Origin of the sequence: Bacillus yapensis, assembly GCF_005280205.1 — a bacterium.
Classification (GTDB): domain Bacteria; phylum Bacillota; class Bacilli; order Bacillales; family Cytobacillaceae; genus Robertmurraya; species Robertmurraya yapensis.
The window spans coordinates 57,672-115,342 of record NZ_SUND01000014.1; the positions used below are offsets into that span (position 1 = coordinate 57,672).

Below are 57,671 nucleotides of genomic sequence, written 5' to 3' on the forward strand. Positions count from 1 at the left end.
ACGGACTTTGGGTTCAGTATCAGTAAACTGCTTTAATATTGGTTCCGTTCTATTTTTCGTTATTGGATTTGTTGTAGCTTTTGCAATTTAAGGAGTGAGACCAACAGATTCTGTTTTGAGGTTATTAATAATAAAAGAACAATTAAAAAGACGCGTGAATTTGCACGCGTCTTTTTAGTTGTTTGTTAGGTGCTAATCGATACTCTGGCATCCACCCATTTATCAATTCTTAGACATTCTATAGTTTTTTTGTTAATGGAAATAAAACACAATCCTTAATTGTATCACTATCCGTTAGTATCATTAATAGGCGTTCAATTCCAAATCCCCAACCAGAGATTGGAGGCATCCCATACTCCATAGCTGTTAAATAATCTTCATCCATCTCCATAGCTTCTAAATCTCCGTTGCTTTTTAAAAACGCTTGAGCCTCCAACCTTTTTCTTTGTTCAAGTGGGTCAACCAACTCAGAATAGGCATTTATAATTTCGGCACCATTCACGACTAGTTGAAACCGATCGGTAAGAGTAGGGTTACTCTCATTAGCTTTAGCTAGAGGAGATAAATCAATAGGATGCTGGATTAAAAATGTTGGTTTTACAAGCTGAGGTCTACACTTTTTCTTGTAAAGAAGATCGATGAAATTGCCTCTTCCTAAAGACTCAATATCAGAATGTTCTAATTCAATATTTTTTCTTTTTGTTTCTTCGTATAAATCTTTAACGTCAGGAAAAAGGTTAATATCAATTTCTGTGTTTTTGAAAATTAGATCCCTGAAGGAAATAATGTCCCATTCTAGTGAAAATTCAATCCGTTGAGCTTGTATGGTAATAGTAGTGGTATTAAAAGTTTGATCTAGAATAAATAAAACCATCTCACGCATTAGTTTCATCGTATCTTCATAATTCCAGTAAGCTGCATATCCTTCAACCATAGTAAATTCTTGAAGATGTTGAGGACTAATCCCCTCGTTCCTAAAACACCTTGCAAATTCAAACACTTTGGTAAAACCACCTACAATTAATCTTTTTAAATAGGTTTCTGGGGCAATTCGTAGGTTCAATAGAGTGTCCAAAGAATTATGGTAGGTCTTAAAAGGTTTCGCTAATGCACCAGAGGAAGTATGCTGTAACACTGGTGTTTCTACTTCCAAAAATTCCTTGTCCTCAAAAAATCTACGAATAGCGCGTATCATTTTGGTTCTGGCTAGTAATCGAACTTTTGTTTCTTCAGTCATCATTATATCTAAGTAACGCTGTCTATATCGAGATTCAACGTTGCTTAAGCCGTGCCATTTTTCTGGAAGAGTTCGTAATGCTTTCCCTAGAAAAACATAGGTTTCGATTCGTAATGTCTTCTCGTTCGTTTTAGTGGTATACATATTCCCTTCTACACCTATAAAATCTCCTATGTCCAAGAAGTTTTGAAATTGATTAAACGGGACCTCGCCAATCTCATCCTTTTTCAATAGAAGTTGTAAACTCCCTTGTACGTTTGAAATCGTAATAAAAATTAAATTCTTGAAGTTTCGAATACCCATTATTCTTCCGGCGACTCTCACAGCAGAAGTCCCGTCTGCAAGCTGAGAAGCTTCAAAAAGTTCATAATTTGTTGAAAACCTTTCTGGATATATTGGAATTCCCAGAGATTTTAACGTTTCTAGTTTTTCTATTCTTTGTTCTGTTTGGTCATTACTCATATTTTTTCTCTCCTGTCGATTACGAGGATTTTTTCACTAGATTTGGACTTATAAACAACAAAAAACTCTCACCCCCAAGATTATTCATCTTGAGGACGAGAGTTTATAGCTCCGTGGTACCACCTCAGTTAATTGATATGTCACCATATCAACCTCTTCGGGTACGGCAATTTATTAAAAATTGGATATACCCTATCTCTTTAACGGGAGATCCCGTCGCAGTATCACTAAGATACATCTTAGATCCGTGCGAAGCTCCGATCCTTTTTTCATTAAGATTATTATTACTCCTTTCCACCAACCGGAGCTCTCTGGATATAATTAATCAAAATTACTCTTCTCTTCATAGCCATATATTTCATATTGAAAATTAAAAATATTTTATACTAAATATATTATTGAGTCAATTGCTTGTTTGAGTATTTTCTTATTTATAGAGCCCTTTTTTATGGAAACATATAAGAAACAAGGTACTACTTCTTTTTTTTACCCAATGGAATATAATTCTAGCTGTTCGCAAACGATAAGATTACAAATGGGAGACGAGAGAAAATGATACAACAGACCTGATTGTGTCAAAAAGTGCTTGAACTCTTTTCAGGTTGAGGTGTACAGCATGAGACTAAGCGAAAAGAAGCAAATGATCATTGCTCACATTATTATAGCCATTTATTTGTTACCCCTTTTGATTTTGGGGGAGAACGCCCACATCCGCGTTCATGATAATCTTGATTCCAACATTGCCTGGTATAAGGTTTTATCGAATAGTGGGCAAATGTTCGGTTCCATCAATGCAACGATTCCACAGGTGATTAATGGATTGCCTCGAAATGCATTAGGGACGGAGTATAGCCTCATCGTATGGCTTTACTATCTATTTCCTACGATGATTGCTTATTTCTGCAGCCAAGCGATTACAAGATTTGTTGCCTTTTGGGGAATGTATCTTCTTTTAAAAAAGCATTTTATCCCACAGCGAGAATGGACTTTTATTAATGTTGGGGTGGCGCTAGCCTTTTCTCTAACCCCGTTTTGGCCATCAGGCATGTTAAGTACATTAGGGATGCCCCTTGCATTGTGGGCTTTTTTGAACGTTCGTAATGGGGAGCGATCCTGGAAAAACTATCTAGTGTTAACGCTACTTCCATTGTATTCAAGTTTTGTCTTAGGCTTTTTCTTTTTTCTAGTTGCAATAGGATTACTCTGGATTTTCGATATGATTCGAGGAAAAGGTATAAATCTAAAATTTCTACTTTCCATCGTATATATGATCATTCTTTATATGTTTGTAGAATATCGGCTAGTGAGTTCCTTTCTTTTTTCAACAGAACCAAATAGTCGGGATGAATACTTTCATGCGAGGTTGCATCTATGGAGAGTAATCCGTTTAACCTTTAAAAATTTCATACTGGGGCATACACATGTAATGTCTGTTCATGGTCTAGTCATTCTACCAGTTTTGCTTCTAGCACTTTATATTATTATCAATCGTAAACTTTGGAAAAAAGAAAAAGCTTTTTGGATTCTCCTCGTAATAAATTTTGTATTATCATCTTGGTACGCATTTTGGTTTTATAAAGGCTGGTATCCATTAACTGTTCGTTTTCATGTATTGGATACTTTTAATTTTGCTCGGTTCCATTTTTTACGGCCACTTATTATTTATTTGGGCTTTGCTTTAGGTTTGAAAATATTGTTTGAGCATATCACGTTGAGACCGATAGTCCATTTTTTTATTGTCGCGCAGATTCTTCTTCTATTTGCTTTCAATGATGAAATCATCCATCATACAAAACCAACAGTGAAACAATTTTATGCAGAGGAATTATTTCAACACGTTAAGGACTATATTGGGTTACCAGTTGAAGAATATCGTGTGGCAAGCATCGGAATTCATCCAGCAATCGCTCAATATAACGGATTTTACACGCTGGATACGTATAACAATTTTTATCCACTTACATATAAATATGCATTTCGTAGGATTATCGAAAAAGAGTTAGCAAAGAACAAAAGGATTCGAACCTATTTTGATGAATGGGGAGGACGTTGCTATCTGTTTACCGATGAACTTGGGAAGCATTATATGTTTAAAAAGAACTCGAAACAGAAGCTGATAAATCTAGAACTAAATACGGATGCCTTCAAAGAAATGGGGGGAAGGTTTCTGTTTTCAGCCGTTCCGATAAAAAATGCGAAAGAAAATCATCTCCAATTAGAAAAGACTTTTACCAACAAAGACGCAGCTTGGAAAATTTACTTATATAAAGCAAGATGAGCAGCTAGGAGGTTAACATGAGTGAGCCAATACTAACAATTGTGGTACCTTGCTATAACGAAGAAGAGATGCTCCCGTACACGGTGGTGGAGTTGAAGGGCTTAATCGATGAAATGGTTAGAGAAGGCGAAATTTCTAGGCAAAGTAAGATCCTTTTTGTCGATGATGGAAGCAAGGATGACACATGGAAAATGATCTATAAAGAAACGATCAAAAATGAATATGTGCGTGGCTTAAAACTTGCCCGAAATGTCGGACATCAAAACGCATTATTAGCTGGACTTTTTACAGCAAAGGATATGTCCGATTGCATCATTTCAATTGATGCTGATCTACAGGATGATATTGCTGTCATTAAGGAATTTGTAAGAAAATTTAAGGAAGGCTATGACATTGTATATGGGGTAAGGAATAAAAGGGAGACGGACACATTTTTTAAGCGGTCGACGGCACAAGTATTTTATAAAATGATGAAAGTAATGGGCGTAGACCTCGTTTATAATCATGCTGATTTTCGACTCATGAGTAAAAGAGCGGTCGAGAAATTAGAAAGGTTTAAGGAAACGAATATGTTTTTACGAGGAGTTGTTCCGTTAATTGGATTTACTACTACATCTGTCTATTATGACCGAAAAGAAAGGTTGGCAGGAACGACGAAATATCCTTTGAAAAAGATGCTCTCGTTTGCCTTTGATGGAATTACATCCTTTTCGATTCAGCCAATTCGGTTTGTCTTGTTTGTTGGACTTGCTTCCTTTTTCGGAAGCCTTGTATTTGCTCTCTACTTCTTGTCGTTAAAAATCTTTGGGGATACAGAATTAGGCTGGACATCTTTGATCACATCGATTTGGTTGATTGGGGGCTTGCAGCTTATTGCAGTGGGTCTTGTCGGTGAATACATTGGGAAAATCTATAAGGAAGTGAAGCATCGACCAAAATACATTATTGATATAGATGCTTTTAATGTCCCGATGTCTATACATAAGTCGGAAAGTGACAAGGAATTTTCCCTAGAACATCGAGCCTTATTGGAATCTAACTAGTCCATATATTTGCTTTTCTGACCATTTTCAGGAAGAATGGGAGTAAATGTATGGGGAGTGAGGAAATGTTTCAACCATTGAAAGGGCTTCATCATGTTTCGGCAATTACAAAAGATGCGAAAAGAAATTATGAGTTTTATACAAAAGTATTAGGGCTTCGCTTGGTCAAAAAAACGGTAAATCAAGATGATACATCAGTTTATCATCTATTCTACGCGGATGAAAGAGGAAACCCCGGTACCGATTTAACCTTTTTTGAGATTCCCAATGCGGGTAGAACCTACTATGGAACGAATAGTATTTCGACCACTTCTTTAAGAGTTAGAGATGATAAGGCGATACAGTACTGGAAAGAAAGACTTGCAGAATTCAGTGTCGACCATGATGAGATTTCTCAAGAATCAGGAGGAGCTACATTAGCGTTTCGTGATTTCGAAGGGCAGAGGTTGATGTTTGTGTCTGACGAAGATAATCAAGGTGTTGCTGGAGGGAAACCGTGGGATAAGAGTCCGGTTCCAGTTGAGTATGCGATTGTTGGTCTTGGACCTGTATATTTAACGGTTTCTAAGTTAGAGAACTCTGTGCAAATTTTAACGAAGGTATTAGGTTTTAAAGAAACAAGAAAGTATGTAATGGCTGGGCACGATGTTATTGTATTTGAAACAGGTGAAGGAGGTACTGGTGCAGAGGTTCATATTCAAAAACGGTCTGAACTTCTAGTAGAGAGACCTGGAAGAGGAAGTGTCCATCATGTGGCATTCCGGGTAGAAAATGAGGAAGAGCTACAAAAATGGGTCGATTACTTAAAGCAATTACGTATTCCGAATTCAGGTTTGGTTGAACGGTATTATTTCAAATCTCTTTACTTTAGAGAGCCAAATGGGATTTTATATGAATTGGCAACAGATGGTCCGGGATTTGAAGGGGACGAAGATTTTGAGCATTTAGGGGAAAGACTTGCATTGCCACCTTATTTTGAAGAGCAGCGTGAAAGTATAGAAGAAAAACTAAAACCGTTAGATACAAGCATATAAAAAAGACCTCAAAATTGAGGTCTTTTTGTTCGAAAAATTGAGGCGCACATGACTACACTCCACATTGTGTTGCCTATATTTCAAGGCGCGTCAAGTCGTCTTACACAATTCAGCTCATCGCTTTACTAATATAGCATGTGTCGTTTAAGAAGACAAGCATTTTTATTAATTAATATATGGATGGGTGAAAATATGCACTCTTTAGTAATTATTGAAATATTATGAAAAAGATGAAATAATGAGATTAGTAAATTACAATTGGGGGAGAAAAAATGGCTGTTCGCGAGGAATTAGATGCGTTTGTTGCAAAGGTAAATAGTAATCCAGTGCATATTGCAAATGAAAAGGACCGAGTATTTCAAATTGAATTACAGGAAAGTGGCGTATTACAAATTGTTTTAAAAAATGGCAAGTTATCTGTAGCTGAAGGAACTCCGAACGAACCACAAGTCACGATTAAGACATCAGATAAAAACTTCTCATTGCTTCTAAAGGATGACTTAAATACGACAATGGCTTTTATGACTGGTGGATTGAAAATTGACGGAAACATCGGATTGGCGATGAAACTCCAAGAGATCGTGAAGAAGTATCAATAATGAAATGGCGGGCACTCCACTTTGGAGTGTCTTTTTTCAAGATTAATAGATGGATTGTAAACGATTGAAAAAAGTAGATACGACAGACTTTAAACATACTGTTAATCTATGCTAAAATAAATTGATAGCAGCTGCTAGCAAAATGATAGCAAGTTGCTAGCAAAGTGATAGCAGAATGCTAGCAAGATGATAGCAGTTGATAGCAATACGATTGGAGATGTTGATATGAGTAATAATCCGAAAAGTCAGCTGAACCTCAGAGTTCCAGCTGATACCTTGAAGCAACTGGACGAAATCGTTGAATTTTATCAGGAGAATACAAAATTCGGGAAGGTATCCAAAGGCGATGTGTTAAGTGATATCATTGATAAATCACATGAAGTGATGATTAAACAAAAATTAAATAAAAGACCTCGGTAATTTTAGACAGGAATAGTTTCTTGGCTCAAAACCGGAGGTCTTGATAGAGTATTTTTATATCTATAATTAGCATGTTAGAACCCTAAAAGACTTAGGAAAATCTTTTTCCTTTTCCTTGTTACTAAAATAGGTTCGGTTGAGTCGGTTTGGTCTTCTTCGACTTGTTTTGTCTTTTCGACTAACTCCTTAATTTGCGAGTTAAGAGATTCGATCTCCTTTTTTAAATCTTCAATTTCTCTACGGTGTTGTAATAGCTGATAAGAGACAACAGAATCGGCCTTCGATTCCACTTTTCTCTCAACCACTTTTAATCTTTCTAAAAAGCTTTGGTCTTGTTCGTCTGTTTTCTGCATGTTTCTTGAGCCCCTCCGAACTTTTTTCGTTACTTGTATGTCTTGAAATGGTATACCGTCTTGAAGCTGTTGTTTAAACTCTTTTAGTATTTGTATATCCTCCTCAGAATACAAGTAATGACCAAATTCATTTCTTTCCATTTTTAATCCTAAATGCTTTACCCATCTTTGGACGGTGCTAGATGACACACCGAGCATTCTTGAAATGGCGCTTGTATTCACTTTATTCACTCTCCTTTATGAATGAATTCTTTGTCTAAATGGAAAATCCTATCTAGACGACAAAACAAGTTTTCATTCGGCAAAGAAAGTGTAAATACAACTTTTTTAGCAACATAAAAACTTAACAAAGTCGATGGTAAAATTATCCCCTTAAAAGCTTTACTTAATGTTAAGTACATGGCACAATGTACTAGAAAAAATAGTGAAGGTTGTGAATATATGACAGGACAAGAAGGTCGACTGAGTAACTGGAAAAAGAATATTATTCTTTTCTTAAGCAGTCAGACGATTTCGCTTTTTGGTTCAGCATTAGTACAATATGCAATAATGTGGCATGTAACATTAACAACAGAGTCAGGTATTATGATGACGTTGTTTATTATATGTGGGTTTATCCCTACATTTATTTTATCTCCGTTTGCAGGAGTTTGGGCAGACCGCTATAACCGAAAGTTGCTAATTATCCTATCTGATTCGATGATTGCGTTGGCAACGTTAATATTGGCGATTGTCTTCTTAATGGGATACGATGCAACATGGTTACTGTTTCTAATGGCTGCTGTACGAGCGCTTGGTACAGGAATACAAACTCCAGCAGTTGGAGCGATACTACCTCAAATTGTTCCAAGTGATAAATTAACGAAAGTCAATGGAGCGAATGGTAGTATTCAAGCAGTCATTATGTTTGTTGCACCGATTGTAAGTGCTGGACTTTTGACGGTGGCTACGATTGAAATGATTTTCTTTATTGATGTCATTACGGCTGCTATCGCCATTTTTACGCTGCTTGCCTTTTTCCGAATCCCTCTTCATGAGAAAGCAAGTGAGCAACAAACGACAAGTTATCTTAATGATTTTAAAGAAGGTATTAAGTACATAAAAGAACATGCGTTTCTGAAAACATTCTTTCTGTTTTTTGCCTTATTCTTCATTTTAATGGCACCTGCAGCCTTCTTGACACCACTCCAAGTGACTCGTAGCTTCGGTGACGATGTTTGGCGTCTTACAGCAATTGAGCTCGTCTTCTCAATTGGTATGATGGCAGGCGGTGGGGTTATCGCATCATGGGGAGGATTCAAAAACAAAGTTCATACAATGACATTTGCCAGTGTTTTGATGGGACTGTGTACGTTTTTATTAGGAGTCGTACCGATCTTTTGGATTTATCTCGTTTTCATGGGTATCTTTGGTATAGCGATGCCAATCTTTAATACACCAACAACGGTTATGCTTCAGGAAAAAGTGGATGAAAATTATCTCGGTAGAATCTTTGGGGTATTTGGCATGATTTCCACTTCGATGATGCCAATTGGAATGCTCATCTTCGGACCACTTGCTGATATAGTGGACATTGAATGGCTCCTTATCCTAACAGGGGTATTAATTTTAATTCTTTCATTGTTCTTAGGAAAAAACAAAGCTTTACTTGAAAACGGGAAACCGCTTGAAGCATAATTATTAAATTGGGAAAGCTGACTGACTCTAAAGAGTGGTCAGCTTTTTTAATTTCTAAATAGTTCCTTGTGTTGAGATTCTGCTTAAAGAAATAGATGATTTTATCAACTCTCAAAAAATTTGTAACAATTTAAAAGAGGAGATCGACCTTTAAAAAGGAAATACTAATATAATGATCTCAAATTTTGGGGGAGGTACTTATGAAATCATTAGTTAAAGAGCTAAAGCTACTGTGCGATAATTTCCCACTTACAGAGAAGATAATCATAGTGGATTCATTCCTTATCGGAGAACAGATAAATGTGGCCTACAATTTACAAGGGTACCATTCCATTAATCTTAAATTTAAAACAGCTTTTGATTTAGCGAGAGAAATCACTGAAATTTATGCTCCATCAATGGGCAAAATTCTTGACCCGACTATCGCTGAACAAATGATGTATTCTCTCTTAGATGATTTAAAAGCTGAGAACAAGCTTGACTATTTTTCTGGCATGGAAATTACCCCGACCTTCAGTAAAGCTATTTATTCAACCATTCGACAGCTACGAGGGGCAGGTTATTCAAAGGAAAACTTTCCGTTCGATGCCTTTCTTAGTAAAAGCAAAGCCGAGGATTTACATACGATTCTAGAGCAATTTGAAAGCTTACTAGAGCGTAACAAGCTCATCGATGAGGCGGCAGTATATTTAACAGCAAGTGAATTCGTGAATAAGCGTGATGATGTCATCTATATTCTTCAATCCAATTTGCAGCTGAACTATATGGCAGAAGAATTCTTGAAGCAGCTATTGCCAGAGCTTACTTATAAGCTGCCTCTTGCACAGGTTCGAGGGGTTCAGACGGTTGAAAAATCAGGTATCCGTTCGATTTCTTGGGGAGACACCTCGACTCTTAGTTATATTTATGATGTAGAGAATGCAAAGGACAAGCCGGAGTTGGCCTATTTCACCGCCAAAACGGAAGAGCTTGAGATTAAAGAAGTATTGGAAAGAATAAAGTCTTCCAACCTTCCATTTGATCAAAATGTTGTCTATTACACGAACTCTGAAAGCTATGTAACCCTCTTTTATCATTTAGCGCAACAAATTGACATTCCCCTCACGTTCGGTGAAGGATTACCGATATCCTTCAGTAGACCGGGAAGACTTGTTAGTGGCTTATTAAAATGGCTTCAAACGAATTATAGTGTACAGCCTTTTCTTGATTTATTACAGGAGGGGTTAATAGATATTGGTGATGAGGCTCCTAGTAAAGGGAAAATTGCAGGTTATTTGCGAGAGTTGCAGATTGGCTGGAGCAAACAACGCTATCTGGGGAAATTAGACGAAGAGATGCGTGCATTAGAAAAAGCGCTAGAGACAGCTGAACAAGAGGAGAAGAAGGCCCATCTAACAAAACAACTAAACGACTTGAATTGGTTATCAAAATGGTTTCAAGCCATTTTTAAACGATTACCAGAATATGATTCACAAATAAATTATCGAAGCTTTCTAGAAGGGATTGTTTATCTCTTAAGAAATTCCTGTGCGACAAAATCCGGAATGGACGAAGTTGGGAAGACAACCATTTTGGATACTATAGAAAAAGTCTTACCATATGCAAATGAGGTATTGTCTTCTTATGAAATTGTGGAAAAGGTCAGGGATTTATTACTTTCCCTTCGAATCAAGCAATCGAAGGCGAAACCAGGGCATCTTCATGTAGCTTCGTATCGCTCAGGCGTATACAACCATAGGCCAAACGTCTATATTGTCGGTTTGGATAATCGTCATTTTCCTGGCACGACAAGTGAAGATCCGCTGTTACTGGATCGAGAAAGAAAAGCACTTGGAAGAAATATTCCCGTGTTACAGAATACCGGACAAGAGAATCTTTACCTAATGAACCAGCTTCTTGCTCATACATCAGGACCTGTCACAGTCAGCTACTGCCATTTTGATATACATAATAATCGAGCGGTCAGTCCTGCCCATCTGTTTTTACAGCTATATCGCTATGGAACAGGAAAACATGAGGCGGATTTCAAAGAATTAAAGAGCCTGCCTTCCTATTTAACTGCAAGGGAAGTTATTGAAAATAAGGATTATTGGAATCAACTATTAAGTGATGAGTCAAATAAGGTGCTTGATTCGGAACTTTTAAGTCATTATCCCAATTTGGAATATGGTTTAAAGAGCGAAAAACACCGACAAGCACCTGATTTTACTGAATATGATGGTTTAGTTCAAGTGGAACAAGAAGCTTTGGATCCGCGCATCAATAAAGAAGAACGTGTTTCAGCGGCGAAGCTTGAAGCATTAGCGAAATGTCCATACTCCTATTTCTTACAGCATGTACTTCGAGTACGTCCAATTGAACATACAGAATACGATCCATATCGCTGGTTAGATGCGGCAACTCGCGGAAGCTTACTTCATAGCATTTTTGAAAACTTTTATAAGGAAATTAAAGAGGAAAAGCCATCTGTTAAAGCTCATGAGCATACGATTCAAACGATTGCAGGACAATTAATTGATAGGCAAAAAGAGCTGATACCACCTCCAAATGAGCGGATATTCGCAAAGGAGGTCGATGATATTCTCGCTTGCTGTTCAATTTTCTTAAAAGAAGAAGAGACTCATAGTGCGTCTTATAAACCACTCCATTTTGAATATGCATTTGGTGTTCGGGACCATGATCCGGCTGTTGTTACACTACCTTCTGGTGACACGATACTTGTGGCAGGAATGATCGATCGTATGGATGAAGCTGATTCGGGCGACTATCATATTATCGATTACAAAACAGGAAGTACGTATTCCTATAGCAATAAGGATATTTTTAAAGGAGGACGTCAGCTTCAGCATATGCTCTATGCGCTAGCAATTGAACAGCATCTTCAACTAGAGAGTGGAAAGGTTCAAGAGAGTGCGTATTATTTTCCGACAGTAAAGGGAATGGCCACAAGAGTTACACGGAAACAGGATGACACTGTCCGCAGAAATGGGCTCGATATATTAGAGCGGCTAATTGATGTGTTGAAAACAGGGACTTTCACGATGACAGATGATGAAAATGATTGTAAGTTCTGTGATTTCAAAGCTGTGTGTAGAAGGAAGTTTTATGATAAAGATGTGTTGAATGTAAAACAAATGGATCAAAACTTTGAAGAGTTACGCCGTTTTAAGGGGGTTCGAGCATATGACTAAAACGATAGTAGACCAAGCTGCACGCGATAAAATCAAACAGGATTTACACACGAATTTCCTCGTTGAAGCAGGTGCGGGTTCTGGTAAAACAACAAGTCTCGTTGATCGTATGGTCAATCTCATCTATACAGGTACGAGCAAAATCGAGCATATTGTCGCCATCACATTCACGAGAAAAGCAGCTGATGAATTAAAAGTCCGCTTTCAATCAGTCCTTGAAAAGACATGGAAAGAGGAAGTGGATGAAGCAATACGATATCGGTTAGCTGAAGCTCTGCAAAATATCGAACGCTGCTTTTTAGGAACTGTTCACGCGTTTTGCGCAAAGCTACTTCGTGAAAGACCGATTGAGGCGGGCCTAGATTTAGCTTTTAAAGAGTTAGAAGAGGCTGACGATGTAGATATCCTCGAAGAAGCATGGGGAATCTATTTACAGGCACTACAGGAAACTCGAATTGATGAATTGAATTCGGTTGAGGATTTAGGGATTTCTGTGGATGAGTTGTTCAGTTGCTTGAAGGAACTCAAAGATTATCCGGATGTCGAATGGGTAACGGAAACAGTAGAAAGACCTGACCTGAATACTGCTTTTCAATCCTTTATGAATATCGTTAAGGAAGCTCGAAGATGTATCCCTGAACAGGAACCAGACAAAGGCTATGATTCGTTACAAAAGGCGATCGTGACAGCCTTACAAAAAGTGCGGTTTATTGATGTAACAAAGGAAAAGGATATTATTTCAATCCTTACCCTTTTTGATAAAAAGCTTAAACCTACGTTAAATCGATGGGAATCAAAAGAGGATGCGAAATTTTACGAGGAGAAGATATCGACCACCTTCGAGGCTCTGATTAAGCCATTGCTTCAAGAATGGAAAGAATATTGTCATCCAATTATTACGAACTTTTTACTGGAAGCCATTCAAATTTATATGAGCTTGAAAAAGGAAAGATCCCTACTAAACTTTCAGGATTTATTGATAAAAGCCTCAACTCTTTTGAAAAATAATGGGGAGGTCAGAGCATATTTCCAAGACAAATATCGTTTTCTTCTCGTTGATGAATTCCAGGATACTGACCCGATCCAAGCGGAGCTTATGTTCTATTTAACGGGAGAGGACACGAATGAGCCTGTTTGGACGAGATGTAAACCGAAAGCTGGCTCTCTCTTTGTAGTAGGAGATCCGAAGCAAGCCATTTACAGGTTCCGTCGTGCCGATATCGACACCTATAATCGAGTTAAGGAGCTAATTGTGAACCATGGAGGAGAAGTCCTTCAGTTAACCATGAATTTCCGTACACTCGATTCGATTACAAATGGTCTCAACACAGTATTTAGTCGTTATCTGCCAGAAGTAGAATCAGTTTATCAAGCAGCGTATCGACCATTAAACTCTTTCCATGAGGATACAGGTGAAGAGTGGACAGGGATTAAACAATTGGTTGTACCAGCTGATTTTTCGAAAAAGGAAGAAATTATTGAAGAAGATGCGAAAAATATCGCTCTTTGTATTCGTCAGCAAATGGAGTCCGGTAAAAGTGCGAAGGATTTTATGATTTTAACACGCTATAATGACGGGATTGGACTCTATGTACAGGCAGTTGAAGCACTTGGGATATCGGTAAGTATTAGCGGTGAGGTCATTATTGGCGAAACAAGGGAATTTCAAGAGCTTAGTATTTTGTTAAAAACATTTACTGATCCAACGGATCAAATTAGTCTTGTTGCTGTTTTGCGAGGAATTTTCTTTGGTATTAGTGATAATGACCTTTATCAATGGAAAAAGGAAAATGGCTATTTTTCGATTTACGCTGAAGTGCCTGAAGGTCTTCCAACAGAAGTGAAGAAGAAGTTCGAATTGGCTCTTGGCAAGCTGAGATCCTATCAAAAATGGACGCGTGATCTTGCACCAACGGTCGCGATTGAAAAAATTATCGATGATGTCGGTTTTTATCCACTTTTACTCAAAAACAATCGCAGTAAACGGACGTATAAAAGCTTGCTACAAATCTTGACGTCTCTTCGCAAGCATGAAGCTAGTGGGAATAGCACTTATAAGCAAATTTTCGAGCGGTTAGAGGAGTTAGTCTTTGAAAAGTCCGTTGTGCTTAATATTGAGGAAGATGCTGATGCAGTCCGCATTATGAATGTCCATAAAGCAAAAGGGTTAGAGGCACCAATTGTATTTCTAGCACACCCAGCAAAGGTAGTTAAGCCGGAGTCCTTTTTAAATAAGCATATTAAACGGGAAGATAGCTATTCAAAAGGATATTTTGCTTTTTCGGTTCGAAATGGTTTTCAGGATAAGGAACTGGCACTCCCTGTTGGCTGGGAATCGGTAAAAGAGGAAGAACTCGCCTATTTAACGGAAGAAGAGCTACGAATTCTCTATGTAGCTGCAACGAGAGCAGAAAAGACACTCATCCTTAGCTCAAGTGCAAAAAATAACAATAAAAACCCATGGAATCATCTATTTGAAATTGAAAATATAGCAGAAATCGAGATTGATTCAAGGGAAGTGGAGTCGAATGAGGCTGTAGTTTCTGTTAGTCTAATGGACTACTTAAATAAAACAGAAGATACACTATCTTGGTTTGATAAAAGACGTGAAAAATCCTTTGAACACTGGAGTCCGACAAAGGATAAGGATTATGCTGTGATCGGGACGATTGAGCGGGAAGAGGGAGGAGGAATGGATTGGGGGACAGTCGTTCATGAAGTCCTCGAAAAGGTCGTACGCGGGATAGATGTATCTCAGTTTATAAAGTCCTTGCTTTCTAAATATGACTTCCCTATAGAAAGAGAAGAGGAAGTTATCGAGATTATAAGAAAGTTTCAACAGACTGAAATCTGGGATGATATTACGAAGGCTGAAATGGTCTTATCGGAGGTTCCTTTTACAAGAAAAATCACAAGAGAAGAGCCTTTGTATCGTTGGATAGAGGAGCAGGAAAGTGAAACGGTTCTTGTTAAAGGAATTATCGATCTAATCTATAAAACGGATGATGGTTGGGTGATTGTCGATTATAAGACTGACAGACCTACCAATAAAGAAGATTTTGCTAAGCTTGAAGAATTCTATCGCACACAGATTGAGTTTTACCAAGAGGTGTGGGAGAGGTTAACGAATGAGAGAGTAGCTCGAAAAAGTTTGTATTTTGTTTATGAGTAAAACTCAAAAAAGAGGAGCGAAAAAAGCTCCTCCTTTTAGTCAATGGTTAGATCGGCACCCAATATCCCAACTATTTGCCCTTCGTGAGTGTAAATAGGGAACGATAATGTAATACATGCTTTTTTCGTAAGAGCTGAAATATACACTTCGGAAACATAAATATGACCAGCTAAAGCTTGAATGAACCAAGGACGTGCCTTGGCATTGACGAGACCTGCTTTTGGATTGGAATAGACGAAGGTTCCATCGATGCGATTTGTCCATATTGCTTCCAAGACTGTGTAAGTCGCCAATACCTCATCCAAAATCGTTTGATGTTCTAATTCGTGCATCGATTGAATTTGTGATGAATGTAAGACAGGCTCAAGATTCAGTTTCATTTTTTCGATGGCTGCAGAGTCGACAACACTTACGCCTGATATCTCATGATGAACAACGCCTTGAAGCTCGCTTGAGGTTGCAGAAAGGGAATCGCTGATTGAGAGCATTTGATGGATATTTTGATGCTGTTTATCCATATCATCACTAACCTTAATGACAAAATCTTTGTTCTCAATTGATAAACTGGTAATTTGCTCGAGAAGATGAGCGATTTCTTTAACGTTTTCTGTTTGTTCATCGACTGCGAATGTCGAATCAGAAACCATATTCGTAATAGCTCCAAGCTTATCCTTAAAGGATTCCAAATAACTAAGCACGTTTCTTAATTCAGCCGTTCCTTCTTGTACTTCCTTTGTTTCTTTTTCAACCATTTGAGAGTTTAACTGAATTTCTTCTTGAATAAGGTTGATATTTTCTCTTGTTTCTTCTACTGCCAAGGAGGTTTGATTTGCAAGTTCTCCCACCTCATTCGCCACTACTGAAAATCCTCGACCATGTTCTCCAGCTCTTGCAGCCTCTATTGCCGCATTTAACGCTAATATTTTTGTTTTTTGCGAGATGGAGCCAATTGTGTGAACGATCGCATGAATATTCTCGGAGAACTTCACTAAATGATTCATTTGTTCAAGAAGTTGGTTATGGCTTTGACTAAGTTCTTCAAATTTCTTTTGCAAGTCTTGTAGGGATTTCCAAGAGATGTCTAAATCGATTTGTGAGCTTTGTGCTTTGGAAAGTATTTCTTGTGAGGAATTGGATATTTGAATGGCAGACGTTTCGATGGTTTCCATCTTTTTAGAAACTTGTATCGTATAGTCTACGGTTTTTTCACTATGGGACAATAATGTATTCGTGCTGTTCTTACTGGAGGTGGAGGTTTCTTCTAGCTCTATTGTTGCAATCTTAACTTGTTCGACGACACCGTTTAATTGGTCGACTGCAACTTGTACCTGTCCGTCAAAGTTTCTGCTCTCTAGTATTGGTTCAGGAACTACGTTTGTTTTTCCTTTTCTTTTTAGCAAAATCAAATAAAATCCCCCCTCATGTCATGTTTCCTAACATTATTATAATATATAATCTGACAAATGGGTGGAATTATTAGAAATTTCGATTTTGTTATTTCGTAAACCGGTTGGCATAGCTTGAAGCAACAAAGGAATTCGGTTTAATTTTTGGTTCTAGCCCCATCGATTCAATCCTTGCCATCATTTCCTCAACGTATATTTTTGTCTTGTTTTTCTTTCCAGAACCGATATCAATATGGCCCTCCATCGTAAAAGTGGCCCCATGATAAATATGGGGAAGAATAATATCAATCATCCTGTTTTTCTTTTCTTCAGTGATCAAGGCAACAATTTCTTCGGTTAAAGACGTTTCTCTCGATATTCGTTCATGCAATCGTCCCATTTTTCTAGGCACTGAAACCTTACGTATGCATGCCCACACGCCTTTTCCTTCGCTCTGAATAACAATTCCGGTGATAAAAAGCGTATAATCATGATGGACCTGTGAATCAGTCCCGATCATAAGCCGGTAATTACCTCGTTGATTTCGATTCATAAACTTTAAGATTCTATTAAATACATCTTCAAAGGACATGTTACGTTCCTGCAAATTCTGAAACCTGATGTCATTCACCATGTATCTGTCCTTTCGGTATAATAGTCTTTTAATAAGGTTGTACTCGTAATAATTGTTGTTAAAATCTTAAAGCCGATTTTAACGTAGAAATAGTCATTTGGTGCTTCTTAATTACGTTTGCATGTTTTTTTCTACGAAAAAAACTGGCTCTTTTCTCATTCAATTAAGGCTAGTTATATTGAAAATACAGATTAATTTACTGAATATTATTTCCAAAAACAACAAAGTTTGAGAAAAGAGCTTTTTATAAACTTATGCAAGAAGAAGAGAATATTGTTGGCTATTTACGGATTCGTTTCGTTCATAAAAATATTAATGCAATGGAAGAGTAATAATTAAAGCAAGAAAAAGAGGGGATATTATGTCACATTTAGAGACTTGGCATTCAAAAGCTATTCAATATACACAAACCAAGGTCAAGGAGGACCTATATAGTTATCTTGGCAGCAAAGAAAGTATCACAACGTTTGAACAGTATCTAGACGATCGGAAAAATTATTTGGAGCAAATTTGGGTGAATGTATGGTTGAATCATGCCACAAACCACATACCACGAGCTGAGAAGAAAGAGTTATTAAAAGAAAGAGACTTCGAGGTTGAGGGAGTGGATCGAAAAGTAATCAACCATCTGTTCCGTCAGGAAATCCGTGAATATAGACCCTTTGATGTTCTTAAATGGGTTAAAACCCATTTTTCAAAAGATGAAGTGGATTGGGATGCAATTTATGAAAAGGCGAGAGAACAATTTTTGATAAAGCAAGAGAAAGAACGACTAGCACAAGCCCGTGATCAAGTATTGAACGAGTTGGAAACGTCGATAGATGAGATGTTGACAGATGAATATCAGCTATTGTATTTACATACCCGCTACTATGTAGCAAAGGAATTAGAAAAATATAGCCATGTTCAGTTTGATAATTATTCACATATGGCTGACTTTTTCATGGAATGGACTGGTGTTGTACATAAATCGAGATACAAAGGTCGTTCATATTATGAAAATGAAACCTATGGGGAAGTATTCGAGGAATTGATCGGTCAAGATGTTATGAATAGCGTTCCACAGCTCATACTTGAAAGACTGAACAAAGATCTGATTGCTCGTTATGAGGAGCTTTTGGGGAAGCGAATGCGTGCTGCTAATATTCGAGATTTTCTCTATAATGAACTGTACGAAATTGCTTCAGATTTTATCGGAATTATTCAAGAGGAAGCTGTTGCTGACCTTCACTCCTTAGCAGAAATTCCGTTTGAAGAAGAAAATCATGAACAAATTTTACAGAGGGACTTAGCCGAACGAGATAGACGGAAGGCAGAGGAACTTGCTGAATTGCAACGAAAGCAAGAAGAAGAGGCTCGACGGATTGAAGATATCTTCGGGCAGGAATACCAGCCAGGGTTAGGCCGTGATATTAAATATGTCCTTCATATTGGTGAGACAAATACAGGGAAGACACACCATGCTTTGGAAAAAATGAAAGGGGCACCGAGTGGGCTTTACCTAGCACCACTTCGCCTTCTTGCTTTAGAAGTGTACGACAAACTAAACGCAGACGGGATTCCGTGTACGTTGAAAACAGGTGAGGAAGAAAAGCTTGCAACCGGTGCCCAGCATTATTCCTGCACGGTTGAAATGTTTCATGAGAAAGATTATTTTGATGTCGTTGTAATTGATGAGGCACAGATGATTGCAGATAAAGACCGAGGTTTTTCTTGGTATAAAGCAATCACGAAGGCGAATGCACGAGAAGTACATATTGTTGGAAGTAGAAACTTAAAGGATATGATGATACAGCTTTTAGGCGAAACCAATATGGAAATAAAAGAATATAGTCGTGAAATTCCACTCCAGGTAGAGAAAAAGAATTTTACACTTGAGCAGACAAAAAAGGGAGATGCTCTCGTTTGTTTTTCTCGGAAACGGGTGCTTGAAACGGCTTCGCGATTACAAAATCAAGGGCATAAGGTTAGTATGATTTATGGAAGTATGCCACCAGAAACTCGAAAAAAAGAGATGCTTCGATTTATTGATGGAGAGACAAAAGTAATCGTATCTACGGATGCGATTGGAATGGGTCTAAACTTACCAATACGTCGGATTGTTTTTCTCGAGACAGAGAAATTTGATGGAACTCGTAGAAGGAGACTGAATTCTCAAGAGGTTAAACAAATCGCAGGTCGAGCAGGGCGTAAAGGCATTTATGATGTTGGAAAGGTTGCCTTTACAAACGACATTAAAATCATGAGGCATTTACTCGAGCAAGTGGATACTCCTGTTCATACTTTTGCAATTGCACCAACCAATGCAGTGTTTGAGAGGTTCCAAAAATATTACCGGGAACTCGGGAGCTTTTTTGAGCTATGGGATAAATTCGAAAGTCCTCAAGGTACGCAAAAAGCGAGCCTTTCTCAGGAAAAAGAGTTGTATGAAATCATTATGGGAACAGAAATTGAAGCGCGATTGTCCATGATGGACTTGTATGGCTTTTTGCATTTACCTTTTTCCACAAAGGATTATGGTCTCGTACAACAGTGGAGAGATACGATGTTTGCGATCGTTCAAGGAGAAGAACTCCCTGATCCTGTGATTAAAAGGAATAATCTAGAGCAACAAGAACTGGCCTACAAGGCGATTGGACTTCATTTACTCTTCTTATATCGCCTGGATAAACGACTCGAGGCGACCTATTGGGAACGAATTAGAGAAGAATTAAGTGATGCTGTGCATGAATCCTTAAAAACTGAAGTGAAGAAAATGACTAAGAAATGTAGGAATTGTGGAAAGACACTTCCATGGGAGCATAATTTTCAAATCTGTGATTCATGTCATTTTTCTAGGTATCAGAGATGGTAGGTTGAAGGATATTAACTTTAGTGGACAATAAAATAGTTATGTTAACTAAAAGGGTTTTGAAATCGAATAAAATGTCTTATGGACACAGATGAAGCCTACTGCGGGTCATTTGAGTCAGTGATTCACTAGAGCATAGCTCTAGTGAATTTTTTCGTATATGGACCAATTTTTTCCTAAGTGGCTGGGTAAATTAGTAAGACGGTAAATGAATGATGGATGTGAATTGGATTGAAAAAAGGGTTAACTACACTATTTTTGTCGATCGTAATAATGTTCATTTTAGCACCTCATGTCTATGCGACTCTCCTGCAAAGTCAAATAGAGCAAGTACTCCAGTCAGAAGCGGATTTAAAGGGATCTATCGTAGGTATCAGTATTCGTTCAACAAAAACAGGCGAGATTCAATATGAGTACAATGGAAATACACGGCTTAAACCTGCATCCAACATGAAATTGATGACAGCGGCTGTTGCTCTGTCAATTTTAGGTGAAAACTATCGCTTTCAAACGGAAGTCAGGACTGATGGAGTCATTAAAGGACGCACTTTGAAGGGAAATCTCTATTTAGTCGGAAGAGGTGATCCTACTCTACGAGAAGAGGACTTCAACCAGCTCGCCAGTGAAATTAAAGGGTTAGGAATTACACAGATTGAAGGCAATCTAATTGGAGATGATTCCTGGTATGACGATGTTCGATTCTCTCCTGATATGATATGGAGCGATGAAGATGACTATTATGGTGCGCAAATTTCTGCTTTAACAGTATCACCGGATAAGGATTATGATGCAGGTACCGTTGTGATTGACGTGGTACCGGGGAAGACGGTCGGAGACCCAGCGGTAATTTCCCTTGTGCCGCAAACGAAATACGTTCATATCGTCAATAATGTGACGACTGTTACGCCTGAAGAAAAAACAAAAGTAACGATTAAAAGACTGCATGGTACGAATACAGTGATTGTCGAAGGGATGATTCCTTTGACGTCTATCCGAAAAAGGGAATTTGTAGGTGTTTGGGAACCAACAGGATATGCTCTAGACCTTTTTCGATTGTCTTTAGAGAGACAAGGGATTAAGGTATCAGGGAACGTCAAAAGGGGTGTAAGTACGAACAGTCATAGACTTGCTGTTCATCATTCTCCTACACTCTCTGTACTAATGGTGCCCTTTTTAAAGCTAAGCAATAATGTCCATGCAGAAATTTTAGTTAAAGAGTTAGGGAGAAAAGTAACCGGACAAGGAAGCTGGAAAAATGGCATACGGGTCGTCAAGAATGAGTTGGAAAAATACGGTGTGAATAGTGATGTACTCGTACTCCGTGATGGCTCAGGAATTTCCCATATCAATTCACTTACTGCGAATGAATTAACGCAGCTTCTCTATCAGGTTCAGAAAAAACCATGGTTTAATACATTTTATGATTCCTTACCCGTGGCTGGTAAAAAAGATAAGCTTATAGGTGGTACATTACGTAAACGAATGGCTCATTTAGATGTGCATGCCAAAACAGGAACTTTAACGACAGTTTCTTCGATTTCGGGGTATGCGAAGACAAAGAGTGGCGAGACAGTCATATTTTCAATATTGATCAATAATATTCTAAAAGAGGAAAAAGGAAAGTTAATCGAAGATAAGTTGGTTGAAATCATTACGAATCAATAATTATGTGGGGCTGTCTATGGACAGCTCTGTTTTTATGAAAAGGAATCCACTAGGTGAGTGTCGAAGTTATTATTTTCAAGGAGGGATATGAAGATGAATTTTTCTGTTAATGTATCAACCATTTTTACAGAGTTCCCTTTTTTAGAGCGTTTTAAGAAAGCAAAAGAAGCTGGATTTCAGTATGTGGAATGCCAATTTCCTTATGATTTAGAAGTCGAAAGAATAAAAGAAACATTAGATAATGAAGAATTGACTCTTACGTTAATGAATTTGCCTCCGGGGAATTGGGATAAAGGAGATCGGGGATTAGCGGTTGATTACGCTCGAGTAAAAGAATTCCGTCATTCTATCGAAAAGGGGATTGCTTATGCTACCGCATTAGGTGTGAAGCGAATTCATTGTATGGCAGGAGTTCCTCTAGATCGTGATGTAGCAAGAGGGGCGTATGTGAAAAATATCCAATACGCTGGAGAAAAACTGGCTGAACTTGGAATTACACTCCTTATCGAGCCCATTAATTCATTTGATATGCCAGGTTATTATTTATCTAATCTTCATGATTCCGTACAGATTCTCAAAGAAATTGCTTTGCCAAATGTAAAGCTTCAATATGATTTTTATCATATTCAACGAATGCACGGAAATCTCATCGCCAATTTTGAACAATATTTTGAGTACATAGGTCATATTCAAATTGCGGATACACCTGGTCGCCACGAACCAGGTACGGGTGAAATTCATTTTGAAAATATTTTTAGAATGATAGAGTTGTCCGGTTACGATGGGTTTGTTGGACTAGAGTATACCCCAAAAGGTAGAAGTGAAGATAGTTTTTCGTGGATTTCGCATACATAGAAAGGAGCAATACGGATGAAGATTGGTTTTATTGGATTAGGTGTGATGGGAGCACGGATGGTGAAACGTTTCCTCGAGGCTGGACATGAGGTATTCGTTTTTAACCGTACACCAGAAAAAGCTGAATTCTTAGTAAAATTAGGTGCATTAAGGGCAAAAGATATTCCTTCTTTGGCTGAGCAATCGGATGTAGTGTGTAGCTGTCTTTCTATGCCTGAAGATTCGATTAAGGTTTTTCTCGATGGAGTGATACCTCATGCCAAGTCTGGTACGATTTGTTTGGATTTTTCTACGGTAGGCGTAGATACGAGTAGAATCATCTATCAAAAAGCGCGAGAAAAGGGAATTGATTATCTTGATACTCCAGTTAGCGGTGGTCCTGAGGGAGTAGAAAATGGAACTTTAACGATTATGGTTGGTGGGGAAAAGGAAGCGTATGAACGAGTGCGTTCCCTTTTAAATAGCTTAGGAGAAAAGATTGAGTATCTTGGAGGAACTGGTTCTGGAAGCATCGCTAAGTTAATCAACCAGTATTTAGTAGCGGTACACTCAATTGCAGCCTCTGAAGCAATGGTCGCTGGTGCAGCATTTGGGTTAGATAGTGAGCAACTATATAAACTATTAAAATTGAGCTATGGGCAAAGTCGTATGCTTGAGCGCCATATGGAGCAATACGTATTAGATCGGAACTTTGAGCCTGGAGGAGCAGTGAAGTATGTCCATAAGGATGTAAAACTTGCAAATCAACTATTTGAACAAGCTGGGCTGACGGAAACATTAGGTAAGTTAGCAGAGAATTCTTTTTCACACGCCATGAGTATTGGACTTTCTGACCTCGATATGTCGGCCGTGATCAAGCCTTTAGAAGATAAATCAGGTGTTGTGGTGAAAAAATAAGACTCCGTGATGCACACGGAGTCCTATTTTGTAAAATAGTTTTGCGTATAGTAAGGATGGGATTCACTGTTAAAGGCGACTCCGACACCTAGATAGTCAAAGTCTTTTTGCAAAATATTTTCCCGATGTCCTAATGAGTTCATCAGGCCCTCATGTGCAAAAATGCTACTGAATTGACCATAAGCCAAATTTTCTCCAGCAACAGAAAAGGTGATCTGGTCTGCAAGCATCCGGTCAAAGGGGGATTGGCCCTCTAAATTTGTGTGATCGAAATAATTGTTTTCGGCCATATCTGAGCTATGCTTCCTTGCAGTATTCCTCACACGTTCATCCCAGGTTAGAATATTTAAACCGTGATTTACTCTAGTGGAATTTGTGAGGTCAAACATTTGAAGCTCAAAGCCTTCTTTCAACTGCTCACTTGCTTTTGTATAAAAATCTTTCTTGCTTTCTTCAATATCCTTATGAATCAATTGAATCGATGTTACCGTATTATCCTCATGGATATCATAGAAAATGGTTACATAGCTATCGTCCAACATAAACACATCGTAGTTAGAGTCCTCCTGGAGCTGATAATAGACAAATCCTTTTTGAATCCTTGCTAAAGGCTTCCCAAGCTCTGCTCTTACGGTATCTTTTGTAGTTCCGAGGTTTACATTTTTTGTGGAGGAAATGATATTTTGATTGGTGAAAAGACCTACTACTTGATCGGAATCATTATACATAACCTCGATAAAATTTTGATAGTTTTGATGATAGGTACTCCAGTTCAAACCATATTCATTATAGGAAACTCGCTGCGGTTCGCCTAGAACTTCTTCAACCTGCTGTTTGGTCTCACCAATTTCTGTGTTATAAAAAGAGAAGGTTTGTTCAAGGGGAGGCGTAAGTTCAGGTTCTTTGATCTTTTCTGGTATAGCGAGTTTATTCGGTGATGTCGGTTCATTTTTTAAATCTTCTATAATTGTTTGGATTGCCATAATAAAGCTGGTGATACGAGCTTCTAATTCTCCGCTTTGAATAAAGCTTTGAACATCTTCTTTTATATGATCGAAAGTGGAAACCACTTTTTCCTCGTTAAATTTATCGTCTATATATGTCCATCCAATGCTGATTAGAAAAATGAATGATAACAAGAGAAAAATTCTCCTCAAGATAATCCCTCCTTCCATCCATTTAGTGCGGATATATTCCAGTCTTGCCATATTTTCTTAATTTAATATATGTGTTAGTTTGGTAATGTGAGAAAGATATACATATTTGAACAAAACATTATCTGATGTAGTAGCAATTCATTATATTACCATCATTAACAAGACGATTATGTTTAACTCGATTCATCTTTTATAGTATAGTAGAATGTATGTTTAAGGAAGTAATTCGATAGAGTAAGGCAAGGAGATTTTAAATATATGAAATTAGTATCATGGAACGTAAATGGAATTCGTGCATGTGTGAAAAAAGGCTTTCTAGACTATTTTCACGAAGTGAATGCGGATATTTTTTGTATACAAGAATCAAAGCTTCAAGAGGGACAGATTGAGCTAGAGTTAGATGGCTATTATCAATATTGGAATTATGCTGAAAGAAAAGGTTATTCTGGTACAGCTGTGTTCACTAAGCATAAACCAATTTCAGTGAGTTATGGGATTGGAGAACGGGATGACGAAGAAGAAGGAAGAAGCATAATTCTCGAATTTGCTGATTTCTATTTAGTGAATGTCTACACGCCAAATTCAAAAAGAGACTTGGCTCGGTTAGATTATCGCCTTCAATGGGAGGAAGAGATTAGAGAATATCTACTTGAATTGAATTCAATCAAGCCTGTTATTTATTGTGGTGATTTGAATGTGGCTCACGAGGAGATTGACCTCCGTAATCCGAAATCGAATATTGGGAACTCTGGTTTTACAGATGAGGAAAGAGGAAAAATGACGGAATTGCTCAATGCTGGTTTTGTCGATAGTTTTCGTCACCTTTATCCAGACAAAACAGATTCGTACACTTGGTGGAGCTATATGGCTAAGGTTCGTGAAAGAAATATTGGATGGAGAATTGATTACTTCATCGTTTCTCAGGCACTTGAAAATAGAATCGAGGATGCAGAAATCCACCATGAAGTTCTTGGTAGTGATCATTGTCCAGTTGTTTTAAAAATGACTAACTTAAACGCATAGTTTATTTTATGATACAAATTTTGCAATCATGAAGCGTCCATATAATAATCGCCTAGGTTGCGAATAAATGTTATGGGGAGTCGAACTGACTCTCCTTTTGTATTTGCAAAATGAGAAGAAAAACGGCAAAATAAGCACAGAAGAATACGTAATACACAAAGCAACAAGAAAGTAGGAAATACATATGGCGGATTTTTTGTCCCTAGGAATTTCAAAGAAAGTCGTGGATCAGCTTGCGCATAATGGGATAGTCATTCCAACTCCGATACAGGAAGCTGCGATTCCACATGTATTGGAAAATAAGGATATTATTGCGCAGGCGCAAACAGGGACGGGAAAGACACTGGCCTTCCTTTTACCAATATTAGAAAAAATAGTGCCGGACTCTCCAGATGTACAGGCGTTAATTGTCACGCCTACAAGAGAACTAGCACTACAAATTACATCGGAAGTAAAGAAGCTTATTGAGAATATGGATGGAGTCGAAGCACTTGCTGTTTATGGTGGACAAGATGTAGACAAACAGTTGAAAAAGCTTAAAAGACACGTTCAAATCGTCGTGGGTACACCAGGCCGCTTATTGGATCATATAAGAAGAGAGACTCTATCTTTGGGGAATATTTCTTTTCTTGTCCTCGATGAGGCCGACCAAATGCTACATATCGGCTTTTTGCATGAAGTCGAGGAAATAATTAGAGAAACTCCTCGCACGCGCCAAACGATGCTCTTTTCAGCGACTATGCCGAATGAAATTAAAACTCTGGCAAAGAAGCATATGAATGAGCCAGTTAATATTCAAGTGGAGAAAAAACAAGGTCCAGCTTTATCGGTAAAGCAAATCGCGCTCCACACAACTGACCGCGCGAAGCAGGGGACGATCATTGAATTGATTGAGACGCATCGTCCATATTTGGCCGTGATTTTCTGCCGAACAAAGCGGAGGGTTACGAAGCTATTTGGAATTTTAAAAGCACACGGCTTTTTATGTGATGAACTACATGGTGATTTATCTCAGGCGAAGCGGGAACAGGTGATGAAACGGTTCCGTGATGGGGAAATTCAACTCCTCATTGCAACCGATGTTGCCGCACGTGGACTTGATGTTGAGGGTGTCACACATGTATTTAACTATGATATTCCCCTAGATGCGGAAAGCTATGTTCACCGTATCGGGAGAACTGGTAGAGCAGGCATGAAGGGACTAGCCATTACCTTTTATTCACCGGCAGACCGCCAAACTCTTGAAATGATTGAAAAAGAATTAAATATTCGTATTCCCAAGCAGAATATTGGCAATGTGGAAACGAAAGCACCAAAAGATGAACGTAAACAACAGAGGGGCGCAAAAACAAGGCCTAGAGAAGAGAGTCGCGGTGGAAGACAACCCTCCAAGAGAACAAAAGAACAAGGTTCTAAACCGAGAGATGGAAGAAAGACGGAAGAGAAAAAACATAGAGATTTCAAACAAAAAGGAAATGCTGAGGCGGGCAAGGGCCGTCGAAATGCCGGCTCAAAGTCTGATTCAAGAACAGGGGCAAAGGCTGGATCAAAACCAGGCTCAAGACCTGGAACAAAACCATCTAATCGTAAATCTGCTGCAAATAAGAAACGAAGATAGTAACCCATTTTGAAATAGATATATAATTAAGGCTCTTTTCACAAAGATTGTTGTTCTTAGATAATATTTGATTAAATGAATAGCGATATAACCTTTTAATAACTGTAAAAAAGTAGCGAAAAGTGCCGTGCAAAAATAATTTGTAGCACTAAACCAAGTAGGAAGTGTAAATGTCGGTTTTTGGACATTTACGAAAAAAACAACAATCAATAGGAAAACAGCGATAATTAAAGGAGTATTCTACATGGAAGCAAATCAAGTGTATATTGAACGCTGCGACAAGGAAACAGAAAATCTATTAGCGGAAGAAGGTCAAGCTTTTTTAAGCAATCCAATTGATTATTTACTTGCTCATAAAAATGAGTTTGTTTATATCGAAGCTACCCATTTTAACGAAATCGGGGTAGATGCGCTATCGATTGAGATAGACGATGTCTTCGGTACGTACGATGTGATGTTAGGGTTAAAACTCCAAAAAAAGCATGAACAAACAATTAAAGCGTTCCTTAATCGAGAGTTACAAGGCGACGACATTAAGTATGATTTAATGTTTGATCAAAATGATGGTTTGTGGAATGTAAATTTCACTTTAAACTATTTACCCGATTTTCGTGAAAGCATGACGTTTCAAGAAGCATTCACGAGCATTTATGAGTTTTTAGCTAAGTTAGTACAGGAAGTCAAAAATTAAGTTTTGTGGACATGGCAGCTAGCCATGTCTTTTTTTGTTTCAACCTCATTTCATGCCATAATAGAGAAAATAGAATGGGGAGAAGGTGAGGAATATGAAGATTTTATGTATGGATGGTGGTGGCATAAGGGGCGTCTTTGCAGTCGCTATTTTAGCAGCGATCGAGGAGGAGATGGGAGAGCCGATTAGCAATGCATTTGATATTGTCGCAGGAACAAGTACTGGGTCGATTATTGCAACTGCAGTTGCTTTGAATAGAAAAATGAGTGACCTTCTGCAACAGTACAAAATGTATGGTGAGAAAATTTTTCTTCGCCAGGCAAAGGTCGGATTATTCAAAACCGTATACAGTGATCGGTATTTAAGACGCTTTTTTCAAAAAGCCTTTGGCGACCTAACCCTTGCAGAAATTGAAAAGCCCTTGCTAATCCCGGCTGTGGACCTAACCCATGGAAATCCTTATGTTCATCGCTCGAATTTCGGTAAGGCTGAACAAGAAAATGATCTATCGATTAAGGTATGGGACGCTGTTTTATCCTCTTGTTCGGCTCCTATCTATTTTCCGCCAAATAATATGGGCAATAAGTTCTTATCCATTGATGGTGGATTATGGGCGAATAACCCCTCACTCGTAGGGATTACAGAAGCGATGCATCACTTCAAAGAAAAAATTGAGAATATCCAAATTTTATCGATTGGTACCGGCAAGCAAAAAATAGATTTTACTGACGATGGTAAAACAAGTTGGGGGGTTAAAGAGTGGCTTCCATTTCATCTTCCGTCGCTGAAAGTTACACCAAAGTTGCTTGATTTGGCTCTTCATCTTTCCTCAGAGTCTGTCTCTTATCAATGTGAACATTTACTCGGTTCCAACTATTTGAGAATTAATGAGGACCTTGGCGATGAAATACCGTTCGACGAAGTGAAGTATATGGATCAATTAATCCAAATTGCCTCGGATTGTATCGAAGGAAATAAGGAAAGAATTATCCAATTTATAAGGTAAAACCGTTAATATTTAATATTAGCGGTTTTTTTACATAAATAAAGAAAACATCTTAAAAGTGTAGTAGAATGGATATAGGATTATAATTCAGAATATTCTTACATAAAATTTATTAAAGAATCTGAAAGGAGCGGATGGGAAGTGCTATTAAAAGATTTGCTTGAAACAAATATTGACAAGCATGGGGAGTATCCGTTTTTATACTTCAAGGATCATTCCTACACAAATACGGAAACGAAAGTATTTTCGGACCAATTTGCAAATGGATTGAATGAAATGGGTATCGAAAAAGGAGATCGTGTTATCGTCTGTATGCCAAATTGTCCAGAGGTACTCTTTGCCTATCAAGGTATCACAAGAGCTGGAGCAGTAATTGTACCGGTGATGTTTATGCTTCATCCTCGTGAAATTCACTTTATTGCTCGCAATTCTGGCGCAAAGGCGATTATTACCTCCTCGCATATTTTAAGACATGTAGAAATGGCGATAGAGGAATTATCCTCGCAACCAGCTGTCATTGTTGTTGATGTAGCAACAAATGAAAAGGCTTACAATTTTTATGATGTGATGAAAAAACAAACATCTGTTGATCGTGAACTGGTTGAAATGCTTGACGAGAATGATGCGGCGATTATCCTTTACACCTCAGGAACAACGGGAAATCCAAAAGGTGTTGTGCTTACTCATAAAAATCTTTACTCTAATGCAGCCAATTCGTGCGAACATAGTAAAACGGAACAAGGAACAACACTCGGTGTATTACCCCTCGCACATGTGTATGGGTTAACGATCTCGAATATTTGTTATTTGACGGGGAGCTCAATTGTTATTTTTCCAAAGTTCGAGTTGACCGAAGTGTTTGCAGCGATTGAAAAATATCAGGTTAAAACCTTTTCTGCAGTCCCTGCCATGATTCATGCGATGCTATCATTTCCTAAGGCAGATGAATATGATATTTCTTGTCTTGAATCCGTTAGTTCAGGTTCAGCCCCACTGCCCGTTGCCTTAATTCATGGATTTAAGCAAAAATTTGGTGCTGATGTTCAAGAAGGATACGGCCTATCTGAGGCAGCTCCGATTGTAACAGCACATGGAAAAGGAGCAGTCATTAAACCAGGCTCTGTTGGTACGCCAATACCAGGCGTTGAAATTCGTATCGTCAATGACGAAGGAGTGGAGCTCCCTAGAGGGGAGGTAGGTGAACTGATTGTTCTGGGCCCGAATGTGACACCTGGGTATTTTCAAAACGAGGAGGAAACAAATCGAGTTTTGAAGGATAGCTGGTTGTTTACAGGTGACATGGGGCGGATGGATGAAGATGGGTATTTATATATTGTTGATCGAAAAAAAGATTTAATCATACGTGGAGGCTTCAATTTATATCCACGTGACGTAGAGGAAATTCTAAGTACCCATGGAGCAGTCTCAGAGGTTGCCGTCATTGGAATACCAGACGAGAGAATGGGTGAAGAAATGGTTGCGTGTGTCGTTAAGAAGCCAGACTCAATTGTATCAGAACAGGAATTAATCGCTTTTTGCCAAGAGAGACTTGCTAAGCATAAAACTCCAAGAAAAGTTCTATTTTTAGAATCACTACCAAGAAATGGCGTCGGAAAAATCCTCAAGACACACTTACGTCAAACAGCTGCAGAACTGGATTCAGTTAAATAAATATAGAGAGAATCTGGTAAAGAAAATCTGAATTAACAGTAAAAATAACGTGCTAAATCGCATTTGGTTTAGCACGTTATTTTTTGTTGGATACTTGTGTTTTGAGCTAAACACACGAATTGTGATACCGTATGTTAATCAACCAATTAATTGTAAGTTAATTTAGAATTCAAGAAAAATATCATATAATGAAATGAGAGTGTACGAAGAAATTAAATCAAGAATTAGGGGGGCGCTAATGGATACTGTTAACCACATAATATGTGAGAAAAGATCTTATACTAGAGATTTTAATTCTCACCATCATGAGTTTGGACAATTTCTTTTTCCATTAAAAGGATCATTGGACATACATACGAAGTGGCAAGAAATAAACCTTAACTCAGATTATTGTTTTTACATCCCCCCTAAAATAGAACACAGCTATCGTTCTATAGATAGGAATGAGTTCTTAGTTTTAGATATACCAATTCAGTATTTACCAGATGATACGAGTGACATGTATATACGTTTAGATGAAAAATGGACTTCTATCCGTTATTTGCTATTGGAAGAGGCTAAGAATCAAGAAAATTTGTCTTCATTAGTTAATTTAACTAGATATGTGACTGACAAAATTCAAACCACTAATCCAACTTCTATTGAATACATTCATAAACACTATAAGGAATCAATTCGATTAGAAACTTTAGCTAGTATCGAGCGTTACCATCCAGTGTATTATTCATCATGGTTTAAGAAAAAAATGGGGAAAAGCCCCAAAGCATATATTACTGAACTACGATTGAAAGAGGCTAAACATTTATTAATTTCAACAAAATGGTCAATGTCGGAAATTAGTGAGGAATTGCGATTTGAGAATTCTTCATCTTTCACAAGGTGGTTTGTTAAGTTTGAGGGCATATCTCCACAAAAATATAGAATTCTTAATAATGGATAAAAAGGTATTAAACTTGGTAAAGAAAATTTTTATGAATTTTTCTATTATAAGTTTAATATTCTTTTTATTTTTATATTGAGGTGAGCAAAATGAAGGAGAAATTGCCCCCTTTTTTTATATTACTCGCAGCGATACTATGGGGGACAACGGGGACGACTCAAGCATTTGCACCAGAAACAGCACATCCAATAGCTATTGGAGCTACTCGTTTAGCTGTTGGAGGTCTATTTTTATTATTAATTGTTCTGGTAATAGGAAAATTTAACTTTCAAAATTGGCCCATTAAGTCAACGATAATGGCTTCCTTGTGTATGGCTTTATATCAACCATTATTTTTCTCAGCAGTTTCGATTACGGGAGTGGCTATTGGGACAGTTATAGCCATTGGGAGTGCACCGATCTTCTCAGGTCTAACGGAATGGATATATTTAAAGATTCGTCCATCAAAAATTTGGTGGTACTCTACTTTCCTATCAATAGTAGGTTGTCTAATGCTCTTTGTAAAAAAAGAATCGGTTTTGGTTGACCCTGTGGGAATTGTAATGGCCATAGGTGCTGGTTTTTCTTTTGCATGTTATACGCTTATAAGTAGAAGTCTGCTTGAAAAGCATTCCTCTTTATCCGTGGTAGCAGTCGTTTTCACACTTAGTGCAATTTGTTTATCACCACTTTTATTTATTTTTGATATGTCTTGGATAATGAGTTTTCGAGGAGTGGGGGTAAGTCTTCAACTCGGGATTATGGCAACTGGGATAGCCTATTTACTTTTTGCCAAAGGTCTAATCGATGTTTCTTCATCAACTGCGGTTACCCTTTCTTTAGCTGAACCCTTAACTGCAGCATTATTGGGAGTATTCCTATTGGGTGAATACTTAACGGTCACTTCCTGGTTAGGAATGTTTCTCTTATTGCTAGGAATTGGATTATTAATAAGTGGGACTAAAAAGTCTACCAGTATAAAAGGAACTTTAAATTATTCAGTGGTAAGTGACACTAAAAATAAACGGTATTAGGTGGGGTTCCTGAAGAAGGGGATGTTATGCTGGAAATCAACAAATGTATAACCAAAACAAAAAGAGGAGTCCCCAAACTTTTTCGGGACATCCTCTTTTCAGATCTATTCAAATTTTATTGACTTTTTAAATCAGTAATTGGTAACGTGATGACTTTGCCACCGATTTGAACATGAACGGTGTCATTAAAAATAGCTTTCACTAATCCTTTTAAGGAAATCTGTGAATCAACTTTTAAATTTTTGTTTTCAGGGGTTTTTGTCATGTTTTTTACCCTCCAGAAATTAAGTTAATTAAACTCTATTTAAGTCGGAAAAATAATTATTAATATTATAAATCAGAAGTTGCAAAATGATCAAATAAAACATCTGTATTGAGAGCAGAATGTTTGTTGACCCCAATTCACATTATCTTAAGCTTCTAAATTTAACGAATTGGACTCTAGAACAAAATAGTGCTTATGAGATACAACAGTCAATGGAGTCTCTAATTTTAAATAATCTGCATCTGTATCATTTAGTTTTACAATAACGCTCTCTTCACGTACACGAGTCACTTCACCAACAAAGCGTTCTCCGTTTCTAGAAAATTGTATTTTATCTCCTAAACTTGCCTTCTGTGAATTCAATCGCAAACGACTCCTCAAACTAACAGAATACAGTTCATGTCCATTTATTCATTATACAAGGGGTGTAAGAAGATAATGTAACAAATAAACATGAACCATAGTTCAAGTATTACATGTGATGAAATGAGTGTCAATAAAAAAGGTGAACTCTAGTTCATCTTCTGTTCCTGTGCTATAATGATGAATGAGGTGACGACTATGACTGAAAAGGACGAGACTCAACTTATAGGTGAGTTGCCAATTATTCCGAAACAAGTGCGAGCCCATGAAAAGAGGGAAGCTTTATTAAAAAGCGGAAGAATCCTCTTTACTGAAAAAGGGTATGACCAAACAAATGCAAAGGAAATTGCACAGCACGCAGGTGTCGCAACTGGCACTTTTTATCGATATTTTTCAGATAAACGACAGCTTCTCATGTCCATTCTGGAGGATAAGCTCGAAAGCTTAATGCCTCCTGAGCTAGTCTGGGTAAACGTTAATCCTGAAGTTTATCTTTCGTCACTTTTAGAAGACCATTTTAATCGGTTGCGAGAAAAAGGGATTCATCGTGTTCTACCAGAGCTGATTCACAGAGACCCTGAACTTGCAAAAGTTTTGATGAATGTGAAGAGAAGTATTGTTGGACGGATTCATACAGGTCTTGAAAAAGCAAAAGCAAAAGGTTTTACTTGGGAAGATCTAAATTTGGAAACAGTATCTTGGACGCTCATGTCCATCCTTGAAAAAATACCTGAAATGTATACGGAAAGTGGAAATACTCCAAATTTTGATGAATTAGCGAAGATTATTTGTAGACTTGTTTTTCCTCCTGAAAAAATAGAATTAATGGCTCAAAACATTACTACTAGAGATGAGTGAAAGTATGGATATACAAGAACTGAAGAATTTGAAGACAGAATTAACAAGATTTATGATGGCTTATAAATTTGCGTTAGATGAAATGAATACAAAGATTAATATCCTAAAAGAGGAATTTCATTACATTCATGATTATAACCCAATTGAGCATGTATCCTCTCGGGTGAAATCACCGGATGGTATTTTAAAAAAGGTAATGAGAAAAGGACATGAACTGTCTTTATCTTCGATTAGAGAACAAGTTAAGGATATTGCGGGCATTCGGATCACATGTTCTTTTATTTCGGATATATATGAAATAAGTGAGATGTTAAAGAAGCAAAAAGATGTAAAAATCCTTAATTGTAAGGATTATATTCAAAATCCAAAGCCAAATGGCTATCAAAGCCTTCATTTAATCGTGGAAATACCGATTTTTATGTCTGACCGAGAAGAACATATTCCAGTCGAAATACAAATTAGAACGATTGCGATGGATTTTTGGGCAAGTCTCGAGCATAAGATATTCTATAAATATAACAAAGCGGTTCCGGGACATTTACTTACAGAGTTAAAGGAAGCAGCCATTACGGCAGGCGAGCTCGATCGAAAAATGGAGCGGCTCCATAAGGAGATGACGGCAATTAAGGAACTGGAGAATGAGAAAACAAGTAAGCAACTATTTTTAGGGATAGATGAAGAAACCTTTAATCTCCCTACGTATCTGTTAGAATCTTTAACAAAAAAAGTATGATGTAGGGTGCAAAGCACAAAAGGCATTTTGAAAATCAAATGCTTTTTGTGCTTTTTTTGTTAGGAATATTGATTTCTTTGTAAGAATTTCTTACTGAATTTACAAAAAATTAATAGATCGATGTTAAAATAATATACATTATATGGAATAGCAGAGATGTTAGATTAATTTTATGTAAAAATTTAACAATTTCGTACAATTTGCTTATTCTATCTGTTATTTTTCTTTAATATACTCGGGTGATAAAAGTATTTGTAGAAGGGATGGATTAGATGCAGCAATATAAGGAGGATATGTCTGTAGCAAAATACTTGTTTCACCACGGGAAAAACTTCAGAGCGTATGATTATTTAGGTGCACATTTTTCTGAATATAAAGAAAAATACGGATATGTATTCAGAGTATGGGCGCCAAACGCACTTGCAGTTTCTATTGTTGGAGATTTTAATCATTGGGACCCCCAGTCACATCCAATGGTGAAAGAGACGAATGAGGGAATATGGGAGCTATTTGTGGAAGGGTTAGAAGAGTTTTCCTTGTACAAATATGCAGTGACGACGAATGACGGTCGGGTACTCTTTAAAGCTGATCCCTATGCAGTTTATAGTGAAACAAAGGAGAAAACGGCTTCTTATACGTATCGTTTTACTGGCAAATTCTCTTGGACTGACGAAGATTGGCAAAAGGTTAAAGAGAAGCAGAATATTTACGAGAGTCCTCTGAATATATATGAGGTACATTTAGGGTCCTGGAGAAAATCAGCTGACGACGGGTACTTGAACTATCGTACGATTGCGAATGAACTGATTCCATATGTGAAAAAGATGGGGTATACCCATGTTGAACTCTTGCCATTAGCTGAGCATCCGTTCGACGGATCTTGGGGCTATCAGGTTTGTGGATATTACAGTATAACCTCGCGATTTGGGAAACCTGAGGACTTCATGTATTTCGTTAATTTAGCTCACGAACATGGGATAGGTGTCATCATGGATTGGGTTCCTGCTCATTTTCCAAAGGATGCCCACGGATTATATGAATTCGATGGTCAGCCTTTGTATGAATACAAAGATCCATTAAAACAAGAGCATAAGCAGTGGGGGACGCGAATTTTTGACTTTGGCAGAAATGAAGTTCAGGCTTTCCTCATTTCAAATGCAATCTTTTTAATGGAGAAATATCATATTGATGGTCTCCGAGTGGATGCAGTTGCCTCGATGATTTATTTAAATTACAACAGAAAAAATGGAGAATGGAGGCCAAATGCTTATGGAGGCGAAGGCAATCTTGAAGCAATTAACTTTTTGAGAACATTGAATCATACCGTACTAACTAATTTTCCTCATACTTTAATGATTGCGGAAGAATCGACCGCATGGCCAGGCGTGACGCTTCCTCCTTCCCATAACGGATTAGGCTTTAATTACAAATGGAATATGGGCTGGATGAATGATGTCTTATCATATATGGAAGTTGACCCCATTGCACGCCAGCATCATCATGGTAAACTTACTTTTCCAATTGTCTATGCTTGTGACGAAAACTTCATTTTACCGATTTCCCATGACGAGGTTGTTCATGGAAAACGCTCCTTGTTAGATAAAATGCCAGGGGACTACCACGACAAATTTGCAGGCGTCCGTAGCTTTCTCCTCTATATGCTTTGTCATCCTGGTAAAAAGCTTATGTTCATGGGTTGTGAAATCGGCCAATTCATTGAATGGAATTACAAAAAAGAGCTTGAATGGTTCCTCTTAAAATATGAATCTCATAAGAAATTACAAACATTTTTTAGTCATGCGAACCATTTTTATTTACAAAATCGTCCGCTATGGGAATTAGATTGCTCCCGTGATGGATTCAAATGGATTTGCCATTCAGACCATACAAGAAATATACTCTCCTTCCGACGAATCGATAAATCGCAAAATGAATTAGTAATTGTTGTGAACTTTTCTCCGGTCCTATGGGAGGATTATTATGTTGGGGTACCAGAGAAAGGCCAATATAAAGAAATATTCAATACGGATTTAAAGAAATTCGGTGGTTCAGGGATACGTAATCGCAAGCTACTGGGAACAACAGATGAACCGATGCATGAGCTCGACCAATACATTTCAATAACTTTACCACCTTTAACAACACTTGTGTTTCAACACATCGAGCAAAAGAGAGTGAGAATTTAAAGAAAGTATTCAAATTGAGTCTGTTTTCGTATAGATTGTTGTTAAAATCCTATTGCCGATTTTAACGTAGGAATAGTCAATTGGTGCATTCTAGCAAGATTGCAAGCTCTTTTCTCATTGATTTACGATTCAGTTATCACTGAAAACAAAAATTACTTCATTGATTTTTTGCTCCAAAAGCAACAAAGTTTGAGAAAAGAGCTTTAATTAAAGGGGGAGCGGACGATGTTTCGGAAGAAAAAATGTGTAGCGATGTTACTAGCAGGTGGTCAAGGGAGTAGATTGCACGTATTGACCAAGCAAATTGCAAAACCAGCTGTACACTTTGGAGGCAAGTACCGAATTATTGATTTCACCTTATCAAACTGCATCAATTCTGGTATTGATACTGTGGGTGTCTTAACTCAATATCAACCACTAGAATTAAATGATTATATTGATAATGGGGAGCCTTGGGACTTGGATCGGTCTCATGGAGGTGTTCACATCCTTCCGCCGTATCAACAAGTAAAAGGGGGAGACTGGTACAAAGGGACGGCAAATGCGATCTATCAAAATATGAATTTTATCGAACGTTACCAGCCTGAATATGTCATTATTCTTTCGGGTGATCATATCTATAAAATGGATTACAACAAAATGCTCGAGTACCATATCGAGAAGGATGCGGATTGCACGATTGCGGTCCTTTCGGTGCCGATGGAAGAAGCGAGCCGCTTTGGCATTATGAATACGTATGAGGACGGGAGAATTTACGAGTTTGAAGAGAAACCGAGTAATCCGAAGAGTAATAAAGCGTCGATGGGCGTGTATATTTTTAAAAAGGAAGCACTATTCCGCTACTTGATGGAAGATGAAGAAGATGAGAATTCCTCAAAAGATTTTGGTAAAAATGTCATTCCAGCCATGCTCTACTCAGGTGAAAAAATGTTTGCTTACCCATTTGAAGGCTATTGGAAAGACGTGGGAACACTCCAGTCATTATGGGAAGGAAATATGGATTTATTAGGGGAGCGCCCTAAGCTTGATTTAAATGATCATAAATGGAAAATCAGCTATCGTCACTATCCTGATCATCCTCATTTTATTGGGAACGATGCTTCTGTTACGAACAGCGTGATTGCTGAAGGATGCGAAATTCATGGTACCGTCATTAATTCTGTTCTCTTTAGTGGTGTAACAGTTGAAAAAGGGGCAGTCATTAAAGACAGTGTGGTCATGAGAAATACATTTGTGAGTGAAGGAGCGATCATTAATTACAGCATTGTGGACGTAGGTGTCTATGTAGGAAAGGATGCAAAGGTAGGCGAGGACCGCGGGAATGGGGGGCAGCTAACCGTATTAGGCAGCAACGTCAAAGTGAAGGATGGCACACAAATTTCTAGTGGAGAAATAATCGATAGCAATATGTATCTTAAATATATCGAAAAATCCCATTTAAAAGGGTTATTAAAGGTAATCAAATCGGATGATGTCATTTATTCCACTAGACAGGAAAGAGAGGCTATCGAATGAATGCACTAGGAATTGTATTTTCTAATATCAACGATAAACAAGTACCAGAAATCACAAAAAAACGTATTATGGCTTCCGTACCTTTTGGTGGAAGATATCGCCTTATCGACTTTGTCCTATCCAATATGACAAACTCTGGCATCAATAATATTGGCATTGTGACAAAAAGAAACTATCAGAATTTAATGGACCATATTGGCACCGGAAAGGCATGGGATTTAGCCAGAAAAAGAGGTGGCATTCGGCTATTACAATCCTTCCCTGACGATTCAGAGGAAGTAGTCCAAATTGATAATCGCTTAGAAACATTAAAAGGGATTATGTACTATTTGGATAAAGCGGATGAGAAGTATGTCGTTCTCTCAGATTGTGATATTGTTTGTAATATTTCCTACTCTGATATGTTAAAAAGCCATCAGGAAAACCATGCAGATGTGACAATTTTATATAAGAAGAATCAAGAAAATGCTACATGGAAAGAGAAAAGACCTGTTTTTAAGCTTGATAAAAATGAACGAATTTCAAAGATTGAAAGATCGACAAATATAAAAATTAGCGATGCCCTCTACTTAGGGACCATGATTGTGCAGAAGGAGTTCTTAAAAAAACATATTTCATTAGCCATTAATAAAGGATATACAAGAATTCTAGATTATTGGGCTGACCACACAGATCACTTCCTCGTAAAAGGCTACGAGTTTAAAGAGTATTTCGCTTACATTGATTCACTAGAAAGCTATTTAAAGAGTAATTTAGATTTATTAAAACTGTCTGTACGAGAGGACTTATTCCGGAAACCTTATCGTCCGATTTATACAAGTGTCAATGATTCAGCCCCAACGAAATACGGACCATCCGCTGTCGTTGAAAATTCGATTATTGCAGATGGATGTATCATCGATGGGACTGTGAAAAATTCGATTATTTTTCGCGGCGTGAAAATTAAGAAGTATGCAACTGTGAGCAATAGTATCGTTATGCAAGATTGTGAAATTGGGATCAATGCTACATTGAATCATATCGTCACCGACAAAAACGTTCAGATTGGTGAAAACCGAATGCTATGTGGGCATGAAACCCATCCATTTTATATCGAAAAAGGGAGTAGGATTTAGTGCAAATATAGTCATAATGAACGGAGATGAAAGCTGATGAGAAAACAAGTCATCCAACAACGGACGATCGCAGATAAAAAAGTAGAGCCAAGTGTTCCTTTAGAAATAAAAATTACCGGTAATCATTCATCAGATGAAAGTGAGTCTGCCTTCGAGGGACCAATTTTAATCAAAAAAGACCGGGTAATCATTCATGATGAAGCTGAAGCTAAGAGTAATGGTCGGAAAGTAAATATTCTGATAGCTGCTTCTGAAGGTGTTCCGTTTTTTGTAACGGGGGGCTTAGGAGAGGTAATCGGAGCTTTACCAAAAGCAATAATGAAAGATAGTAAAGAACGATTTGATGTGCGAGTAGTCTTACCTCTTTACGAATCTATTAGTCCACAAGAACGAAAAAAGATGCAATTCTTAGGGTATTTCCATGTAGAACTCGCTTGGAGGAAACAGTATTGTGGTGTCTTCCGCACAGAAAAAGATGGGATTATCTATTATTTTATCGATAATGAATTTTATTTTAAACGTGCGATTCCATATGGATATGATGATGACGGCGAACGATTTGCTTTTTTTAGCAAAGCTGTATTGGAAAGCATTCAGGTTATGGATTTCGAACCAAATATTATTCATTGTCATGATTGGCAAACAGCACTTATACCAGTATATCTTCACTACACCTATCACCACTTACATCTCAAATCACTCTTCACGATTCATAACATCGAATATCAAGGAAAAAATGACTTGCACATGCTAGAGGATATCATAGGTTTACCACCAGAAGCACGGGGCGTTTTGGAATATAACGGTTGCGTGAACTTAATGAAAGCTGCAATCGAATGTGCTTATCGTGTCAATACGGTGAGTCCTAATTATGCGATTGAATTAATGAATGATTACTTCGCGAAAGGATTAGCACGAATTATTCAAAGAAATGGGCAAAAGGTTAAAGGAATTTTAAATGGGATTGATATGGAGTTGTATAATCCTGAAACAGACCCATCTATTTTTGTGAATTACAATCAAGAGACGATAGATAAAAAGAAATTGAATAAAACCGAGCTGCAACGCCTTGTCAATTTACCAGTAGAGGAAAAGGTACCGCTCTTTGCTATCGTTAGCAGGCTCGTTACGCATAAAGGAATTGATATTGTTGCCGCCATGATGGAGAAATTGTTAAGTGAGAAAGTACAGGTCGTCATTTTAGGAATTGGCGAACGTAAATACGAGGACTACTTTAAATGGCTTCAGGACCAGTATCAAGGGAAAGTATCATCCCTTATTACCTTTAATCAAGATTTAGCGAGGAAAATTTACGCTGGAGCTGACTTTTTCCTCATGCCATCTAAAAGTGAACCATGCGGATTAGCACAAATGATTGCTTCAAGATATGGGACGGTTCCAATCGTTCATGCGGTTGGTGGCTTGCGTGATACGATTCACGATTGTTCGAAAGGCGAAGGCAATGGCTTTGTCTTTGATCAATATAATGGGAATGATCTCTTACATGCTATCTACAGAGGTTTAGAGACGTATAAAAACGAGCAAGATTGGAATGCATTGGTCGAATGGATCATGGGCATTGACTTTAGTTGGGGAAAATCAGCAAGAGAATATGAGAGACTCTATATGGAATTGGATAAAGTTCTTATTTAATTTTACGATTTCACCAAAAAAGTCAGTTTGGCCCTGTTCGCTTTTTCTCTTACCTTCGGACATTGTAAATCGATTCAGGCGACTGGATATAGATAGAGCAATTTGTATTGGGACGATTAAATGGACACGCATAGAGCCTTGAACTTTTTAGACAGATTTGACTGGAGGTATTTCCATGCAATCCACGTTAACAAAAAAACAATTAGGCGTACTTATTAAAAATAGATTGTCACGACATTATGGGATCTCGGCGGAGGAAGCTGACCGGAAGCAGATGTACAAAACATGTGCAAGAACGGTCGTCGAAATCCTTTCTGACAAAAGAACGAGATATTATCAGAAATTAAAAGACCAAGAGAAAAAGAAAGTGTACTATCTTTGCATGGAATTTTTAGTGGGGCGTTCGCTAAAAAACAACCTCTATAATTTAGGCTTAGAAAAGGAATTTCGAGATATTTTAAAGGAATGGAATTTTGACCTAGAAGAGCTTTACGAGGAAGAACCTGATGCAGGCTTAGGGAATGGAGGACTTGGTCGCTTAGCCTCGTGTTTCATGGATTCTCTCGCTACAATGGAATATCCTGCGATGGGGTATTCGATTTGTTATGAGTATGGACTTTTTAAACAAAAAATTGTTGATGGTTGGCAAATGGAGCTTCCGGACATATGGCTTCCTGGTGGTGACGTCTGGCTTAATCAACGAAACGACTTAGCTTTTCGTGTGAAATTTAATGGTCATGTCGAAGAAATTTGGACAAAGGATGGTCTGACGACAAATTACTCAGATTACGATGAAGTCGAAGCAGTCCCATACGATATGATGATTTCTGGAGCGGATTCTGAGGGAGTGGCAATCTTAAGGTTGTGGCGCGCTCGTGATGTGGATAAGTTCGATATGAAATCATTCGCTAAAGGCGACTATAACCGAGCGATGAATGAAAAAATGAATGCTGATCTTATTTGTAAGGTCTTGTATCCGTCTGATAACCATTTTGAAGGAAAAACATTACGCTTACGTCAACAATATTTTCTTGTGTCAGCATCAATACAGAACATCGTATCCGATCATCTTCAGCAGTTTGGAACTTTAGATAATTTTAGCGAAAAAGTTGCCATTCATATAAATGACACCCATCCTGCTCTATGTATTCCAGAGCTTATGCGCATTTTGTTGGATGATCATCTGTTTAGCTGGGATGATGCCTATAACATGGTGATGAATATGGTCAGCTATACGAATCATACTGTTTTATCAGAAGCACTTGAAACATGGCCAGAGGAGCTTATAAAGCAACAATTCCCGAGGATTTATGGGATCATTCAAGGACTGAATGAAGCGTATTGTCAAGAAATGTGGAATCGTTATCCAGGTGAGTGGGGAAAAATTGAACGGATGGCGATTATGAGCCATGGCCAAATCAGAATGGCTAATTTATGTATAATCGGCTCTTCCTCGGTAAACGGGGTTTCTAAGCTGCATTCTGATATTTTAAAGAGTCAGGTGTTTTCTGATTTTTATCAAGCATCTTCTGAAAAATTCACGAATGTTACGAATGGGATTGCTCATCGAAGATGGATTTGTCAGGCCAATCCCCGTTTAACGAGATTACTGGATGATTGTATTGGCCAAGAATATAAAAAGGATGGTCGAAAGCTTGCTGACTTCAGAAGGTATTCAGAGAACCGAAGTATCTTACGGCAATTAAGAGATATTAAACTAGCGAACAAGATTGATTTTTCAAACCTCATGGACAAGAAAGGAATTAGTATTGATCCCCATTCTATTTTTGATGTACAAGCGAAACGATTACATGAATATAAGAGACAATTGCTAAATGTCCTTAAAATCATTTCTTTGTATTTGGATTTAAAAGACGAACCTAACTTGAATATCCCCCCGCAAACCTTTTTATTTGCGGCAAAGGCAGCACCTGGCTATTATATGGCGAAAGAAGTCATACGGTTAATCTGGCATTTGAGTGCAGACATCGAAAAGGATCCTGTGTTGCGAGAAAAGATACGGGTAGTTTTTCTCGAAAATTATTGTGTGACGATGGCGGAAGCGTTAATGCCAGCAGCCGAAATTAGTGAACAAATCTCTCTTGCTGGAAAAGAGGCAAGTGGAACCGGGAATATGAAAATGATGGCGAATGGAGCCCTTACAATCGGTACGATGGACGGTGCGAATGTGGAGATTTTCGAAGCGGTCGGAAAAGATAACATCTTTATTTTTGGCATGAGTGCAGAAGATGTAGAGCGAAAATGGGCAGAAGGCTATGAGGCTTCTTCTTATTATCATAATAAGGAAAAGGTACATAGAGTCGTCGATAGTTTACGTCGAGGATTTAATGGTGAGTCATTTGACTCGATTTATCGTTACCTACTTGTTGGCGACTATGGTGTAGGGGATCCGTACATGTGCCTAGCTGATTTTGAAGATTATTTGAAGGTCCATCAGCAACTACTTGTTATTTACCAAGACCAGCATCAATGGAATAGGATGTCATTATTTAACATTGCTGGAGCAGAACGTTTTGCTGCTGACCGAAGTATTATGGAATACGCAAATAATATTTGGAACATTACACCTCTGCATTAAGGAGCTGTCAGTTTGGAAAATCGCATTTGTTCACGATTTGAGGGAGGAAATTTTCGCTACCCGTCCGGAGCAGTACCAACCCATTCTACACTCATTTTCGAAATAGAAGTTCCTCGTTTTTATGGAGTCAAAGAGGTTTCACTTGTCTTAATTAACGATCGCGATCATCAGTATCATCGCTTGAGGATGGGCTGGAAAGGAATCGACAACGGACGGGACCTATATGAGTTAGGTATTGAGCTAGGCGAAGCAGGATTGAATTGGTATTACTTTCAATTGGACTCATTAACTGAGGTTAAGTATGTAGGGATTAATGAAGGGGACAGCATCATCTCTGAACACGAGCCGTCTTCCTGGCAATTAACTGTCTATGATGAGAAATTTACAACACCTGACTGGATTAAGGGTGGTATTTTCTATCATATCTTTGTTGACCGGTTTGCCCGGATTGGGAAAACTGTTGTAAAGGATGACATCGTTTTTCGTGATGACTGGGGTGGGCTTCCAACCTACAAACCTAATGAAGAAGGAGAAGTGCTCAATAATGATTTCTTTGGCGGCAATTTAAAAGGAATCATTGGAAAATTAGATTATATTCATTCTCTAGGCGTTACTTGTATCTATTTGAGCCCTATTTTTGAGGCGTATTCAAACCATAAATACGATACAGGTGATTTTACGAAAATCGACCCGATGTTTGGGACGTTGTCTGACTTTCGTAAGCTTTGCAAGGAAGCAAAAAGACGAGGAATCCGAGTTATTATGGATGGGGTCTTTAATCACGTCGGTTCAGATAGTGTTTATTTTAATAAAAATGGAACGTATCAAGAAATTGGGGCTTATCAATCGAAAGCTTCCCCCTACTATTCTTGGTTTAAGTTTATTGATTACCCTGATAAATATGAAAGTTGGTGGGGAATTCAGACTTTGCCATCAGTAAATGAGGAAGAGCCCACTTATGTTGAATTTATTACAGGTGAAAATGGAATTACGAAAAAATGGCTAGAAGAAGGTGCATCAGGGTGGAGACTGGATGTTGTTGATGAATTGCCAGATCCCTTCATTGAAAAAATTCGACAGGCGATAAAATCCTCACAACCAGAGTCCTTATTAATTGGAGAGGTATGGGAGGACGCCTCCAATAAAATAGCCTATGGACATCGGAAAAAGTATCTCTTAGGTAAGCAATTGGACAGTGTGATGAACTATCCCTTTATGAATGGCATTATCGAATTTGTGCGTAATGGGAATGCGGAGCAACTGGATTCCGTCGTAACAAGTATTTTACAGAATTACCCTTCAAGTGTCGTTCATTGTCTGATGAATATGTTAGGTACCCATGATACCCAACGAATCTTAACGGCTCTTGGAGGTAAAGACTTAAGCCATGCACCGAAAGAAGAGCAAGCGGATACATGTATGACAAAGAAGGAAAGACAGGACGCGATTCAGTTACTAAAAATGGCATCTCTTCTGCAAATGACCTTGCCAGGTGTACCATGTATCTATTATGGGGATGAAGCCGGAATGGAAGGATATAATGATCCTTTTAACCGAAGATGTTACCCTTGGGGTCAGGAAGAGAGTGAACTTGTAAAGTGGTATCAAAGATTAGGTGCCATTCGGAAGAAATGGTCGGTTTTTAAAGATGGAGAATATAAAACGATTTATGGAAAGGAAGGTATCTTTCTTTTTCAACGGACGGATGGCAAAGAAAAAATTGTCGTTGGTGTGAATCGTTCAGAAGAGCCTTTCCGATTTGAAGTGGAGAATGAGTATGTGGATCTTTTTGGAGTGGACACTGTAATAGATCAATACATTCTTGAACCGAATAAAGTTTGTTTTTTAGGAATACGTTAAGAATTCTTCGATTCTTGGTTATTAAGGAGAAAGATTCAAAATAGCATATGAAATTTAAGATCAAATCAAATATTGATTTGGTCTTAAATTTTGTTTGTTTTCAAGAGAATGGATTTAAAATAACAAATTGAAAACTAATTAATAACTTTTGGCACGGTGAAAATTGGATTGTCAATTAGGTCTATTAACAATATTGACGAGCTTATTTTATGCTAAGCTAGATATATAGATGAATAGGTTTTGGGAGGATGTGGTTTTCTTTGATAGCATTTGTATTTATAAGTGTCTATTTTATACCTGTATTAGCGATTGTTTTTTGTCTAAATCTTGTAGAAGTTTTAAAGAAAATTAAAAATGACCAAGCTACCGGGAAAAATACATTTTGGCTAACATTGTCTTTTATGCTGATAGTATGGAGTATTGCAGTGACAGCAGCCTTAGGTTCATAAAATGCATAGCAAAATATTTACTGCCATGAATGTAAAAATGCTGGCAACTTGGATTTGGAAACCTGCTAAAGTGGGCCAAACTAGTTGAATGGAGTGGAGGGTGCTTGACTCCTGGGGGATTTGCAGGACAGGTGAGATCCCGCAGGAGCGAAGCACCGAGGAAACTCACCGCCTGCCCCCCGGAAAGCAAGTGCCCGGAGCGGAAATTAACGGATTTTAACCGCAATCCCTTACAAAAATGACAAAAGAGACCGAGCGGGTGAAATGCCTTTTGTCGACAATCTAATGCTTTGAATCAATGTCGGAGCATTTTTTTCTTTTAAGAGTATGACATTTATCATGTATAGCATGTGACAACTATGTCTACCATAATTTATAGCCTTTGTTATGATAAGAAAAAAACGAATGACGAAGGGATGCTAATACATGATCAACCAAAAGCAAAAACAGCTTCGTAAAGAGATGGCCCCTTATGAGAAATCAGCCACTAGAAAAAGTATTTTACAGCTTATAAACACTTTTGTCCCATTTGTACTACTATGGGTACTTGCTTATCAAAGTATAAACATTTCATATGTTCTTACAGTACTCTTAGCGATTGTTGCGGGTGGATTTTTAGTCCGAATATTTATCATTTTTCATGATTGTTGTCATTACTCATTTTTCAAAAAGCGGAAAGCGAATGATATCCTTGGAACGATTACAGGGATCCTAACATTGTTTCCTTATCGCCAGTGGCAGCATGACCATTCCGTCCATCACGCAACAAGCTCGAATTTGGATAAACGGGGAACAGGTGATATCTGGATGTTAACCGTGGATGAGTACTTAGAGGCTTCAAAAATGACAAGACTGAAGTACCGCTTATATCGAAATCCGTTTATTATGTTTGTTCTTGGACCAATATATCAATTCCTAATCCGTAATCGTTTCAATCGTAAAGGTGCACGTAAAAAAGAGCGAATGAGTACTTATTTGACCAATGTAGTAATCGTAGCTCTAGTTGTTTTACTAGGCTTAACGATTGGTTGGATTCCTTTCTTAGTCATACAAGGTACGATTTTTATGGTTTCAGGAGCATCTGGAATTTGGTTATTTTATGTTCAACATACATTTGAGGATTCGTACTTTGAAGAGGATGAGCATTGGGAGTATGTTCGGGCAGCGGTAGAAGGAAGCTCCTTTTATAAATTGCCAAAAATCCTTCAATGGATAACTGGAAACATCGGTTACCATCATGTTCACCATTTGAGTCCAAGGATTCCTAATTATCAGCTTGCAGAGGCACACGAAAACACCTTTCCATTACAGCAAGTACCGACTGTAACCCTTGGAACAAGTATCGCATCTCTGAAATTTCATTTATGGGATGAAGAGAAAAAGAATTTTGTCGGTTTCAGAACGATCAAGAAAAAAATAGCTCAAGAAAGAGCGAAGAAATCAAAAGTAGGTAGACCCGTGAAATCTTCATAATGGAAAAAAGCCGTTTCTTAACTTAGAACGGCTTTTTTATGCTAAAATTGCGAAAAAGACAACAACTATAAAGGATACAAAATATGAACATTAAAAAACAAAAACTTATGCAAAAGTTCTCTGGTATATCGCCATATATATGGGCCCTGTTAAGTATCCTTCCATTTTACTTTATCTTTCAGTCCTCTTCGACAATGGAAATGGTAACAGGGATCATATTAACTGCTATCTTTTTTGTCGTCTACAGATTTGCTTTTATTTCAAATAGATGGTCGGTTTATTTATGGTTTATCATTTTGATTAGCATTTCAATGACGATGGCAATTCTCTTCGATTATATCTATTTCGCCTTTTATATTGCCTATTATAATGGGAATATCAAAAAAAAGGCGGCATTCATTACTTTGTATGTCGTTCATTTAGTTTGTACAACGGCGGCCATCAACTATAACTTTGTCATGCAGAAGGACTTGTTTATTGAACAGATTCCCTTTGTGATCGTTATTTGGATAAGTGTCATACTCCTTCCATTTAACCTTTATAATAAGAAAAGACAAGGAATTTTAGAGGAAAAACTAGAGGATGCTAACAAAAGAATTTCGGAGCTAGTTAAGCAAGAAGAACGACAAAGAATTGCTCGCGACTTGCATGATACATTGGGACAGCGACTGTCTTTAATTGGACTTAAAACGGATTTAGCGCAAAAATTAATATATAAGGATCCTGAACAGGCTAAAAATGAATTAAAGGACGTTCAGCAAACAGCAAGGACAGCTTTAAACGAGGTTCGTAAAATGGTTTCCTCCATGAGAGGAATACGTTTAAAGGACGAATTAGTCCATGTGAAACAGCTACTCAGGGCTGCTCAAATCGAACTCATCGTCGACCAGAAAGAGCCGTTTGCAAATGTTTCCTTGTTTTTAGAAAATATTTTAAGCATGTGTTTGAAAGAAATCGTTACGAATGTTGTTAAGCATAGCAAAGCAAGCACCTGCAAAATCAGCATTGAGCAATCTTTGAATGAAATTTCCGTTACAGTGAGTGATAACGGCATCGGTTTAAAAGAAGCTGATGTAGGGAAAGGTAGCGGTTTACTCGGGATAAGGGAGAGGCTTGAGTTTGTGAACGGAACGTTTGAAATCGTTGCAGGTGATGGGACAACGATCGTCATGAAAGTACCGAACGTGATGAAACGGAATGGAGGTGAGCTAGTTGATTAGAATTGTCATTGCTGAAGATCAACGTATGCTACTTGGTGCCTTAGGCTCTCTACTTAGTTTAGAGCACGACATGGAAGTGGTAGGAAAAGCATCCAATGGTGAGGAAGCGATAGCACTAGTTCATGAGCTTAAGCCCGATATATGTATTATGGACATTGAGATGCCAGGAAAAAGCGGTTTAGATGCTGCTGAGGAATTAAAGGGTCAAGGATGTGAGGTTGTTATTCTCACGACTTTTTCTCGAACCGGTTATTTTCAACGAGCATTAAAAGCTGGTGTAAAAGGGTATTTATTAAAAGATAGCCCGAGCGAGGAACTTGCGAATTCAATTCGAAACGTGATGTCAGGCAGAAGGGTGTATGCACCTGAATTAATGGATGACATGTATGCTGAAGATAACCCACTAACTGATCGAGAACTAGAAGTGCTCGAACTCGTCGCTGATGGTAGAAATACGAAGGAAATTGCAGAAGAGCTTAGTATTAAAACAGGTACGGTTCGGAATTATATTTCGACCATCCTAGACAAATTAGGTGTTACAAATCGGATAGAAGCAATTACCCACTTCAAAGAAAAAGGCTGGTTTAAATAACTGGAAATTTTATGTATGATAAATCCCATTTAATGGCATACTACTCGGAAGAAACGATAAAAGGAGTTTATGCCATGACAATAGAAATTGGAACAAAGTATCAGATTTCAAAAGAAATCAAAAGTATTTATAACTCAGCCGATACGTTAACGGTCACGAGACTGAACGGGGGAACCGTTCAATTTACTTTAGGTGATGGAAAGGGACATGGTTCCATGCCACTGCAGCATTTAGAGTATTTACTAAAACGAACTGAGCTAACCGAGGTAACGAATAAGAGAATGCTGTTAAAATCTGAGCAATCAGAAAAGGATATTGTATAGGCGATATGTTGTTTTAAGAAAAGAGGCTCCGAACTAATCGGAGTCTTTTTTACTCCTTGTTTAATTAACAGAAAATTTTTATAAAACATGTTATAATAGATGAAGATATTGCCATTTTATTATTTTTACATAGGAGGTTGAAAGCGTTAACAAAACTATGTTTCGTTTAAAAATAGTAAATGTACAGATTACTAGGATTAAAGGGAGGCAAACACGATGAGAGAAGTTGTGATAGTTGAGGCAGTGAGAACACCGGTTGGAAAGAGAAAAGGATTATTGAGCAATGAGCGACCTGATGAGCTTGCAGCAAAGACATTGAAAGAACTTGTTAAACGCGCGGGCATTTCTCCAGAGCTTGTTGAGGATGTTATTTTGGGCTGTGTAGCCCAAGTTGAGGAACAAGGAGTGAACATCGCCCGTACTGCCGCTTTAATGGCTGGGTTTCCGATTGAGGTACCAGGTACTACAATCGATCGCCAATGTGGTTCTGGACAACAAGCGGTACATTTTGCCTCACAAGCGATTTTAAGTGGCGATATGGATATCGTCATTGCTGGTGGTGTGGAAAGCATGACGCGAGTTCCGATGGGCTCCACACGAAAAAATTCAAGCTGGAGTGAAGTGTTGACTTCTCGCTATGAGATGATTCACCAAGGCTTGTCTGCTGAGCGAATTGCTGAAAAATGGGAACTGACGAGACAAGAGCTTGATGAGTTCTCATTAGAAAGTCATCGCAGAGCTATTAAAGCTCAAGAGGAGGGCCGTTTTGATCGGGAGATCATGCCATTAGAAGTAACACTAGAGGACGGAACGAAAACGGTCGTTACGCAGGATGAAGGTCCAAGAAGAGGAACATCATTAGAAAAGCTTGCAACACTTAAACCTGCTTTTACTGAGGATGGAAAAATTCATGCAGGAAATGCTAGTCAAATGAGTGATGGTGCTGCTGCTATTTTATTAATGTCGCGAGAGAAGGCAGAAGAGCTTGGACTTAAACCTAGATTTAGAGTGGTTGCGCGAACCGTTGTTGGCTCTGACCCAACGTTAATGCTTACGGGCCCAATCGAAGCTACGAAACGTGTGTTAAAAAGAGCCGGGCTTACGATTAGTGACATGGATACCTATGAGGTGAATGAAGCCTTCGCACCGGTTCCGATGGTGTGGCAAAGAGAATTAGAGGCTGACCTTGAAAAGCTCAATCCGAATGGTGGAGCGATCGCATTAGGACATCCGCTCGGTGCAAGTGGAGCTCGTGTGATGATTACGATGATGAGCGAGCTTGAGCGAAGCGGTGGTCGCTATGGACTTCAAGCCATTTGCGAAGGTGGCGGAATGGCGAACGCAACGATTATTGAGAGAATATAATTCTAGTAAAATAGTTCATGGCCCATCATATATTGATGGGCCATGAGCTACGGGAGGAGGATGTGTAATGGATATACAGAATTCGGTTGCGATCGTGACAGGGGGAGCATCTGGACTTGGAGAAGCAACAGTTACTCGCATTGTGGAAAAGGGTGGTTTCGCGACCATTGTAGATTTATCAGAGGAAAAAGCAGCCGCACTAGTGGAAAAGCTAGGCTCTGACCGAGTCCACTTTGTTAAAACAAATGTGACGAGTGAAGAGGAAGTTAAGGTTGCGATTAATCAAACGATTGAAAAGTTTGGGGCTGTTCATGTGTTAGTTAATTGTGCGGGAATTGGACTTGCTGAACGTGTCGTTGGCAAAGAAAAACCACATGATCTAGATAGATTCGCAAAGGTTATCCAGGTGAATTTGATTGGGACATTTAATGTTATTCGATTGGTTGCTGAAAAGATGATTGCAAACACACCAAATGCTGAAGGTGAACGAGGTGTCATTATTAATACAGCTTCTGCAGCAGCATACGAAGGACAAATTGGACAAGCTGCATACAGTGCCTCTAAGGGCGGAATTGTTGGAATGACACTGCCAATAGCACGTGAATTAGCCAAATACGGCATCCGAAATATGACGATTGCACCTGGGCTCATTGATACACCGTTGTTTGCCGGACTCCCTGATACAGCCCGGCAAGCTCTAGGAGCCATGGTTCCGTTCCCATCAAGGCTAGGGTATCCTTCTGAGTATGCCATGCTTGCTACAAGTATTATTGAAAATCCGATGCTAAATGGGGAAACAATACGCCTTGACGGAGCGATTAGAATGCAACCGAAATAATGAGGTACACTTATACTACCTTTCGAATAATTGTTCGAAATGATTGTAATTGATTGCAACTTTTTCAACATAGAATTATGATCAAGACAAAATCATTTTAGGAGAGTCATATGGAGAGCTACGGATTATTAGTTTCGAAACAAAGAGATTTTTTTCATACAGATCGGACAAAAGAGATTTCGTTTAGAATTCAAGCACTTGAAACGCTCCGCAAAGCGATAAAGGAACGAGAGCAAGAGTTCATTGAGAGCTTGAAGCAAGATTTAAATAAATCGGAATTTGATGCTTATTCAACGGAAATAGGCATTGTATTAGAAGAGATTCGTTTTACTTTAAAGCATCTTTCTAAATGGGCGAAGCCAAGAAGAGTGAAAACACCTGTGACCCACATTGGTTCGAAAAGCTATATTTATCCGGAGCCATACGGCGTCACCCTAATAATTGCTCCATGGAATTATCCGTTCCAATTAGCGATTGCCCCATTGATCGGTGCGATTGCAGCGGGAAATTGTGCTGTATTAAAACCTTCAGAACTGACGCCAAAGACCTCACATGTGATGGCAAAACTCATCAAAGAGAATTTCCCTGAAGAGTTCATCAAGGTCATTGAAGGTGGGGTCGAGACAAGCGAAGCCCTTTTAAAAGAGAAATTTGATTACATCTTTTTTACAGGTAGTGTACCCGTTGGGAAAATTATTATGGAAGCGGCCTCTAAGCACTTAACGCCAGTTACATTAGAGTTAGGCGGGAAAAGTCCATGTATCGTTCATGAAGGCGCCAATGTAAAGATTGCGGCGAAAAGAATTGCTTGGGGCAAGTTTATGAATGCTGGTCAAACGTGTATTGCACCAGATTACTTGTTTGTCCACCAAAGTATTAAGGAAGAATTTTTGTCACAGTTAAAAGTAGCGGTTGCAGAACTCTATGGAGATGCTCCATTAGAGAATGAAAATTTTACGAAGATTGTCAGCGAAAGACATTTTAACCGTCTTCAAAGCTTTTTGAAAAATGGCACGGTATTTATAGGTGGAGAAACTCTCCCTGAACAGTTAAAGATGGTGCCAACGGTATTAACTGATATTTCATGGGATGATGCAATCATGGAGGACGAAATATTTGGTCCAATTCTACCTGTTCTTGAATACGACGATTTGGCTGGGATTATCGATGAAATTAATAACCATCCAAAACCACTGGCACTGTATTTGTTTACTGAAAGTGAGACTGTACAGTCTTACGTATTAAATCGCGTCTCGTTTGGTGGAGGATGTATTAATGACACTGTTTATCACATTACGAGTCCGTATTTACCATTTGGTGGTGTGGGGAGCAGTGGTACTGGCGCCTATCATGGAAAAGGAAGCTTTGATACGTTTTCCCATGAGAAAAGTGTCTTAAAGCAAACGACACTATTTGATATCCCGTTACGTTATCCTAATTTCAAAGATGGCCTAAAGTATATCAAGCTGTTCTTCAAGTAAATTGTAAGTCTCTCTAGTTTTTAGGGAGACTTTTTTTCATCCATTGATATAAAGAATAGACGAGCCAGAGAAATGCGCTATAACCGAAGAAGGAATAGAAATGCTTCCAAGATGTGCTATGAATAAACAATCCAAGATCCTCTGCAACCCTTTCAAGGACTGACGCTAATAAGCCAATTAGTACGATGAAGAGGAAAGTGTTCCTTTCAGTTAGCTTGTCACAAATATAGAGATAGAGAAGCACACCGAGTGGCAGAACAATTAACGTAAATGCGATATTTACTGAAAATATGGTAGGAAAAGGCCTGTATGGAAAAGAATAGAGCTCTTTTCCGACAAAAAATAAGTCTAAATACGTTCCAATGAGTGAGGCCAATAGCACGACTGGTAAAGCGTTAATCCAAAATTGATACGGCCTTTTTTGCGATGGCAGCGAGTTCGAGTCGTTCGAGTGTTTTACAGTATTCATTTCTAATCTCCCCGTCTACGTCTTCTTTTGTTTCCAACAAATAATAGATGACTTTCCAGTTTTTAAACCAATCTCCAACTTCTGCAGATGTTTGTTTTCTATTTTTCCACGCTGTTGTGAGCTGAGGGCTATAGAGCCGTTGTGACCCTGGAAGCAATTCGCAATCTTTGAATCTTCGTTTCCACACGGTACCAGGTAATGCTTCCTCCACATCATTGAAAACGTCAGGCCAATAATCCTTTCTCGAACCAGTATGTGGAGTTGTAACAGCCCATTGTAAAATCCTCTCCTTACGTGCTTCATCTCCGAATAAAATTTGATATAGGCGTTTTCCAAGCATAATCCGTTCATGTAGCCTTTCAAATTGGTGAAGCGTTTCTCCTACTAAACTAATATGTTTCTCTGTTCTATATGGAAAGAGAATATGATTCATTGAAAGAATGTCCTGAAGTAGAAATTCCATCGAATCAAAAACTTCTTTTTTAAAAGTTGGGTGACGAACTACACGTTTTTCTAAGTAGCTTTGTTCATTAATGACAAGAGCAATAGCTAATAGATAAGTATCGTGGTGTTTCCAAAATTCATTCCAAATTGTCTCCATGAAGACGGATACTTGAAAAAACGGCAATAGGTGAAAGAGATTATGCCCCTTTTTTATGCTTTCTTCATAGAGGAGAAATTGGGGATAGGCATCTTGAAAGATTAGCCAATTTCCTCTTTCTAGGAAGGCAAAAAAGCTTTCGCGCTCCTTTTTTGAGAGTAATCTAGATAAGAGTCCGCCTTTTAAATCCGTCATATTCCAGCCGCCGTTACGAGAAACCATATGCCCCAAAAAGGCCCAATGAATTTCAGGGTGCTTAACATAAAAATCTAAGTAAGCTTTTGTTCGAGTTACGTTGTTTTTATTTAGTTCAATCGTCCGCTGTTGAATACTTTCGATTAATCTTTTCTCGTCTAGACTTAAAGGCCTGTCTAGCCAATTCTTGCGGTTCTTATTTTTCAATTCATTTTTAATGATTGCTAAAGATATCGGTAAGGCTGTTGTTTTTTTGTTGAATTTGCACAAGCGCTCACGCCTCCTTAGGCGAATGCTTTACAGAAATAGTGAATATGTATGTAACGTGAAGTTATTTTTTTTCTGGAGTGATTAGAATGAATCGACGTATCACAGATGGGATCGAGAGCCTGATTGAGCAATTAAAGAAAGACCAATCTTTTGATGGCTCCTGGAATTATCCGTTTGAAACTGGTATCTCTACGGATTGTTATATGATCATTTTATTAAGAACGTTAGAGATTGATGATGAAAACTTAATTAAGGAATTAGTGCGGAGAATCATTAGTAAACAAGAGAAAAATGGTGCTTGGAAGCTATTTTATGATGAAGGAGATGGGAATGTTACAGCCACTTTAGAAGCCTATTATGCTCTCCTATACTCCGGTTATTTCGAAAAATCAGGAAAAAGATTGACGTCAGCTAGACGCTTTATTTTGAAAAATGGTGGCATGGAAAAAGTACATATGTTCACCAAAATCATGTTAGCCATTACGGGTCAGTACAAATGGCCAAGTTTTTTCCCGATTCCCCTCGAATTTATCTTGTTACCTAACACTTTTCCAATTAATTTTTATCAACTATCGGTATACGGAAGAGCCAATTTGCTACCGATCATGATTCTTTCTGACAGCGAATTCCAAATGAAAACAAAGAAAAGCCCAGATTTGTCTGACCTATACGTTCGTCAAAATGATGAGGAGCTTTTTCACGAAGAAGAGTGGCGTTCATTATACGGAACGATAAAATCAGGAATTGAGAGCTTACTAGAGATTCCAAGTCAATTGAAAGAACGTGCTAAGACGAAGGGAAAGCAATACATGCTAGCGCGGATTGAAAAGGATGGGACATTTTTTAGTTATTATAGTTCAACCTTTTTAATGATATTTGCATTAATAGCACTTGGGTATAAAACGACACATCCCGTCATAACGAGGGCTGTGAATGGGCTAAAGTCGATGAAAACGACGATTGATGGCTGTACCCATATGCAGTACACAACCGCAAACGTCTGGAATACTTCTTTAATTAGCTATGCTTTACAGGATGCGGGAGTTTCTGGAGAAGAGTCCGTCATTGAAAAGGCGAACCACTATTTACTAAGGAAGCAGCATACTTTATATGGGGATTGGGTCGTTCATAATCCAAATAGCTTTCCTGGAGGGTGGGGCTTCTCGAATATTAATTCATTTAATCCAGATGTAGATGATACGACTGCAACCTTGAGATCAATCGCTCGGGATGCGATCCATAACCCAAGTTATCGTTCTTCCTGGGAAAGAGGGATGAAGTGGTTATTGTCGATGCAAAATGAGGATGGGGGATGGCCAGCTTTTGAAAAAAATACGAACAGTCCTCTCTTTAAGCTTCTGCCGATTGAAAAAGGCGATTTTATTTTAACGGACCCACCGACAGCTGATCTAACGGGAAGGACTCTGCAGTTTCTAGGTGATTATACGAATCTTTCAAGCACACATCCTTCTGTAAGGGCCGGGGTAGAGTCTATCTTAACCAAGCAAGAGAAGGATGGTTCATGGTATGGACGTTGGGGGATTTGCTATTTGTATGGAACTTGGGGTGCACTAACGGGCTTGAGAGCTGTTGGAATACAACCGGAACACCCAGCAATACGCAAGGCGAGTTCATGGCTGCAGAGTGTGCAAAATGAAGATGGGGGATGGGGCGAATCCTGTAAGAGTGATAGTCAAAAAAAATATGTAGCACTTCCTGCTAGTACGCTCACGCACACCGCTTGGGCTGTTGATGCTCTAATATCTGTATCAGATAAACCATCAAGAGCCATGAAGAAGGGAATTGAATTTTTGCTAGAGAATCTCGAGAAAAAGGATTGGACCACTGAATATCCAAAAGGACAAGGAATGGCAGGGGCTTTCTATATTCATTACCATAGTTACCGCTATGTCTTTCCATTATTGGCACTTGCTCATTACGATAGAAAATATGAAAAAAGCTAAAAGAGGGGACTTTTAGCTTTTAACAATTTTAGATGGATTATTAATCTTGTATGGAACAGGGTCTGAGATGATAAATTCTTCTTCAACGTCTTTGCCGCTAGGAAGCTTCTTTTTCACGATTTTGCCGTCAAATTCAAGACTGACGCCAGGTGATAACTCAAATTTCTTTAATGTTTTTGAATGACTGCACCAGGCAAGACCGATATCAATCGGATCTTCTTGTTCGATGCGCACATTCTCTAACACTACAACTTCATCGTTCTCTTCATTAAAATGATTCCAGCTATATGCGAATTGCTTCACGACTGCGGTAAAGTGGACTTTGTCTTCTGGTAATTCAATTTTCTTTGGCTTTTCTTTTTTCTCTTTCTTCGGCTTCGCTTCTTTTGTTTTAGGTTCCGCAGGAGCTGCT

At 38.3% G+C, this 57,671-nt stretch carries 47 protein-coding genes, 1 pseudogene and 1 other annotated feature (2 of these 49 cut by a window edge); of the genes and pseudogenes, 37 read left to right on the plus strand and 11 right to left on the minus strand.

The window, feature by feature from the left end; translation table 11 throughout:
- A protein-coding gene (locus FAR12_RS16285) for a hypothetical protein (protein WP_126409873.1) crosses the window boundary here: on the plus strand, window positions 1-91 show its 3' portion. Its footprint begins 236 nt before the window's first position; only the last 91 of its 327 coding nucleotides appear in the window; its start codon lies beyond the left edge, outside the window; the stop codon is at window positions 89-91.
- A 147-nt stretch (window positions 92-238) separates the two neighbouring features.
- Here FAR12_RS16285 and lysS read toward each other — a convergent pair whose 3' ends face one another.
- A complete protein-coding gene (lysS, locus tag FAR12_RS16290; RefSeq protein WP_126409874.1) occupies window positions 239-1,699 on the minus strand; it encodes a lysine--tRNA ligase in 1,461 nt (486 codons plus the stop codon).
- 88 nt (window positions 1,700-1,787) lie between these two features.
- Window positions 1,788-2,055 (minus strand) — a binding site (T-box leader).
- Window positions 2,056-2,315: 260 nt separating this feature from the next.
- On the opposite strand from lysS, the gene FAR12_RS16295 reads away from it, so the two are divergent.
- From FAR12_RS16295 to FAR12_RS16315, 5 genes are all read left to right on the plus strand, one after another.
- Window positions 2,316-3,977 carry a DUF6044 family protein gene (locus FAR12_RS16295; protein ID WP_126409875.1) on the plus strand — a complete coding sequence of 554 codons (1,662 nt, stop codon included), beginning with the start codon at window positions 2,316-2,318 and terminating at the stop codon, window positions 3,975-3,977.
- Between the two features lie 17 nt (window positions 3,978-3,994).
- On the plus strand, window positions 3,995-5,020 hold the full coding sequence (locus tag FAR12_RS16300) for a glycosyltransferase family 2 protein (RefSeq protein WP_126409876.1): 1,026 nt from the start codon (window positions 3,995-3,997) through the stop codon (window positions 5,018-5,020).
- Between the two features lie 50 nt (window positions 5,021-5,070).
- Window positions 5,071-6,054, plus strand: a complete 984-nt coding sequence (locus FAR12_RS16305) for a ring-cleaving dioxygenase (RefSeq protein WP_246010417.1) — start codon at window positions 5,071-5,073, stop codon at window positions 6,052-6,054.
- A 272-nt stretch (window positions 6,055-6,326) separates the two neighbouring features.
- On the plus strand, window positions 6,327-6,653 hold the full coding sequence (locus FAR12_RS16310; RefSeq protein WP_126409878.1) for an SCP2 sterol-binding domain-containing protein: 327 nt from the start codon (window positions 6,327-6,329) through the stop codon (window positions 6,651-6,653).
- Window positions 6,654-6,878: 225 nt separating this feature from the next.
- Window positions 6,879-7,073, plus strand: coding sequence for a hypothetical protein (locus tag FAR12_RS16315; protein ID WP_126409932.1), 195 nt, complete (start codon window positions 6,879-6,881; stop codon window positions 7,071-7,073).
- 74 nt (window positions 7,074-7,147) lie between these two features.
- Here the strand turns inward: FAR12_RS16315 and FAR12_RS16320 are convergent, their stop codons facing one another.
- Window positions 7,148-7,624, minus strand: a complete 477-nt coding sequence (locus FAR12_RS16320; protein WP_425456188.1) for a MerR family transcriptional regulator — start codon at window positions 7,622-7,624, stop codon at window positions 7,148-7,150.
- A 201-nt stretch (window positions 7,625-7,825) separates the two neighbouring features.
- On the opposite strand from FAR12_RS16320, the gene FAR12_RS16325 reads away from it, so the two are divergent.
- From FAR12_RS16325 to FAR12_RS16335, 3 genes are all read left to right on the plus strand, one after another.
- Window positions 7,826-9,103, plus strand: coding sequence for an MFS transporter (locus FAR12_RS16325; RefSeq protein ID WP_342772333.1), 1,278 nt, complete (start codon window positions 7,826-7,828; stop codon window positions 9,101-9,103).
- Window positions 9,104-9,303: 200 nt separating this feature from the next.
- Window positions 9,304-12,294 (plus strand): PD-(D/E)XK nuclease family protein, encoded by a 2,991-nt coding sequence (locus FAR12_RS16330; RefSeq protein WP_126409881.1) that lies wholly within the window; start codon window positions 9,304-9,306, stop codon window positions 12,292-12,294.
- A complete protein-coding gene (locus tag FAR12_RS16335) occupies window positions 12,287-15,466 on the plus strand; it encodes a UvrD-helicase domain-containing protein (RefSeq protein WP_126409882.1) in 3,180 nt (1,059 codons plus the stop codon). The genes FAR12_RS16330 and FAR12_RS16335 overlap by 8 nt, the downstream gene beginning before the upstream one ends.
- Window positions 15,467-15,501: 35 nt before the next feature.
- Here FAR12_RS16335 and FAR12_RS24180 read toward each other — a convergent pair whose 3' ends face one another.
- The 3 genes and pseudogenes from FAR12_RS24180 to FAR12_RS16345 all read right to left on the minus strand — a co-directional run bounded on the left by FAR12_RS24180 (window position 15,502) and on the right by FAR12_RS16345 (window position 17,485).
- Window positions 15,502-16,113 carry a PDC sensor domain-containing protein gene (locus FAR12_RS24180; RefSeq protein WP_425456189.1) on the minus strand — a complete coding sequence of 204 codons (612 nt, stop codon included), beginning with the start codon at window positions 16,111-16,113 and terminating at the stop codon, window positions 15,502-15,504.
- A pseudogene (locus FAR12_RS24185) lies at window positions 16,087-16,635 on the minus strand (methyl-accepting chemotaxis protein); the annotation flags it as partial. The pseudogene FAR12_RS24185 and the gene FAR12_RS24180, both read right to left, overlap by 27 nt.
- A 325-nt stretch (window positions 16,636-16,960) precedes the next feature.
- Window positions 16,961-17,485 (minus strand): ribonuclease H-like YkuK family protein, encoded by a 525-nt coding sequence (locus FAR12_RS16345; protein ID WP_126409883.1) that lies wholly within the window; start codon window positions 17,483-17,485, stop codon window positions 16,961-16,963.
- Between the two features lie 361 nt (window positions 17,486-17,846).
- Between FAR12_RS16345 and FAR12_RS16350 the strand changes: the two genes are divergently transcribed.
- From FAR12_RS16350 to FAR12_RS16365, 4 genes are all read left to right on the plus strand, one after another.
- On the plus strand, window positions 17,847-20,339 hold the full coding sequence (locus FAR12_RS16350; protein ID WP_126409884.1) for a DEAD/DEAH box helicase: 2,493 nt from the start codon (window positions 17,847-17,849) through the stop codon (window positions 20,337-20,339).
- A 228-nt stretch (window positions 20,340-20,567) separates the two neighbouring features.
- Window positions 20,568-22,001 (plus strand): D-alanyl-D-alanine carboxypeptidase/D-alanyl-D-alanine endopeptidase, encoded by a 1,434-nt coding sequence (gene dacB / locus FAR12_RS16355; RefSeq protein ID WP_126409885.1) that lies wholly within the window; start codon window positions 20,568-20,570, stop codon window positions 21,999-22,001.
- Between the two features lie 93 nt (window positions 22,002-22,094).
- On the plus strand, window positions 22,095-22,856 hold the full coding sequence (locus tag FAR12_RS16360; protein ID WP_126409886.1) for a hydroxypyruvate isomerase family protein: 762 nt from the start codon (window positions 22,095-22,097) through the stop codon (window positions 22,854-22,856).
- Window positions 22,857-22,871: 15 nt separating this feature from the next.
- Window positions 22,872-23,753, plus strand: a complete 882-nt coding sequence (locus tag FAR12_RS16365; protein ID WP_126409887.1) for an NAD(P)-dependent oxidoreductase — start codon at window positions 22,872-22,874, stop codon at window positions 23,751-23,753.
- A gap of 23 nt (window positions 23,754-23,776) precedes the next feature.
- Here FAR12_RS16365 and FAR12_RS16370 read toward each other — a convergent pair whose 3' ends face one another.
- Window positions 23,777-24,910: a CAP domain-containing protein gene (locus FAR12_RS16370; protein ID WP_246010419.1), complete on the minus strand. Its 1,134-nt coding sequence runs from the start codon at window positions 24,908-24,910 to the stop codon at window positions 23,777-23,779.
- 258 nt (window positions 24,911-25,168) lie between these two features.
- On the opposite strand from FAR12_RS16370, the gene FAR12_RS16375 reads away from it, so the two are divergent.
- From FAR12_RS16375 to FAR12_RS16405, 7 genes are all read left to right on the plus strand, one after another.
- Complete coding sequence (locus tag FAR12_RS16375) at window positions 25,169-25,933, plus strand: exodeoxyribonuclease III (protein ID WP_126409888.1); 765 nt, start codon at window positions 25,169-25,171, stop codon at window positions 25,931-25,933.
- A gap of 184 nt (window positions 25,934-26,117) precedes the next feature.
- A complete protein-coding gene (locus FAR12_RS16380; RefSeq protein ID WP_126409889.1) occupies window positions 26,118-27,551 on the plus strand; it encodes a DEAD/DEAH box helicase in 1,434 nt (477 codons plus the stop codon).
- A 244-nt stretch (window positions 27,552-27,795) separates the two neighbouring features.
- On the plus strand, window positions 27,796-28,242 hold the full coding sequence (locus tag FAR12_RS16385) for a branched-chain amino acid aminotransferase (RefSeq protein WP_126409890.1): 447 nt from the start codon (window positions 27,796-27,798) through the stop codon (window positions 28,240-28,242).
- Between the two features lie 94 nt (window positions 28,243-28,336).
- A complete protein-coding gene (locus FAR12_RS16390; RefSeq protein ID WP_126409891.1) occupies window positions 28,337-29,248 on the plus strand; it encodes a CBASS cGAMP-activated phospholipase in 912 nt (303 codons plus the stop codon).
- A gap of 141 nt (window positions 29,249-29,389) precedes the next feature.
- A complete protein-coding gene (locus FAR12_RS16395) occupies window positions 29,390-30,919 on the plus strand; it encodes a class I adenylate-forming enzyme family protein (RefSeq protein ID WP_126409892.1) in 1,530 nt (509 codons plus the stop codon).
- Between the two features lie 238 nt (window positions 30,920-31,157).
- Window positions 31,158-31,859, plus strand: a complete 702-nt coding sequence (locus FAR12_RS16400; protein WP_126409893.1) for an AraC family transcriptional regulator — start codon at window positions 31,158-31,160, stop codon at window positions 31,857-31,859.
- Between the two features lie 89 nt (window positions 31,860-31,948).
- Complete coding sequence (locus tag FAR12_RS16405; protein ID WP_126409894.1) at window positions 31,949-32,872, plus strand: EamA family transporter; 924 nt, start codon at window positions 31,949-31,951, stop codon at window positions 32,870-32,872.
- A 115-nt stretch (window positions 32,873-32,987) separates the two neighbouring features.
- On the opposite strand, the gene FAR12_RS23525 is transcribed toward FAR12_RS16405, so the two are convergent.
- Together FAR12_RS23525 and FAR12_RS16410 are read right to left on the minus strand one after the other, a co-directional pair.
- Window positions 32,988-33,137 (minus strand): hypothetical protein, encoded by a 150-nt coding sequence (locus tag FAR12_RS23525; protein ID WP_170209242.1) that lies wholly within the window; start codon window positions 33,135-33,137, stop codon window positions 32,988-32,990.
- Window positions 33,138-33,284: 147 nt separating this feature from the next.
- Window positions 33,285-33,500, minus strand: coding sequence for a DUF2187 family protein (locus FAR12_RS16410; RefSeq protein ID WP_170972232.1), 216 nt, complete (start codon window positions 33,498-33,500; stop codon window positions 33,285-33,287).
- A gap of 198 nt (window positions 33,501-33,698) precedes the next feature.
- Between FAR12_RS16410 and FAR12_RS16415 the strand changes: the two genes are divergently transcribed.
- The 16 genes from FAR12_RS16415 (at window position 33,699) to FAR12_RS16490 (ending at window position 53,760) form a co-directional block, all read left to right on the plus strand.
- Window positions 33,699-34,358: a TetR/AcrR family transcriptional regulator gene (locus FAR12_RS16415; protein ID WP_126409896.1), complete on the plus strand. Its 660-nt coding sequence runs from the start codon at window positions 33,699-33,701 to the stop codon at window positions 34,356-34,358.
- Window positions 34,351-35,091: a GTP pyrophosphokinase gene (locus tag FAR12_RS16420; protein ID WP_126409897.1), complete on the plus strand. Its 741-nt coding sequence runs from the start codon at window positions 34,351-34,353 to the stop codon at window positions 35,089-35,091. Before FAR12_RS16415 ends, FAR12_RS16420 begins: the two co-directional genes overlap by 8 nt.
- Window positions 35,092-35,363: 272 nt before the next feature.
- Window positions 35,364-37,277: a 1,4-alpha-glucan branching protein GlgB gene (glgB, locus tag FAR12_RS16425; RefSeq protein ID WP_126409898.1), complete on the plus strand. Its 1,914-nt coding sequence runs from the start codon at window positions 35,364-35,366 to the stop codon at window positions 37,275-37,277.
- A 225-nt stretch (window positions 37,278-37,502) separates the two neighbouring features.
- On the plus strand, window positions 37,503-38,792 hold the full coding sequence (locus FAR12_RS16430; RefSeq protein WP_126409899.1) for a glucose-1-phosphate adenylyltransferase: 1,290 nt from the start codon (window positions 37,503-37,505) through the stop codon (window positions 38,790-38,792).
- Entirely contained in the window at window positions 38,789-39,907 is a 1,119-nt protein-coding gene (gene glgD, locus FAR12_RS16435; protein WP_126409900.1) for a glucose-1-phosphate adenylyltransferase subunit GlgD, read from the plus strand. The genes FAR12_RS16430 and glgD overlap by 4 nt, the downstream gene beginning before the upstream one ends.
- 36 nt (window positions 39,908-39,943) lie before the next feature.
- The gene (locus tag FAR12_RS16440; RefSeq protein ID WP_126409901.1) at window positions 39,944-41,560 is read left to right on the plus strand and encodes a glycogen synthase; all 1,617 of its coding nucleotides are present in this window, start codon (window positions 39,944-39,946) and stop codon (window positions 41,558-41,560) included.
- A 175-nt stretch (window positions 41,561-41,735) separates the two neighbouring features.
- Entirely contained in the window at window positions 41,736-44,159 is a 2,424-nt protein-coding gene (locus FAR12_RS16445; protein ID WP_126409902.1) for a glycogen/starch/alpha-glucan phosphorylase, read from the plus strand.
- 12 nt (window positions 44,160-44,171) lie between these two features.
- Window positions 44,172-46,019 (plus strand): glycoside hydrolase family 13 protein, encoded by a 1,848-nt coding sequence (locus tag FAR12_RS16450; protein WP_126409903.1) that lies wholly within the window; start codon window positions 44,172-44,174, stop codon window positions 46,017-46,019.
- 260 nt (window positions 46,020-46,279) lie between these two features.
- Window positions 46,280-46,468, plus strand: a complete 189-nt coding sequence (locus FAR12_RS16455; protein ID WP_126409904.1) for a hypothetical protein — start codon at window positions 46,280-46,282, stop codon at window positions 46,466-46,468.
- A 426-nt stretch (window positions 46,469-46,894) separates the two neighbouring features.
- Window positions 46,895-47,941, plus strand: a complete 1,047-nt coding sequence (gene desA / locus FAR12_RS16460; RefSeq protein ID WP_126409905.1) for a Delta(5) desaturase DesA — start codon at window positions 46,895-46,897, stop codon at window positions 47,939-47,941.
- Between the two features lie 83 nt (window positions 47,942-48,024).
- Entirely contained in the window at window positions 48,025-49,161 is a 1,137-nt protein-coding gene (locus tag FAR12_RS16465; RefSeq protein WP_126409906.1) for a sensor histidine kinase, read from the plus strand.
- Window positions 49,154-49,753, plus strand: a complete 600-nt coding sequence (locus tag FAR12_RS16470) for a response regulator transcription factor (RefSeq protein ID WP_126409907.1) — start codon at window positions 49,154-49,156, stop codon at window positions 49,751-49,753. Before FAR12_RS16465 ends, FAR12_RS16470 begins: the two co-directional genes overlap by 8 nt.
- A gap of 74 nt (window positions 49,754-49,827) precedes the next feature.
- A complete protein-coding gene (locus tag FAR12_RS16475; protein WP_126409908.1) occupies window positions 49,828-50,076 on the plus strand; it encodes a hypothetical protein in 249 nt (82 codons plus the stop codon).
- 216 nt (window positions 50,077-50,292) lie between these two features.
- Entirely contained in the window at window positions 50,293-51,441 is a 1,149-nt protein-coding gene (locus tag FAR12_RS16480) for a thiolase family protein (protein ID WP_126409909.1), read from the plus strand.
- Between the two features lie 67 nt (window positions 51,442-51,508).
- Entirely contained in the window at window positions 51,509-52,279 is a 771-nt protein-coding gene (locus tag FAR12_RS16485; protein ID WP_126409910.1) for a 3-hydroxyacyl-CoA dehydrogenase, read from the plus strand.
- Window positions 52,280-52,389: 110 nt separating this feature from the next.
- Window positions 52,390-53,760, plus strand: a complete 1,371-nt coding sequence (locus FAR12_RS16490) for an aldehyde dehydrogenase (protein WP_126409911.1) — start codon at window positions 52,390-52,392, stop codon at window positions 53,758-53,760.
- Between the two features lie 13 nt (window positions 53,761-53,773).
- On the opposite strand, the gene FAR12_RS16495 is transcribed toward FAR12_RS16490, so the two are convergent.
- Both FAR12_RS16495 and FAR12_RS16500 read right to left on the minus strand, forming a co-directional pair.
- Window positions 53,774-54,229: a CBO0543 family protein gene (locus FAR12_RS16495; RefSeq protein ID WP_246010420.1), complete on the minus strand. Its 456-nt coding sequence runs from the start codon at window positions 54,227-54,229 to the stop codon at window positions 53,774-53,776.
- Complete coding sequence (locus tag FAR12_RS16500; protein WP_126409912.1) at window positions 54,156-55,295, minus strand: DUF2515 domain-containing protein; 1,140 nt, start codon at window positions 55,293-55,295, stop codon at window positions 54,156-54,158. Before FAR12_RS16500 ends, FAR12_RS16495 begins: the two co-directional genes overlap by 74 nt.
- An 86-nt stretch (window positions 55,296-55,381) precedes the next feature.
- On the opposite strand from FAR12_RS16500, the gene shc reads away from it, so the two are divergent.
- The gene (gene shc, locus FAR12_RS16505; protein ID WP_126409913.1) at window positions 55,382-57,259 is read left to right on the plus strand and encodes a squalene--hopene cyclase; all 1,878 of its coding nucleotides are present in this window, start codon (window positions 55,382-55,384) and stop codon (window positions 57,257-57,259) included.
- 12 nt (window positions 57,260-57,271) lie between these two features.
- Here shc and FAR12_RS16510 read toward each other — a convergent pair whose 3' ends face one another.
- A protein-coding gene (locus FAR12_RS16510) for a hypothetical protein (RefSeq protein WP_126409914.1) crosses the window boundary here: on the minus strand, window positions 57,272-57,671 show its 3' portion. It continues 383 nt past the right edge of the window; only the last 400 of its 783 coding nucleotides appear in the window; its start codon lies beyond the right edge, outside the window — the gene reads right to left on this strand; its stop codon occupies window positions 57,272-57,274.

Excerpts from the sequence above, each read along its gene's own strand:
- lysS (WP_126409874.1), bottom strand. The coding sequence starts at position 1,699 with ATGAGTAATGACCAAACAGAACAAAGAATAGAAAAACTAGAAACGTTA.
- FAR12_RS16360 (WP_126409886.1), top strand. The coding sequence starts at position 22,095 with ATGAATTTTTCTGTTAATGTATCAACCATTTTTACAGAGTTCCCTTTT.
- FAR12_RS16350 (WP_126409884.1), top strand. The coding sequence starts at position 17,847 with ATGTCACATTTAGAGACTTGGCATTCAAAAGCTATTCAATATACACAA.
- FAR12_RS16405 (WP_126409894.1), top strand. The coding sequence starts at position 31,949 with ATGAAGGAGAAATTGCCCCCTTTTTTTATATTACTCGCAGCGATACTA.
- FAR12_RS16375 (WP_126409888.1), top strand. The coding sequence starts at position 25,169 with ATGAAATTAGTATCATGGAACGTAAATGGAATTCGTGCATGTGTGAAA.
- FAR12_RS16345 (WP_126409883.1), bottom strand. The coding sequence starts at position 17,485 with ATGGTGAATGACATCAGGTTTCAGAATTTGCAGGAACGTAACATGTCC.
- FAR12_RS16440 (WP_126409901.1), top strand. The coding sequence starts at position 39,944 with ATGAGAAAACAAGTCATCCAACAACGGACGATCGCAGATAAAAAAGTA.
- shc (WP_126409913.1), top strand. The coding sequence starts at position 55,382 with ATGAATCGACGTATCACAGATGGGATCGAGAGCCTGATTGAGCAATTA.
- FAR12_RS16445 (WP_126409902.1), top strand. The coding sequence starts at position 41,736 with ATGCAATCCACGTTAACAAAAAAACAATTAGGCGTACTTATTAAAAAT.
- FAR12_RS24180 (WP_425456189.1), bottom strand. The coding sequence starts at position 16,113 with ATGGTTTCTGATTCGACATTCGCAGTCGATGAACAAACAGAAAACGTT.
- FAR12_RS16415 (WP_126409896.1), top strand. The coding sequence starts at position 33,699 with ATGACTGAAAAGGACGAGACTCAACTTATAGGTGAGTTGCCAATTATT.
- FAR12_RS16365 (WP_126409887.1), top strand. The coding sequence starts at position 22,872 with ATGAAGATTGGTTTTATTGGATTAGGTGTGATGGGAGCACGGATGGTG.
- FAR12_RS16420 (WP_126409897.1), top strand. The coding sequence starts at position 34,351 with ATGAGTGAAAGTATGGATATACAAGAACTGAAGAATTTGAAGACAGAA.
- glgB (WP_126409898.1), top strand. The coding sequence starts at position 35,364 with ATGCAGCAATATAAGGAGGATATGTCTGTAGCAAAATACTTGTTTCAC.
- FAR12_RS16320 (WP_425456188.1), bottom strand. The coding sequence starts at position 7,624 with ATGCTCGGTGTGTCATCTAGCACCGTCCAAAGATGGGTAAAGCATTTA.
- FAR12_RS16335 (WP_126409882.1), top strand. The coding sequence starts at position 12,287 with ATGACTAAAACGATAGTAGACCAAGCTGCACGCGATAAAATCAAACAG.
- FAR12_RS16475 (WP_126409908.1), top strand. The coding sequence starts at position 49,828 with ATGACAATAGAAATTGGAACAAAGTATCAGATTTCAAAAGAAATCAAA.
- FAR12_RS16465 (WP_126409906.1), top strand. The coding sequence starts at position 48,025 with ATGAACATTAAAAAACAAAAACTTATGCAAAAGTTCTCTGGTATATCG.
- FAR12_RS16380 (WP_126409889.1), top strand. The coding sequence starts at position 26,118 with ATGGCGGATTTTTTGTCCCTAGGAATTTCAAAGAAAGTCGTGGATCAG.
- FAR12_RS16315 (WP_126409932.1), top strand. The coding sequence starts at position 6,879 with ATGAGTAATAATCCGAAAAGTCAGCTGAACCTCAGAGTTCCAGCTGAT.
- desA (WP_126409905.1), top strand. The coding sequence starts at position 46,895 with ATGATCAACCAAAAGCAAAAACAGCTTCGTAAAGAGATGGCCCCTTAT.
- FAR12_RS16430 (WP_126409899.1), top strand. The coding sequence starts at position 37,503 with ATGTTTCGGAAGAAAAAATGTGTAGCGATGTTACTAGCAGGTGGTCAA.
- FAR12_RS16385 (WP_126409890.1), top strand. The coding sequence starts at position 27,796 with ATGGAAGCAAATCAAGTGTATATTGAACGCTGCGACAAGGAAACAGAA.
- FAR12_RS16495 (WP_246010420.1), bottom strand. The coding sequence starts at position 54,229 with ATGAATACTGTAAAACACTCGAACGACTCGAACTCGCTGCCATCGCAA.
- FAR12_RS16490 (WP_126409911.1), top strand. The coding sequence starts at position 52,390 with ATGGAGAGCTACGGATTATTAGTTTCGAAACAAAGAGATTTTTTTCAT.
- FAR12_RS16310 (WP_126409878.1), top strand. The coding sequence starts at position 6,327 with ATGGCTGTTCGCGAGGAATTAGATGCGTTTGTTGCAAAGGTAAATAGT.
- glgD (WP_126409900.1), top strand. The coding sequence starts at position 38,789 with ATGAATGCACTAGGAATTGTATTTTCTAATATCAACGATAAACAAGTA.
- FAR12_RS16390 (WP_126409891.1), top strand. The coding sequence starts at position 28,337 with ATGAAGATTTTATGTATGGATGGTGGTGGCATAAGGGGCGTCTTTGCA.
- FAR12_RS16480 (WP_126409909.1), top strand. The coding sequence starts at position 50,293 with ATGAGAGAAGTTGTGATAGTTGAGGCAGTGAGAACACCGGTTGGAAAG.
- FAR12_RS16300 (WP_126409876.1), top strand. The coding sequence starts at position 3,995 with ATGAGTGAGCCAATACTAACAATTGTGGTACCTTGCTATAACGAAGAA.
- FAR12_RS16295 (WP_126409875.1), top strand. The coding sequence starts at position 2,316 with ATGAGACTAAGCGAAAAGAAGCAAATGATCATTGCTCACATTATTATA.
- FAR12_RS16400 (WP_126409893.1), top strand. The coding sequence starts at position 31,158 with ATGGATACTGTTAACCACATAATATGTGAGAAAAGATCTTATACTAGA.
- FAR12_RS16485 (WP_126409910.1), top strand. The coding sequence starts at position 51,509 with ATGGATATACAGAATTCGGTTGCGATCGTGACAGGGGGAGCATCTGGA.
- FAR12_RS16325 (WP_342772333.1), top strand. The coding sequence starts at position 7,826 with ATGGCACAATGTACTAGAAAAAATAGTGAAGGTTGTGAATATATGACA.
- FAR12_RS16305 (WP_246010417.1), top strand. The coding sequence starts at position 5,071 with ATGGGGAGTGAGGAAATGTTTCAACCATTGAAAGGGCTTCATCATGTT.
- FAR12_RS23525 (WP_170209242.1), bottom strand. The coding sequence starts at position 33,137 with ATGACAAAAACCCCTGAAAACAAAAATTTAAAAGTTGATTCACAGATT.
- FAR12_RS16330 (WP_126409881.1), top strand. The coding sequence starts at position 9,304 with ATGAAATCATTAGTTAAAGAGCTAAAGCTACTGTGCGATAATTTCCCA.